This is a genomic window from Mesorhizobium sp. P160927 (assembly GCF_057766385.1).
Map to the genome: position 1 here is coordinate 3,571,662 of NZ_JBYMDW010000001.1, position 57,671 is coordinate 3,629,332.

The 57,671-nt window shown below is 62.8% G+C and carries 48 protein-coding genes, 1 tRNA gene and 1 pseudogene (2 of these 50 cut by a window edge); 32 read left to right on the forward strand and 18 right to left on the reverse strand.

Translation table 11 applies throughout. From position 1 onward, the window contains the following. A protein-coding gene (locus AC3CB8_RS17310; protein WP_352550404.1) for an oxidoreductase crosses the window boundary here: on the forward strand, window positions 1-1,873 show its 3' portion. Its footprint begins 173 nt before the window's first position; 1,873 of the gene's 2,046 nt are visible here — the last part of the coding sequence; its start codon lies off the left edge, out of view; the stop codon is at window positions 1,871-1,873. Window positions 1,874-1,973: 100 nt separating this feature from the next. Here AC3CB8_RS17310 and AC3CB8_RS17315 read toward each other — a convergent pair whose 3' ends face one another. Beyond that, the gene (locus AC3CB8_RS17315) at window positions 1,974-2,381 is read right to left on the reverse strand and encodes a hypothetical protein (RefSeq protein ID WP_023773361.1); all 408 of its coding nucleotides are present in this window, start codon (window positions 2,379-2,381) and stop codon (window positions 1,974-1,976) included. 145 nt (window positions 2,382-2,526) lie between these two features. Here AC3CB8_RS17315 and AC3CB8_RS17320 point away from each other — a divergent pair, with 145 nt between their 5' ends. After that, on the forward strand, window positions 2,527-2,955 hold the full coding sequence (locus AC3CB8_RS17320; protein WP_015318329.1) for a MarR family winged helix-turn-helix transcriptional regulator: 429 nt from the start codon (window positions 2,527-2,529) through the stop codon (window positions 2,953-2,955). Window positions 2,956-3,085: 130 nt separating this feature from the next. Here the strand turns inward: AC3CB8_RS17320 and AC3CB8_RS17325 are convergent, their stop codons facing one another. Beyond that, window positions 3,086-5,158 (reverse strand): putative bifunctional diguanylate cyclase/phosphodiesterase, encoded by a 2,073-nt coding sequence (locus AC3CB8_RS17325; protein WP_352563055.1) that lies wholly within the window; start codon window positions 5,156-5,158, stop codon window positions 3,086-3,088. A gap of 306 nt (window positions 5,159-5,464) precedes the next feature. Between AC3CB8_RS17325 and AC3CB8_RS17330 the strand changes: the two genes are divergently transcribed. Together AC3CB8_RS17330 and tdh are read left to right on the forward strand one after the other, a co-directional pair. Beyond that, window positions 5,465-6,652 carry a glycine C-acetyltransferase gene (locus AC3CB8_RS17330; protein ID WP_023773359.1) on the forward strand — a complete coding sequence of 396 codons (1,188 nt, stop codon included), beginning with the start codon at window positions 5,465-5,467 and terminating at the stop codon, window positions 6,650-6,652. A 52-nt stretch (window positions 6,653-6,704) separates the two neighbouring features. Then, window positions 6,705-7,739, forward strand: a complete 1,035-nt coding sequence (gene tdh / locus AC3CB8_RS17335; protein ID WP_023773358.1) for an L-threonine 3-dehydrogenase — start codon at window positions 6,705-6,707, stop codon at window positions 7,737-7,739. Between the two features lie 157 nt (window positions 7,740-7,896). On the opposite strand, the gene AC3CB8_RS17340 is transcribed toward tdh, so the two are convergent. Beyond that, window positions 7,897-8,334: a MarR family winged helix-turn-helix transcriptional regulator gene (locus AC3CB8_RS17340; RefSeq protein WP_023773357.1), complete on the reverse strand. Its 438-nt coding sequence runs from the start codon at window positions 8,332-8,334 to the stop codon at window positions 7,897-7,899. A gap of 87 nt (window positions 8,335-8,421) precedes the next feature. Between AC3CB8_RS17340 and hmgA the strand changes: the two genes are divergently transcribed. From hmgA to AC3CB8_RS17360, 4 genes are read left to right on the forward strand one after another with little or no spacing between them, the layout of a single operon-like run. Then, window positions 8,422-9,735, forward strand: coding sequence for a homogentisate 1,2-dioxygenase (gene hmgA / locus AC3CB8_RS17345; protein WP_352726506.1), 1,314 nt, complete (start codon window positions 8,422-8,424; stop codon window positions 9,733-9,735). 11 nt (window positions 9,736-9,746) lie between these two features. Continuing rightward, a complete protein-coding gene (locus AC3CB8_RS17350; protein WP_023783004.1) occupies window positions 9,747-10,634 on the forward strand; it encodes an MBL fold metallo-hydrolase in 888 nt (295 codons plus the stop codon). Beyond that, window positions 10,631-11,644, forward strand: coding sequence for a fumarylacetoacetate hydrolase family protein (locus AC3CB8_RS17355; RefSeq protein ID WP_023783005.1), 1,014 nt, complete (start codon window positions 10,631-10,633; stop codon window positions 11,642-11,644). Before AC3CB8_RS17350 ends, AC3CB8_RS17355 begins: the two co-directional genes overlap by 4 nt. Before the next feature lie 21 nt (window positions 11,645-11,665). Continuing rightward, window positions 11,666-12,226, forward strand: a complete 561-nt coding sequence (locus AC3CB8_RS17360) for a DinB family protein (RefSeq protein ID WP_023783006.1) — start codon at window positions 11,666-11,668, stop codon at window positions 12,224-12,226. 145 nt (window positions 12,227-12,371) lie between these two features. Here the strand turns inward: AC3CB8_RS17360 and hppD are convergent, their stop codons facing one another. Then, window positions 12,372-13,484 carry a 4-hydroxyphenylpyruvate dioxygenase gene (gene hppD / locus AC3CB8_RS17365; RefSeq protein WP_023783007.1) on the reverse strand — a complete coding sequence of 371 codons (1,113 nt, stop codon included), beginning with the start codon at window positions 13,482-13,484 and terminating at the stop codon, window positions 12,372-12,374. A 129-nt stretch (window positions 13,485-13,613) separates the two neighbouring features. Between hppD and AC3CB8_RS17370 the strand changes: the two genes are divergently transcribed. Next, complete coding sequence (locus tag AC3CB8_RS17370; RefSeq protein WP_023773351.1) at window positions 13,614-14,081, forward strand: Lrp/AsnC family transcriptional regulator; 468 nt, start codon at window positions 13,614-13,616, stop codon at window positions 14,079-14,081. Here AC3CB8_RS17370 and AC3CB8_RS17375 read toward each other — a convergent pair. The 4 genes from AC3CB8_RS17375 to aztA all read right to left on the reverse strand — a co-directional run bounded on the left by AC3CB8_RS17375 (window position 14,078) and on the right by aztA (window position 17,217). Further along, window positions 14,078-14,416 carry a protein tyrosine phosphatase family protein gene (locus tag AC3CB8_RS17375; protein WP_023783008.1) on the reverse strand — a complete coding sequence of 113 codons (339 nt, stop codon included), beginning with the start codon at window positions 14,414-14,416 and terminating at the stop codon, window positions 14,078-14,080. The two genes, AC3CB8_RS17370 and AC3CB8_RS17375, sit on opposite strands and share 4 nt — an antisense overlap. A 149-nt stretch (window positions 14,417-14,565) precedes the next feature. Then, window positions 14,566-15,507 carry a zinc ABC transporter substrate-binding protein AztC gene (aztC, locus tag AC3CB8_RS17380; protein WP_023783009.1) on the reverse strand — a complete coding sequence of 314 codons (942 nt, stop codon included), beginning with the start codon at window positions 15,505-15,507 and terminating at the stop codon, window positions 14,566-14,568. 31 nt (window positions 15,508-15,538) lie between these two features. Continuing rightward, window positions 15,539-16,414 (reverse strand): zinc ABC transporter permease AztB, encoded by an 876-nt coding sequence (gene aztB, locus AC3CB8_RS17385; protein WP_488377328.1) that lies wholly within the window; start codon window positions 16,412-16,414, stop codon window positions 15,539-15,541. After that, window positions 16,414-17,217, reverse strand: coding sequence for a zinc ABC transporter ATP-binding protein AztA (gene aztA / locus AC3CB8_RS17390; protein WP_023783011.1), 804 nt, complete (start codon window positions 17,215-17,217; stop codon window positions 16,414-16,416). The genes aztB and aztA overlap by 1 nt, the downstream gene beginning before the upstream one ends. A 219-nt stretch (window positions 17,218-17,436) precedes the next feature. Between aztA and AC3CB8_RS17395 the strand changes: the two genes are divergently transcribed. Then, window positions 17,437-17,781 carry a RidA family protein gene (locus AC3CB8_RS17395; RefSeq protein WP_023773346.1) on the forward strand — a complete coding sequence of 115 codons (345 nt, stop codon included), beginning with the start codon at window positions 17,437-17,439 and terminating at the stop codon, window positions 17,779-17,781. 41 nt (window positions 17,782-17,822) lie between these two features. Here the strand turns inward: AC3CB8_RS17395 and hutC are convergent, their stop codons facing one another. Together hutC and AC3CB8_RS17405 are read right to left on the reverse strand one after the other, a co-directional pair. Next, entirely contained in the window at window positions 17,823-18,569 is a 747-nt protein-coding gene (hutC, locus tag AC3CB8_RS17400; protein ID WP_023773345.1) for a histidine utilization transcriptional repressor HutC, read from the reverse strand. A gap of 5 nt (window positions 18,570-18,574) precedes the next feature. After that, window positions 18,575-19,930, reverse strand: coding sequence for a formimidoylglutamate deiminase (locus AC3CB8_RS17405; protein ID WP_023783012.1), 1,356 nt, complete (start codon window positions 19,928-19,930; stop codon window positions 18,575-18,577). A 98-nt stretch (window positions 19,931-20,028) separates the two neighbouring features. On the opposite strand from AC3CB8_RS17405, the gene hutI reads away from it, so the two are divergent. From hutI to AC3CB8_RS17445, 8 genes are all read left to right on the forward strand, one after another. Further along, window positions 20,029-21,261 (forward strand): imidazolonepropionase, encoded by a 1,233-nt coding sequence (gene hutI / locus AC3CB8_RS17410; protein WP_023783013.1) that lies wholly within the window; start codon window positions 20,029-20,031, stop codon window positions 21,259-21,261. Continuing rightward, complete coding sequence (hutH, locus tag AC3CB8_RS17415) at window positions 21,258-22,799, forward strand: histidine ammonia-lyase (RefSeq protein ID WP_352563056.1); 1,542 nt, start codon at window positions 21,258-21,260, stop codon at window positions 22,797-22,799. Before hutI ends, hutH begins: the two co-directional genes overlap by 4 nt. Then, a complete protein-coding gene (hutG, locus tag AC3CB8_RS17420; RefSeq protein WP_023773341.1) occupies window positions 22,799-23,617 on the forward strand; it encodes an N-formylglutamate deformylase in 819 nt (272 codons plus the stop codon). Before hutH ends, hutG begins: the two co-directional genes overlap by 1 nt. A 25-nt stretch (window positions 23,618-23,642) precedes the next feature. Continuing rightward, on the forward strand, window positions 23,643-25,316 hold the full coding sequence (gene hutU, locus AC3CB8_RS17425; protein WP_352563057.1) for a urocanate hydratase: 1,674 nt from the start codon (window positions 23,643-23,645) through the stop codon (window positions 25,314-25,316). 10 nt (window positions 25,317-25,326) lie between these two features. Continuing rightward, window positions 25,327-25,905 (forward strand): HutD/Ves family protein, encoded by a 579-nt coding sequence (locus AC3CB8_RS17430; protein WP_352563058.1) that lies wholly within the window; start codon window positions 25,327-25,329, stop codon window positions 25,903-25,905. Between the two features lie 288 nt (window positions 25,906-26,193). Further along, window positions 26,194-34,782 (forward strand): glycoside hydrolase family 94 protein, encoded by an 8,589-nt coding sequence (locus AC3CB8_RS17435; RefSeq protein ID WP_352595608.1) that lies wholly within the window; start codon window positions 26,194-26,196, stop codon window positions 34,780-34,782. 372 nt (window positions 34,783-35,154) lie between these two features. Next, window positions 35,155-36,927 carry a glucan ABC transporter ATP-binding protein/ permease gene (locus AC3CB8_RS17440; protein ID WP_352563060.1) on the forward strand — a complete coding sequence of 591 codons (1,773 nt, stop codon included), beginning with the start codon at window positions 35,155-35,157 and terminating at the stop codon, window positions 36,925-36,927. 104 nt (window positions 36,928-37,031) lie between these two features. Next, the gene (locus AC3CB8_RS17445) at window positions 37,032-37,793 is read left to right on the forward strand and encodes a heme ABC transporter permease (RefSeq protein WP_352563061.1); all 762 of its coding nucleotides are present in this window, start codon (window positions 37,032-37,034) and stop codon (window positions 37,791-37,793) included. 4 nt (window positions 37,794-37,797) lie between these two features. Here AC3CB8_RS17445 and AC3CB8_RS17450 read toward each other — a convergent pair whose 3' ends face one another. Further along, a complete protein-coding gene (locus tag AC3CB8_RS17450; RefSeq protein WP_352563062.1) occupies window positions 37,798-38,856 on the reverse strand; it encodes a D-TA family PLP-dependent enzyme in 1,059 nt (352 codons plus the stop codon). Window positions 38,857-39,055: 199 nt separating this feature from the next. Here AC3CB8_RS17450 and AC3CB8_RS17455 point away from each other — a divergent pair, with 199 nt between their 5' ends. Together AC3CB8_RS17455 and AC3CB8_RS17460 are read left to right on the forward strand one after the other, a co-directional pair. Next, window positions 39,056-39,742, forward strand: a complete 687-nt coding sequence (locus tag AC3CB8_RS17455) for a D-lyxose/D-mannose family sugar isomerase (protein WP_023773335.1) — start codon at window positions 39,056-39,058, stop codon at window positions 39,740-39,742. Window positions 39,743-39,814: 72 nt separating this feature from the next. Continuing rightward, window positions 39,815-40,216, forward strand: a complete 402-nt coding sequence (locus tag AC3CB8_RS17460; RefSeq protein WP_352563063.1) for a hypothetical protein — start codon at window positions 39,815-39,817, stop codon at window positions 40,214-40,216. 30 nt (window positions 40,217-40,246) lie between these two features. Here the strand turns inward: AC3CB8_RS17460 and AC3CB8_RS17465 are convergent, their stop codons facing one another. Beyond that, window positions 40,247-41,932 (reverse strand): tetratricopeptide repeat protein, encoded by a 1,686-nt coding sequence (locus AC3CB8_RS17465; RefSeq protein WP_352563064.1) that lies wholly within the window; start codon window positions 41,930-41,932, stop codon window positions 40,247-40,249. Between the two features lie 122 nt (window positions 41,933-42,054). Then, entirely contained in the window at window positions 42,055-42,699 is a 645-nt protein-coding gene (locus tag AC3CB8_RS17470; RefSeq protein WP_352563065.1) for a hypothetical protein, read from the reverse strand. A gap of 256 nt (window positions 42,700-42,955) precedes the next feature. On the opposite strand from AC3CB8_RS17470, the gene AC3CB8_RS17475 reads away from it, so the two are divergent. From AC3CB8_RS17475 to AC3CB8_RS17495, 5 genes are all read left to right on the forward strand, one after another. Continuing rightward, window positions 42,956-44,698 carry a DUF6538 domain-containing protein gene (locus AC3CB8_RS17475; protein ID WP_352563066.1) on the forward strand — a complete coding sequence of 581 codons (1,743 nt, stop codon included), beginning with the start codon at window positions 42,956-42,958 and terminating at the stop codon, window positions 44,696-44,698. A gap of 329 nt (window positions 44,699-45,027) precedes the next feature. Beyond that, on the forward strand, window positions 45,028-46,278 hold the full coding sequence (locus tag AC3CB8_RS17480; protein ID WP_352563067.1) for a phage portal protein: 1,251 nt from the start codon (window positions 45,028-45,030) through the stop codon (window positions 46,276-46,278). Further along, entirely contained in the window at window positions 46,275-46,442 is a 168-nt protein-coding gene (locus AC3CB8_RS17485; protein WP_352563068.1) for a hypothetical protein, read from the forward strand. The genes AC3CB8_RS17480 and AC3CB8_RS17485 overlap by 4 nt, the downstream gene beginning before the upstream one ends. Then, entirely contained in the window at window positions 46,439-46,771 is a 333-nt protein-coding gene (locus tag AC3CB8_RS17490; protein ID WP_352563069.1) for a gene transfer agent family protein, read from the forward strand. The genes AC3CB8_RS17485 and AC3CB8_RS17490 overlap by 4 nt, the downstream gene beginning before the upstream one ends. Further along, window positions 46,764-47,204, forward strand: coding sequence for an HK97 family phage prohead protease (locus tag AC3CB8_RS17495; protein WP_352563070.1), 441 nt, complete (start codon window positions 46,764-46,766; stop codon window positions 47,202-47,204). Before AC3CB8_RS17490 ends, AC3CB8_RS17495 begins: the two co-directional genes overlap by 8 nt. A 49-nt stretch (window positions 47,205-47,253) precedes the next feature. On the opposite strand, the gene AC3CB8_RS17500 is transcribed toward AC3CB8_RS17495, so the two are convergent. Continuing rightward, window positions 47,254-47,327, reverse strand: a tRNA-Gln gene (locus tag AC3CB8_RS17500). 176 nt (window positions 47,328-47,503) lie between these two features. After that, window positions 47,504-48,436, reverse strand: a complete 933-nt coding sequence (locus tag AC3CB8_RS17505; protein ID WP_023773309.1) for a lysylphosphatidylglycerol synthase domain-containing protein — start codon at window positions 48,434-48,436, stop codon at window positions 47,504-47,506. 351 nt (window positions 48,437-48,787) lie between these two features. Here AC3CB8_RS17505 and AC3CB8_RS17510 point away from each other — a divergent pair, with 351 nt between their 5' ends. Together AC3CB8_RS17510 and AC3CB8_RS17515 are read left to right on the forward strand one after the other, a co-directional pair. Further along, a complete protein-coding gene (locus AC3CB8_RS17510) occupies window positions 48,788-50,143 on the forward strand; it encodes a Ppx/GppA phosphatase family protein (protein WP_023773308.1) in 1,356 nt (451 codons plus the stop codon). 25 nt (window positions 50,144-50,168) lie between these two features. After that, window positions 50,169-50,966: an RlmE family RNA methyltransferase gene (locus AC3CB8_RS17515; protein WP_352563071.1), complete on the forward strand. Its 798-nt coding sequence runs from the start codon at window positions 50,169-50,171 to the stop codon at window positions 50,964-50,966. A gap of 123 nt (window positions 50,967-51,089) precedes the next feature. Here the strand turns inward: AC3CB8_RS17515 and AC3CB8_RS17520 are convergent, their stop codons facing one another. Then, complete coding sequence (locus tag AC3CB8_RS17520; RefSeq protein ID WP_352726503.1) at window positions 51,090-52,511, reverse strand: MFS transporter; 1,422 nt, start codon at window positions 52,509-52,511, stop codon at window positions 51,090-51,092. A gap of 240 nt (window positions 52,512-52,751) precedes the next feature. Between AC3CB8_RS17520 and AC3CB8_RS17525 the strand changes: the two genes are divergently transcribed. From AC3CB8_RS17525 to AC3CB8_RS17545, 5 genes are all read left to right on the forward strand, one after another. Further along, the gene (locus AC3CB8_RS17525; protein WP_352563072.1) at window positions 52,752-52,997 is read left to right on the forward strand and encodes a type II toxin-antitoxin system Phd/YefM family antitoxin; all 246 of its coding nucleotides are present in this window, start codon (window positions 52,752-52,754) and stop codon (window positions 52,995-52,997) included. Next, entirely contained in the window at window positions 52,994-53,449 is a 456-nt protein-coding gene (locus AC3CB8_RS17530; RefSeq protein ID WP_352563073.1) for a PIN domain-containing protein, read from the forward strand. The genes AC3CB8_RS17525 and AC3CB8_RS17530 overlap by 4 nt, the downstream gene beginning before the upstream one ends. Window positions 53,450-53,584: 135 nt before the next feature. Then, window positions 53,585-55,087, forward strand: a complete 1,503-nt coding sequence (gene guaB, locus AC3CB8_RS17535; RefSeq protein ID WP_352563074.1) for an IMP dehydrogenase — start codon at window positions 53,585-53,587, stop codon at window positions 55,085-55,087. A 31-nt stretch (window positions 55,088-55,118) separates the two neighbouring features. Then, on the forward strand, window positions 55,119-55,661 hold the full coding sequence (locus tag AC3CB8_RS17540; protein WP_023773303.1) for a hypothetical protein: 543 nt from the start codon (window positions 55,119-55,121) through the stop codon (window positions 55,659-55,661). 25 nt (window positions 55,662-55,686) lie between these two features. Beyond that, complete coding sequence (locus AC3CB8_RS17545) at window positions 55,687-56,106, forward strand: MAPEG family protein (RefSeq protein ID WP_352563075.1); 420 nt, start codon at window positions 55,687-55,689, stop codon at window positions 56,104-56,106. A gap of 47 nt (window positions 56,107-56,153) precedes the next feature. Here AC3CB8_RS17545 and rnd read toward each other — a convergent pair whose 3' ends face one another. Together rnd and AC3CB8_RS17555 are read right to left on the reverse strand one after the other, a co-directional pair. Next, window positions 56,154-57,305: a ribonuclease D gene (gene rnd, locus AC3CB8_RS17550; RefSeq protein ID WP_015318283.1), complete on the reverse strand. Its 1,152-nt coding sequence runs from the start codon at window positions 57,303-57,305 to the stop codon at window positions 56,154-56,156. A 75-nt stretch (window positions 57,306-57,380) separates the two neighbouring features. Beyond that, a pseudogene (locus AC3CB8_RS17555) lies at window positions 57,381-57,671 on the reverse strand (MFS transporter) (it continues 953 nt past the right edge of the window).

Genomic DNA, 57,671 nt, shown 5'->3' on the forward strand with positions numbered 1-57,671 from the left:
CGCGGGCTCGGCCATCGTTTCGCGCGACAGCCCGGCTGCCTTCGGCAATCTGCACGTCTATGACGACCGCATCGTGCCGTGGCTGGCTGAACTCACCGATGCCTGCCACGAGCACGACTGCAAGGTGATGATCCAGATCACCCATCTTGGCCGCCGCACGGGTTGGAACAAGGCCGACTGGCTGCCGGTGCTCTCGGCTTCGCCGGTGCGCGAGCCGGCGCATCGCGCTTTCCCCAAGACCATCGAGGAGTGGGATATCGAGCGCATCGTCGCCGACTATGCATCGGCCGCCCAGCGCTGCCAGGCGGCCGGGCTCGACGGCATCGAGTTCGAATCCTACGGCCATCTGATGGACGGCTTCTGGTCGCCTGCCACCAATCATCGCGATGACGAGTATGGCGGTCCGCTCGACAACCGCCTGCGCTTCACCAACATGGTGCTCGATGCGGTGCGGACGGCGGTCGGCGACAAATTCGTCGTCGGCATCCGCATGGTCGCCGACGAAGATTTCGACAAAGGCCTGTCGAAGGAGGAGGGCGTCGAGATCGCCAGGCGGCTGGCCGGCTCCGGCAAGCTCGATTTCCTCAACATCATCCGGGGCTCGATCGAGACCGACGCGGCGCTCACCAAGGTCATTCCGGTGACCGGCATGCGGTCTTCGCCGCATCTCGATTTCGCCGGTGAGGTAAGGGCGGCGACGAAATTCCCGACCTTCCACGCGGCGCGCATTTCCGACGTCGCCACCGCGCGCCATGCGATCGCCACCGGCAAGCTCGACATGGTCGGCATGACACGCGCCCACATCGCCGATCCGCACATCATCAAGAAGGTGATGGAGGGCCGCGAGCACGAGATACGTCCCTGTGTCGGCGCTACCTATTGTCTCGACCGCATCTATGAAGGCGGCGAGGCGCTGTGCGTTCACAATGCGGCGACCGGCCGCGAGGCGGATATCCCGCACATCATTGTCAAGACGGAAGGGCCTAAGCGGAAAGTGGTGGTCGTCGGCGCCGGCGCTGGTGGGCTGGAGGCGGCGCGCGTCGCAGCCGAGCGCGGTCATCAAGTGACGATCCTCGAGGCATCATCACAAGCGGGCGGCCAGGTGCGTCTGGCGACCCAGAACCCGCGCCGCAAGGAATTGATCGGCATCATCGACTGGCGACTGGCCGAACTCGCCCGGCTCGGCGTCGAGATCCGCTACGACACCTGGGCGGAACAGAACGATGTTCTGGCGCTGGCGCCCGATGTCGTGGTGATCGCCACCGGTGGCCTGCCGCAGAACCCGCCGCTGGCCTCCGGCGACAATCTCGTCACCTCGAGCTGGGACATCATGGCCGGCAGCGTCAAGTCGGCCGAGAATGTGTTGCTCTACGACGACAATGGCGGCCATCAGGGCATGGGCGCGGCCGAACTGATTGCCAACAGCGGCTCGAAGCTGGAACTGGTTTCGCCGGAACGCTTCTTCGCCCCCGAAATGGGCGGCATGAACCACGTACCCTATGTCAGGGCCTTCCAGGAAAAGGGCGTCACGGTCACCATCAATACCCGCCTGCGCTCGGTGCGGCGTGAGGGCAATCAACTGATCGCGGAACTCGCTTCGGATTTCGCCGATGGCTGGCGCGGAGAGCGCAGGGTCGATCAGGTGGTGGTCGAGCACGGCACGGCGCCGCTCGACGATCTGTATCTTTCGCTGAAACCGCTGTCGAAGAACGGTGGTGCGGTCGACTATGAGCGTCTGGTCAATGGCGGCGACATTTTTCCCAAGCGCAACGTGGATGGCGGCTTCGTGCTCTTGCGCATCGGCGACGCCGTTGCCTCGCGCAACATCCACGCCGCCATCTATGACGGGATCAGGTTCGGGATCAGGATTTGATCACGATCAGGTGGCGCGCAACGGCCTTTGCAAGGAGAGCCATCTGCCGCTCTGGTCCGTTGCGCGCCGCGCATGATCGGCTTTCACCGGCCGTGCGATTCTAAAACATCTTGGCGGTCGCCATGCAAAGCACGGTGATGACCAGCAGCCCGCCGGCGATGCGTTCGCCCCTGGTCATTTTCGCGCGCAGCTCCGTTTGGCTCGCGGCATCGGCGCCGGCAAGCTGCCTGCTGGCGGAGCCCACCAGCGCGCCTTGCACGCCGGCGGCGATCAGCGCCGTCAAAATTCCGAGCGCCAGTACCTTTTCCATCGAGCCGAAAGCACCCTCATGAAAGAAATACCAGAGCAGGAAACCGGTCAGGAAAGCCAAACCGGCCGCGCCCATTTGCGGCCGGAAGAACCGCTCTGCCCGGATGTCCGGATCGCGGCCAACCGCGATGGTCGTGCCGGCCCAGAAGACGCCGGCCATGACGTGCAGGCCGATGACAGCGATATAAACGTATTGCATGACCGCATTCCTCTCATTCGCCCACCGCCTACGCGCCGCAACCATGTTGCAATGCCACCGATAAAGCAAAATTAGATATCTAACGGTTAGATGTCAATCATGAAGCCAAGTTTCACATTCCCACTGCTTGCTCTACTGTCAGATCATGACACCATTTGACCGCCCGCCGGTCGGCATGAATCTCGGCCGCACCGCCAAGCTTGTCGCACAAGCATTCGACGCTGCCTTGGTTGAAGCAGGCGGCACATTGCCGGTCTGGCTCACACTGCTGTCCGTCAAGTCGAGCGAGCTTGCCAATCAGCGCGAACTCGCCGGCATGATCGGCATCCAGGGTGCGACGCTGACCCATCATCTCAACGCAATGGAGGCGCAGGGCCTGCTGACGCGGCGGCGCGATCCCGTCAACCGCCGGGTCCACCTGGTCGAATTGACGGAGACGGGAGAAGCGCTGTTCGAGACGTTGCGGCAAGCGGCACTCGTCTTCGACAAGCGGCTTCGCAAAGGACTGTCCGACGAGCGTCTGGCGGAATTTGCCCAGGTGCTCGCGGCGTTGCGGAAGAATGTAGAGAGCTAGGAATGCCGGCCTGATGCCTCAGTCGTCATAGCTCTGGATTGTTCCAAACGTATAGTGGCGTAGTTTCAGCGCGGCGATCAGGCTGGTCAATTTTGTCGTGCCGTCAAAGCCGTCCTGAAACCTGGCCGGGTTACGCCAGGCATCCCTGCAATACCGTCAGCCTGGCTTTCTTCGGCGTGCGGGCGGTCAGCCATTCGAGCGCCTTGTCATGCGGCATCGGGAAGGCGATGGAATAACCCTGCACCTGGTCGCAGCCGATCGCCATCAGCGAGTCGAGTTCCGCTTCGGTTTCCGCACCCTCGGCGACGATGGAGATGCCCAGCCCCCGGGCAAGTTCGGTGATGGCGCGCACGATCTTGGAGTTGTCGCCATTCTCGTGGATGTTTTGCACGAAGCGACGGTCGATCTTGAGCCGGTCGATCTCGTTGGGATTGACGTGGCTGAGCGAAGCATAGCCGGTGCCGAAATCATCGAGCTCCAGATGCACGCCGGCCGCCCTGATATGACGCAGCTTCGCCGCGATGCCGGTCTTCTCGTCGTCCAGAATGACGGATTCGACGATTTCCAGCGACAGTTTCTGCGGCGGCAGTCCGGCTTTCTCCAGCGTCTCGAACAGAAACGCATCGAAATCATGCTCGCGCAACTCGGTGCCCGAGACATTGACCGCAAGCCGGCCGAAGGCAATCCCGGCACGATTCCACTCGGCGGCCTCATTGATCGCCTTGCCGATCACGATGCGGCCGATCTCCGGCATGAAGCCGCATTTCTCGGCGACCGGGATGAATTCGCCCGGCGAGATCATGCCCCGCTCGGGATGGTTCCAGCGCACGAGCGCTTCGATGCCGCTGATGGAGCCGTCGGTCAGCGAGACCTGCGGCTGGAAATAGACCTGGAACGCCTTTTCGGAAATGGCGATCTTGATGTCATGTTCGAGCTGCTTGCGGTAGTCGAGTTCGCGGCGCAGCTCCTCCGAGAAGAAAGAGAAGTTGCCGCCCCCCATTTTCTTGGCGGAGTAGAGCGCCAGATCGGCATGGACGAGCAGGTCCTGCGCATTGTCGGCATCGATCGGATAGACCGCGATGCCGCCGCTGGCGCCCGGGAGAATGGTGGTGCCCTGGAACACGATCGGCTCGTTGATGTGCACCAGGATGCGCCGTGCCAGCATGTTGATGTCCTCGGTGCTGCCGGCTCCGTTGAGGATCATCACGAATTCGTCGCCGCCGAGCCGCGCGCACAGATCCGAAGCGCGGCAGGAATCGCGCATTCGCTGTGCCGTCACGACCAGGACATAGTCGCCGGCGGCGTGACCCAGCGTATCGTTGATCTGCTTGAAGCGGTCGAGGTCGAGCTGAACTACGGCCAGGCGCTCGCGCCGGCGATGCGCGCCCTTGATCAGCGTCTCGAAATGGTCGGTGAGGAAGGTGCGGTTGTGCAGGCCGGTCAGGCCGTCATGCACCGCGATGAAGGCCATTGAATTGCGGGCGTCGACCAACTCACGCGTCTTGCGCAGGATCGCGTTGGACATCGGCCTGAAGATGAACAGCGCCACCAGCAGGATGACGCCGAGTGTGGCGTAGAACAGCGTGCGGTGGAGGGAGAGCAGCTTTTCCGAGCGCTCGTCGGCATCGGCGCTGATGCGCTGGCCGAGCGCGGCATAGCCCGACAGCGTGGCATTGGCGACCGACGCATCGAGATTGACGCGTTCGGCGCCGCCCTTGTAGCCGCCATTGTCGCCAAGGTTGAGCTGCGATTCCAGTGCAGACACCAGCCGGTCGCCATTGGCGATCAGGCCAACCGAGAAATAGTCGAGATGGAAGGGTTTGGTGAAAAGCACGCTCTCGATCGACTTCGCATCGAGCTTGGCCGGCGATTGCGGATCCGCGCCCGTTTGCTTGAGCAGCAGATCGTAGTTCGTCTCGAACTCCGCCGTGGCCTGCTTCAGCGCGCTGACCAGCGCCGGCTGCTTGTCGCGCGAGGCGGCGCCCGTCGCGCTGGCAAGGAAAACGATGCGCTGCGACAGCGTCTTCTGCGTGCCGACGATGTCGAGCAAGGTGTGATTGTGCTGCTGCGTGGCCATCGTCTGCTGCAGCAGAACGAAGGAGGCCGCGACCATGGCGGCAATGATCAGCAGCGCCAGCCAGTAGCCAGCCTTGATCAGCAGTATGAGCCTGCCTGAAACGGTTTGCACCGGCTGCTGAGACATGTTCGGGGGCGGTCCTCTCGCCAACGGATCTATGCGAGCACCATTGGACTGCAAACGTTAACAGGACTGGAAATCGACAACCGGTCCGCAAGGGGGAAAGGGCCAAAGATCGCGAAATGGTTATCGCCTCCTTTCGCCGCAGGCCGGCATTTATGTATTCGTCGGCCCGAGCGTTCTTGCGTGGCGGTTGAACGATCTCCATGGCGTCCCAGCTGATGCTGCCGGGCCACCTGATCCGGTCGCTTTTGCGATGGATTTTTTGTGCGGGCGGGACGACAGTCTGCCGACGTCAAACGGGGCCCGATCATGACCGCAGCATTTCTCTCCCATATCGACAACGAGCTTGCAGGGTTGAAATCCGCCGGGCTCTACAAGTCCGAGCGGGTGATTTCCTCGATGCAGTCGGCTGAGATCGAGGTCGGCGGGGAGAAAGTGCTGAACTTCTGCGCCAACAACTATCTCGGCCTTGCCGACAGCGCGGAACTGCGTGCGGCGGCCACGCAGGCGCTCGACCGCTACGGCTACGGCATGGCCTCGGTACGCTTCATCTGCGGGACCCAGGAAGAACACAAGCAGCTCGAGACGACGATCTCCTCTTTCCTCGGCTTGGAAGACACCATCCTCTACGGCTCTTGCTTCGACGCCAATGGCGGCCTGTTCGAGACGCTGCTTGGCGAGGAAGACGCAATCATCTCGGATGCGCTGAACCACGCCTCGATCATCGACGGCGTCAGACTGTCGAAGGCCAAACGCTTCCGCTATGCCAACAACGACATGGCCGATCTCGAGGCACGCCTGAAGGAAGCCAAGGATTGCCGCTTCCGGCTGATCGCCACCGACGGCGTGTTTTCCATGGATGGCATCATCGCCAATCTCTCCGGCGTCTGCGATCTGGCCGAGAAATACGACGCCATGGTCATGGTGGATGACAGCCATGCGGTCGGCTTCGTCGGCGGAAATGGGCGCGGTTCGCCCGAGCATTGCGGTGTCGAGGGCAGGGTTGACATCATCACCGGCACGCTCGGCAAGGCGCTCGGCGGCGCTTCCGGCGGCTACACCTCGGGCAAGAAGCAGGTGGTCGACTGGCTGCGCCAGCGCTCGCGGCCCTATCTCTTTTCCAACACGCTGATGCCGGCGATCGCCGGCGCCTCGATCAAGGTGTTCGAGCTGATCCGCAATGGCGACGGATTGCGCGAGCGCCTATATGCCAATGCGGCCCGGTTCAGGTCCCAGATGGGCAAGCTTGGCTTCACGCTGGCTGGGGCCGATCATCCGATCATCCCGGTAATGCTGGGCGATGCCACGTTGGCGCAGGAGATGGCGGCGCGCATGCTGAAGCGTGGCATCTACGTCATCGGATTCTCATTCCCCGTGGTGCCGAAAGGCCAGGCGCGCATCCGCACCCAGATGTCGGCGGCGCACTCCAGCACCGACATCGACCGGGCCGTGGAAGCGTTCGGCGCGGTCGGCAGGCAATTGGGCGTGATTTCCTGAAGGGCCGGTAGCGAAAAGCGATTCCGGATCAAGAGATTCAAGGGACAAAAGAATGTCGAACATGATGAAGGCGCTGGTGAAGGCCAAGGCCGAACCGGGCATCTGGATGGAAGAGGTTCCGGTGCCGGAGATTGGCCCGAACGATGTGCTGATCAAGGTCAAGAAGACCGCGATCTGCGGCACCGACGTCCACATCTACAACTGGGACCAGTGGGCGCAAAAGACGGTTCCCGTGCCGATGGTTACCGGCCACGAATTCGTCGGCACGGTCGCCGACTTTGGTGCCGCGGTCACCGAATACAAGGTCGGCCAGCGCGTGTCGGGCGAGGGACACATCGTCTGCGGCCACTGCCGCAACTGCCGCGCGGGCAGGGGGCATCTGTGCCGCAACACGCTCGGCGTCGGCGTCAACCGTCCCGGTGCCTTCGGCGAGTACCTGGCCATTCCCCAGCACAATGTGGTGCCGATCCCCGACGACGTGCCGGACGAGATTGCCGCGATATTCGATCCCCTGGGCAACGCGGTCCATACGGCATTGTCCTTCGACCTGGTCGGCGAGGATGTGCTGGTCACCGGCGCCGGGCCGATCGGCATCATGGGCGCGCTGGTGGCGCAGTGCGTCGGCGCACGCAAGGTTGTCATCACCGACATCAACCCGGTGCGGCTGGCGCTGGCCAAGAAGCTTGGCGTCCAGCATGTTGTCGACGCCTCGAAGGAGAAGCTGCGCGATGTCATGCCGGTGCTCGGCATGACCGAGGGTTTTGACGTCGGCCTCGAAATGTCGGGCGCGGCCCCCGCCTTCCGCGACATGATCGATACCATGAACAATGGCGGCAAGATCGCCATTCTGGGCATTGCGCCCACCGGCTTCGAGATCGACTGGAACAAGGTCATCTTCAAGATGCTGCATCTCAAGGGCATCTACGGCCGCGAAATGTTCGAGACCTGGTACAAGATGATCGCGCTGGTACAGGGTCCGCTGGATGTGAGTGGGCTTATCACGCATCGGATTGGCATCGACGATTATCAGGTTGGGTTCGATGCGATGCGCAGTGGCAGTTCGGGCAAGGTGGTGATGGACTGGTAACGGCGGTATAGCGCCATCCGGTGAAACGTTTGCGCGAGGCGCCCCCCTCTGTCCTGCCGGACATCTCCCCCTCAAGTGGGGAGATCAAATTACGGGATAGATTTGCGTCAGGACAGAGGGGGCGCTGTCCCGCCAGCACATCCCCATTCTTTCGGCGCTACTTTGCTTCCAATGCCCTCTCAAGCGCCGCCACCCCACGCACAATCGCCGCACGTTCGTCCACGCCAAGTTTCGCCAGCAGTTCCCGCTCGAAACTCTGCGCCAGCGGCACCATCTCGCGATAGGCTGCAAGCCCGGCGTTGGTAAGCGTCAAGTGCTCGACGCGGCGGTCGTTCTCGTCAGGTGTTCGTACCAGCCAGCGCCGCCGTTCTAACTCGGCCACGGCGCGCGAGACCTTGGTCTTATGCATGGCCGACTGCTCGCCAAGTTCCGTCGCGGTCATCGTGCCGCGCTGTCCCAACCCCGATAACGTGCGCCATTCGGGCCGGGTCAGGCCGTGGCGGTCCTTATAGACTTTCGAAAATTCGCGGCTGACGGCGTCTGAAAGACGATACAGCCGGTAGGGCAGAAAGCTTTCGAGCTCGAGAATGTCCATTGTCCGCATCCGGGAAAAACGGAAGGTTGATAGTTACATTTTCGATGGTTACAAATGAAACCAATTTGGTCAATCCGGGAGGAAGCAATGGCCTTTTCCTACATGCCGGGTTTCGGCAACGACTTCGAAACCGAGACCCTGCCCGGTTCGCTGCCGCAGGGACGAAACTCGCCGCAACGGCCGGCCTACGGCCTCTACGCCGAGCAGCTTTCAGGCTCGCCCTTCACCGCTCCGCGCGGCACCAATGAGCGCTCCTGGCTCTACCGGATCCGGGCGAGCGTCAAGCACACGGGCAGGTTCAAGGCGGCGAGTTATCCCCTGTGGAAGACCGCGCCCAATGTCGGCGACCACGAGCTGGCGCTTGGCCAGTACCGCTGGAATCCGGTGCCGATGCCGAAGGAGCCGACCGACTTCATCAAGGGTATGCGCAGCATCACCACGGCCGGCGACGTACTTGGCCAGACCGGCATGGCTGCCCATGTCTATGTCGCCAATACGTCGATGGTCGACGATCATTTCTTCAATGCCGACGGCGAGTTGCTGGTCGTGCCCCAGGTGGGCAGCTTGCGCTTCGTCACCGAGGTGGGCGTCATCGAGCTTCGGCCCGGCGAGATCGCCGTGCTGCCACGCGGCCTCGTCTTCAAGGTCGAACTGGCCGACGCCGAAGTGCGCGGCTATGTCTGCGAAAATTATGGCGCCAAGCTGACTCTGCCCGACCGCGGCCCGATCGGCGCCAATTGCCTGGCCAATCCGCGCGACTTCAAGACGCCTTGCGCCTGGTTCGAGGAGAAGGAAACGCCGTGCCGGCTGATCGTGAAATGGTGCGGCAATTTCCATGTCACCGAGATCGGCCATTCGCCGCTCGACGTCGTTGCCTGGCACGGCAACTACGCGCCCTATAAATATGATCTGGCGACCTTTTCGCCGGTCGGCGCGCTGCTGTTCGATCATCCTGACCCGTCGATCTTCACCGTGCTGACGGCGCCGAGCGGCGAGGAAGGCACCGCCAACATCGACTTCGTCCTCTTCCCGCCGCGCTGGCTGGTGGCCGAGGATACGTTCCGGCCGCCCTGGTACCACCGAAACATCATGAGTGAGTTCATGGGTCTGATCCACGGCCAGTACGACGCCAAGGAGGAGGGTTTCGTCCCCGGCGGCATCAGCCTGCACAATCTGATGCTGGCCCATGGTCCGGATGCGCCTGGCTTCGAAAAGGCCTCGCGCGCGGAGCTGAAACCGGTCAAGCTCGACAATACCATGGCCTTCATGTTCGAGACCCGTTTTCCGCAGATGCTGACCCGCTACGGCGCCGAACTCGAAACCCGGCAGGACAACTACATCGATTGCTGGGCCGACCTGAAGAAGCGCTTCAATGGCACGCCCGAGGGCGACTGGTCTTGATCGGCAAACCAATGCCGGACCGGCTTGTGCTGCTCGGGTCGAAAGGCGGTCCGGCACTGCGGCCCCGCGGGCCGTGGCCGAGTTCGTCGCTGCTCGAGATTGGTGGGCGAGCCGTCGTCGTCGATTGCGGGCTTGGCGTGACGCGCGGTCTGGTCGATGCCGGGGTCAGCCTGAAGGTGCTCGACCTGATCTTCATCACGCATCTGCATTCCGACCATGTGCTGGAACTCGGGCCGCTGATCCACACCGCCTGGACGGCCGGATTGGCGACGCCGGTCACGGTGTTCGGGCCGCCTGGGGTTGGCCACTACTGGCGGCGCTTTTGTCAGGCCATGGAATTCGACATCGAGATCCGCATCGCCGACGAGGGCCGCCCCGATATTCGCGAGTTGGTCTCTGTCGACGAATTCGGCCAAGGGCATGTGGTCGAGCAGCGCGGACTGACGGTCACGGCGCTGCGCGTCGACCATCCGCCGGTGACCGACTGTTTTGCCCTGCGCTTCGAGCATGGCGGCAAAAGCGTGGTGTTTTCCGCCGATACGGCCTTCTTTCCGCCGCTGGCGCATTTCGCCGAAGGGGCTGACATTCTCGTCCACGAAGCCATGCTGGAAGAAGGCATCGAGCGGCTGGTTGCCAGGACCGGCAATGGCGCGCGGCTCAGGGAACATCTGCTCTCCAGTCACAGCTTTGCCGAGGAGGCAGGCCGTATCGCCCGCGATGCCGGCATCAAAAGATTGGTGCTCAACCACCTCATTCCAGCCGACGATGCCGAGATCGGCGAGCTCGACTGGATCGCCGCGGTCAGGAAAACATGGGCCGGCGACTTGACGATCGCTCGCGACGGCCTTGTTGTGGAGTTAAGCGGCGCCAAGGCCGCATCAGGAGAGGGAACCGCATGAAGCTTGCCACGCTGAAGGACGGAACACGCGATGGAAAGCTCGTCGTCGTTTCGCGCGACCTGACGCAATACACCGACGCCTCGTTCCTGGCGCGCACGCTGCAGGCCGCACTCGACGACTGGCGCAGGATCTCGCCGCATCTCGCGACCATAGCGGAATCGCTGGAGAACAATGCGATGCCGGCGGCCCGTTTTCACGAGCATGACGCGCATTCACCGCTGCCGCGCGCCTATCAATGGGCCGACGGCTCGGCCTATGTGAACCATGTCGAACTGGTGCGGAAGGCGCGCGGCGTCGAGATGCCGGCAAGCTTCTGGACCGACCCGCTGATCTACCAGGGCGGCTCGGACTCCTTCGTTGCCCCGCGCGATCCGATCCGTCTAGCGGATGAGGCCTTCGGCATCGACATGGAAGCCGAGATCTCCGTCATCGTCGACGATGTGCCGATGGGCGCCAGCCTCGACGAGGCGCGCGCCGCGATCCGGCTGGTGATGCTGGTCAACGATGTCACGCTGCGCGCGCTGACCGGGCCGGAACTCGCTAAGGGATTCGGCTTCTTCCAGTCGAAACCGTCCTCCGCCTTCTCTCCGGTCGCGGTGACGCCGGATGAGCTGGGCGATGCCTGGGACGGCGGCAAGGTCAATCTGCCGCTGCTTGCCGACATCAACGGCAAGCCGTTCGGCCGCGCCGATGCCGGTGTCGACATGACCTTCGATTTTCCGGCGCTGATTGCTCACGCCGCCCGCACAAGGCCGCTGGTATCAGGCGCCATCATCGGCTCGGGTACGGTGTCCAACAAACTCGACGGCGGCCCGGGCAAGCCGGTCTCTGCGGGCGGAGCCGGTTATTCCTGCATCGCCGAACTGCGCATGATAGAGACCATTGTGTCAGGCGAGCCCAAGACACCTTTCTTGCGCTTCGGCGACACCGTGCGCATCGAGATGAAGGACAGATCAGGGCATTCGATCTTCGGGGCCATCGAGCAGAAGGTCGAGAAATACCAGCGGTAGGCAAAATGAGAGGTTTGAGTGATGGACCTGCTGGATCATCTGCGTCGCATGGCGGGGAACAATCTCTGGTCGAACGACCGGCTCTATCGCGCCGTGCTTGCGCTGAAGCCCGGTGAATTCGAGGCCGAGCGCACCAGCTTTTTCCCGTCGATCAAGGCAACGCTCAACCATGTCCTCGCGGTCGATCATCTCTATCTCGATTTTCTCGAAGACGGCGGCGTCGGTGCGGCTGCCTACGATGACTTCGTACCTTTCGATGCCGCGCCGGAGCTTTACCTGGCTCAGCTTGCGGCCGATCGGCGGCTGATCGCCTTCTGCGATGGCCTGTCAGAGGCCGATCTCGACCGCCGCGTCGTCACCGACCGGCGTGAAGACGGCATGATCCCGGAAAAGATCGGCGATATCTTGGCGCACGTCTTCCTGCACGACATCCACCATCGCGGCCAGGTGCATGCGATGCTGTCCGGCACCTCGGTGGCGCCACCGCAACTCGACGAGTTCCTGCTCGACTATGATTTGAAGCTGAGGAGAGTGGAAGTCGAGCGGCTACGGTTGGACGATCAGACCAACGCAACATCATAGGCTGAAAAAGACGATCAGCGGCGACCAACGTCAGGCCTTTGATACGCGCGTGTGCTTTCGCCATCGGATGCTCATTGCCAGGCCCCTTATGACCAGATTTTGGTCATAAGGGGCCTGGCTGCAAGAAATCTTGGCGAAGGTCTGTCTATTCCGCGGCCTGAACCTTGATCACGCCGCGCTTGATCTGGTCCTGCTCGATCGATTCGAACAGCGCGCGGAAATTGCCTTCGCCAAAGCCTTCGTCGCCCTTGCGCTGGATGAACTCGAAGAAGATCGGCCCGATCACGGTCTTCGAAAAGATCTGCAATAGAATCTTGGTCATGCCGCCGTCGACCACACCTTCGCCGTCGATCAGGATGCCGTGCTTCTTCATCCGCTCGATCGGCTCGTCATGGCCGTTCACGCGATCATACGACATGTCGTAGTAGGTCTCGGGCGGGCCGGGCATGAATTTCAGCCCATTCTCCGCGAGCTTGTCGGTGGCGGCGTAGATCTCGTCGGTTCCCACCGCGATGTGCTGGATGCCTTCGCCATTGTACTTCTTCAGATATTCGGCGATCTGGCTGGTCTCGTCCTTGGACTCATTGAGTGGAATGCGGATCTTGCCGCAGGGCGAGGTGATCGCCCGGCTGACCAGGCCCGTGATCTTGCCGTCGATGTCGAAGAAATGGATCTGCTTGAAACCGAACAGATTGCGGTAGAAATCCCACCATTTGTCCATCTGGCCGCGATAAACGTTGTGGGTCAGGTGATCGAGGAAATAGAAGCCGACGCCTTGCGGCTTGGGGTCGCGTTCGCCGAGCCACTCGAATTCGGCGTCATAGGCCGAGCCCTTCTTGCCATAGCTGTCGATGAAATAGAGCAGCGAGCCGCCGATGCCGACGATAGCAGGCACGTCGAGCGCCTTGTCGCCGCCTTCGTAAGGCGTGGCGCCCTTCGAGACGGCATGCTCGAAAGCATGCTTGGCATCGACCACCCGCCAGGCCATCGAGGCAGCACAGGGGCCGTGCTTGTCGACGAATTTCATCGCATGCGAGCCGGGCTCGGCATTGACGACATAATTGATGTCGCCCTGGCGCCAGACGGTGATGTCCTTGGTGCGATGCCTTGCTACCGCGACATAACCCATGCGGGTGAACAGTTCGGCCAGCTTCTGCGGCTCCGGATGCGCGAATTCGACGAACTCGAAACCGTCGGTGCCGGCGGGGTTGTCCTTGCTGATCGTGGCGGGCGGTGCGTCGTGCGGGAAAGGACCCATGATATCCTCCGGATGCTGCTCGGCCTGAAAAGACCATCATAATAGCGCGGAGCCCACGCACGGTGCTTGCATTCAAACGCTTGAAATGGTGATCTGATGCGGGAACCGTGCATGACGAGAGATAAAACCATGGATCAGACGCGCATTGATCAGTTCGACCGCAAGATAATGGCGCTTTTGCAAGGCGACGCGCGGCTCACTAACAACGATCTCTCCGAGCGGGTAAACCTCTCTGCCTCGCAATGCTCGCGCCGCCGCCAGCGGTTGGAGGAGGACGGCTACATCAGGGGCTATCGTGCGGTGCTCGACCGCGACAAGCTCGGTTTCTCGCTGGTCAACGTCATCTCGGTGACACTGGCCACCCACAACCGCGACAATGCGCGCCGCTTCGGGGAATTGGTGGCGCGGCTGCCCGAGGTGCAGGAGGCCCATGCGCTGACCGGCGAGATGGACTACATCCTGAAGGTCGTAACCCCAGACCTCAAATCGCTGTCGGAATTCGTCAACGGCGTGCTCCTGCCGCACGAATCCGTGCAGCATGTGAAGACGGCGATCGTGCTGGAGACGCTGAAGGAGACCGGCGCGCTGCCGATTTAATCCTTCGACTGCTGGATCAGCCCGTACAGATTGGTACAGCGGGCGCCGGAGCGGCAATAGGCGAACACCGGGCCGTCGAGCTCGTCGAGTGCCTCGGCCTGGTCGTCGACATTCTCTCGCGTGATCTGGCCGCTGATCACCGGAATGTAGCGGAAGGCGAGGCCGGCGGCCTCGACCGCGGCCTTGAGCGTGTCCGCCGAAGGCTGTCCCGGCTGCTCATCATCAGGCCGGTTGCAGATCACGCTCTTGAAGCCGGCTTCCTTGATGGCGGCAACGTCCTCGGGCTGGATCTGGCCCGAGACCGAATAGTCTTCGCTGATCTGGCGGTATTCCATGGCTCGTATCCTCGCGATCTCTTTGACGGCAGTCTTGCCACTCCGGGAGGGGGGCGGCAATCCGCATCGAAGGAATTCTCTGCCAAATAGACATCGCGCGCCAGAAAATCCAACCGGGCCGATACGGCCCGGCTGGCCGCGGATCAAACTCAGCTGCCGAGAATGGCGCCTTTGATCTGGCGGATGTTGTTGTGCATCATGTCGATATAGGTCGAGCCGGGGCCGTCGGGCTGCGACAGCGCGTCCGAGTAAAGCGTGCCGCCGACCTTGATGCCGGTCTCGCTGGCAATCTGCTCGATCAGGCGAGGGTTGGTGATGTTCTCGACGAAGATGGCCGCGGCCCTGTCCTGCTTGACCTGCTCGACCAACTTGGCGACATCGGCGGCCGACGGCTCGGAATCGGTCGAGATACCTTGCGGGGCGAGGAAGATCAGGCCGTACTCGTGCTCGAAATAGCCAAAGGCGTCATGCGAGGTGATGACGACGCGCTTTGCCTCGGGGATCGACTGGATCGCCGTCCTCACTTCGCCTTCCAGCGCGTCAAGCTTCTTGGTGTAGGCGGCGGCGTTGGTCTGGTAGCTGACGCAGCCGTCGCTGTCGGCCGCGCAGAAAGATTCGGCGATGTTCTTCACATAAATCCTGGCATTGGCGATCGACTGGAAGGCGTGCGGGTCAGTGACCGTCTTGCCGCTGCCGGTGCCGGCGCCATCGGCCGCGTCGGCATCGGCGAATTCAGCCTTGAAGTCGATCGGCGTCACACCCTTGGTCAGCGTGACGATCGAGGCCTTGGTGGCGCTGGCATCGACCAGCCGCTGCAGGAAACCTTCGAAATGCAGGCCGTTGACCAGCACGATGTCGGCCTTGGCCATGGCGACCGCGTCGGCAGGGCTTGGCTCATAGACATGAGCGTCGCCATCCGGCCCGACGATCGTGGTGATCGCGACACGGTCGCCGCCGACGTTTTTGGCAAAGTCGGCAATGACCGTAAAGCTGGCGACCACCTTCAGCGGCGCCGCGAAGGCCGATGATGCGCCAAAGGCGGTTAATGTTATAACGCTCAATGTCAGGGCGGCGCGGACCGTTTTCAGCATAAGCGGGGTTCCTTCCAGAGGGTGAGGCGGATCAGGCCGTTCTGTGACGGTGATGGATGATGCGACCGCGCAGAATGCCGCGCGTGCCAAACAGGATCGAGGCGAAATAGATGACACCGGCCGACAGGATGATGGCCGGGCCGGATGGCAACGACGCGTGATAGGACAAGAGCAATCCGGCAATGCAGGAGGCAAAGCCGATCAGCACCGCCAGCACGCACATCGGCTCGACGCGTGCGGTCCAGAATTGCGCGGCTGCCGCGGGCAGCATCATCAATCCGACGGACAGCAAAGTGCCGAGCGCCTGGAAGCCGCCGACGAGGTTGAGCACGACGAGGCCGAGGAAGATGAAATGCACCGGGCTGCCCATGCGGCTGACCGAACGCAGGAACAGCGGGTCGAGGCACTCGGCGACCAGCGCCCGCCAGAAGATGGCCAGGCTGGCCAACGTCACCGCGACGATGCCGCCAATCAGCATCAATGCCTCGTTGTTGAGCGCCAGCACCGTGCCGAACAGCACATGCATGAGATCGACGCTGGAGCCGCGGATCGATACCATCAGCACTCCGATGGCGAGCGAAATCAGATAGAAGGCGGCCATCGAGGCGTCCTCGCGCTGGATGGTGAAGCGCGAGACAGCGCCAGCGCCGAGCGCGACGATGACGCCGGCGATCAGGCCGCCAATGGTCATCGGCAGGATCTCAAGGCCATAGAACAGGAATCCGGCCGCCGCTCCTGGCAGGATGGCATGCGCCATGGCGTCACCCGACAGGCTCATGCGTCGTAGCATCAGGAAGACGCCGATGGGGCAGGCGCCGAGCGACAGCATCAGCGAGCCGAACAGCGCCCGCTGCATGAACCCGAAATCGGCGAAGGGAGCAATGAAAAGACCGTAGAGCGCGTCCATCAGGCGGCCCTCGGTCCGGCGCCATGGTGATGGTCGTGATCGTGGCCATGATCATGGCCATGAGCGTGCTCGTCAGGCTCGCACCAGGGGGCGTTCTCTTCCCAGGCTTCGTGGAAGCGGCGCGCGCGCAGCAGGTTCTCCGGCTTCAGCGTCTCCCGGGTATCGCCCCAGGCAACCGGCTGGCGGGCAAGCAGCAGTGTTTCGGGAAAATTCTGGCGCACCAGATCCAGATCATGGACCACCACCATGATGGTGCGCTCTTCGCCATGCCAGCGATTGATCAGGGCAATGAGGTCACCGACCGTCTTGGCGTCGACCGCGTTGAAGGGCTCGTCGAGCAGGATCAGGTCGGCATCCTGCAACAGCACGCGGGCAAACAGCGTGCGCTGCAGCTGGCCGCCCGACAGGGTGTCGATCGGCCGCTTCTCGAAGCCGCCGAGGCCGACGGCCATCAATGCCTGGCTGACGGCTTCGCGATCTTCCCTGGTATAGCGGCCGAGCATGCCGCGCTTCGGCCACAGGCCAAGCGAGACCAGATCGACGACGCGGGCGGGAAAGGAGCGATCGAGTTCCGACTGCTGCGGCAGATAAGCTGCCCGCACGCCCGATGCGCGGATAACCTCGCCGGCCATTGGCTTCAGCACGCCGACAATACCCTTCATCAGCGTCGATTTTCCGGAGCCGTTGGCCCCGACGACGGCCGTCAGCGAACCCTTTCGGATCGTGCCATCGAGGTGATGGATCGCGGGATGGCTGTTGTAGCCCAGCGTCAAGTCACGGAAGGTTAGGCAGGTCTGGGTCATATCGTTCCGTTGGAAGTCGAGCCTGGCCGCGATAGTGGCCGTTGGATATGTGATGTTATTACATTAGTCAACAAGCCAATCCGGTTGATTTGCGACCCGGCGGCTCAATTTGCCGTGAGTTTCTTCCGTGCTGGTCCAAGGAGATTTGGCCCCGGCGGCCTTGCCCGAAGCCCGCGCCGACTCTAAACAGGCGCAACCCTCAAACGAAGGAACCTCGCAATGAGCATTCGTCGCATCGATGTTGGCCCGCGCATGAGCCAGATCGTCATCCACGGCAACACCGTCTATCTGGCCGGCCAGGTCGGCGAGCCCGGCGGCAACGTCGCCGCGCAGACCCGCGACATTCTCGCGACCATCGACGAATTGTTGGCCAAGGCCGGCACCGACAAGACCAAGATCGTCCAGGCGATCATCTGGCTGGCCGACATGGGCACCTTCGCCGAGATGAATTCCGAATGGGACAAGTGGGTGCCGCAGGGCCACACACCCGCTCGCGCGACCGGCGAGGCAAAGCTCGCCGGTCCCGAATATCTGGTCGAGATTATTATTACGGCTGCGCTGTAAAGCCGCTGCAGGTGCCGATCTTCCCCAAGCGGGAGATCGGCTTACCCCTGCGACGGCGTGAACCTTGCCACCAGCGTGTGGCTTTCCGCCGGATAGATGAAGCGCACGTGGGTAACCGGGTGCTCCGCGCTCCAAGTGCGACGCTCCACGACCAGGCAGGGCGCGCCAGGATCGATATCGAGCTCGTCACCGATAGTCTCATCGGCGGCCATGGCGCGTATCCGATGTTCGGCCTCGCTCCACGGCACGCGGCCGATCAGCCATGGACCCGCCGCGATTTCCAGAAACTCTTCGTCGCCGGCTTCCGCAACCGCCGAAAGATTGATCAGACGTCGCTCGAGTGCGAATGGCCGTTCGCCGGCAAAATGAAGGCCTTCGACCGCCAGTACCGACCCTGCGGCGGACAGTCCGAGCAAAGCCCTGTCCTCCACGTTGCTGCGCCGCCTCAGGCGTTCCAGTCGTTCGTAGCGGTAGGGCAGGCCGAGCGCCTCGACCTCGATCCTGATGTCGTGAAGCTCCAGCACCGCCGCTTGCGATTGCGGCTGACGGACAAAGCTGCCAGACCGGCGGCGGCGTTCAATCAAACCTGCCTTGGCCAACTGCGACAGAGCCTTGTTCACCGTCATGCGTGAGCATTTGTATTCGGCGGTCAGCTCATGTTCGAACGGGATACGGTGGCCGGGCGCCCAGGTGCCGGACAGGATTTTTTCCCGGATACCGGACAGGATGCGTTGATGCAACGAGACCGTCTCGTTGTCGTCTATCTCCGTCGGTTCAGCCATGCTCATCTGGGTTAACCCTCGGAAAGCGCAGTCATCACGCTGCGAAACCGTTCGGCGATAGCCCCGCGCCTGGCGTGTCTGCCAGCGCTGACCTGTTTCTTGCCATGCACCCAGACGCAATCGACCTTGCTGCCATTGGCAAAGATCCAGGCATCGAGGATCGCGTCGCCTGTCTTGCCGGCCAGCGAAGGGTTTTTGCCGTCCAGCGAGACGAGATCGGCGGATGCCCCAGTTGCGATTTGCGAGGCGCCGGCACCTAGGGCGACGCCGCCGCCGTCTAGCGCTGCGTCGAACAGGGCGCGGCCCGTTGAGCCGCCGGCTACCGAAAGCACATTGCGGGCGCGGTGCGCGACGCGCTGCGAATATTCCAGCTGGCGCAATTCGTCGGGCAGGCCGATCAGCACATTGGAATCGGAGCCGACGCCGAAGCGGCCGCCATGCTCCCTGAACAATGGCGCGGCAAAGGTGCCGTCGCCCAGATTGGCCTCCGTGATCGGGCAAAGGCCGGCAATGGCGCCGGTCTTCGCCATGCCGATGGTCTCGGCATCCGTCATATGGGTGGCGTGAATCAGACACCAACGCTGGTCGACAGCGGCAGCCCCAAGCAGAAATTCGACCGGACGCGCGCCGGACCAGGCAAGGCAATCCTCGACTTCCCTGACCTGTTCGGCGACGTGGATGTGGATCGGTCCGTTTGGCGCCATGGCGGCGACTTCGATCAGTTCTTCGGGCGTCGCGGCGCGCAGACTGTGCGGCGCGACCCCGACGACAGCTTGATTCAGCGCGCGAACCGATTCACGGCTTTTCTCCACGAGCCGGGCGAACCGATTCACATCGTTGATGAATCGGCGCTGGCCCTCATTTGGAGCCGCGCCGCCGAAAGAGGAGTGGGCGTAGAACACCGGCAGCAGCGTCAGGCCGATCCCTGTTTCACCAGCCGCGGCAGCGATGCGCTCGGCCATCTCGGCTGGGTTGGCATAGGGTTGTCCATCGCGATCATGGTGCAGATAATGAAATTCGCCGACGCGGGAAAAACCGGCCTCCAGCATTTCGACATAGAGCTGCGCCGCCACCGCCTCGACCTGGTCGGGAGTCATCGACAGCGCGAAGCGGTACATCACCTCGCGCCAGCTCCAGAAACTGTCGGCGGAGGGGCCGCGCAACTCGGCAAGGCCGGCCATGCCGCGCTGGAAGGCGTGGCTGTGCAGATTGGGCATGCCTGGCAGCAGAATGGAATGGCGTTCATCACCGGGCAAGGCGGCGGCTTCAGGCTCTACGGCCGTAATGCGCCCATTGGCTAAGGTGATCCGCACATTGTCGTGCCAGCCGTCGGGAAGAAGCGCCTGTGCCGCAAAGATATCGGTCACTTTTCTCTCCGCTTTCCGGTCTCGTATGCGATGATGGCACTTGCAGTGCGTTTCAATATGTATATACATAATCGCCACCGATTGAAACGGAAAAGATCATGGCCGTAGAGAGCAAAAACCGGGCGGGGAGGGTTCGCCTGTGGCGCAATGCGCGTCTGGCGACCATGGCTGGAAATCGTGCCGGATTGGGGATCGTCGAGCATGGTGCGCTGGCCGCGCGCGACGGCCGCATTGTTTATGCCGGTCCGCAATCCGAGATGTCCTCGGCTTTTGCCCAAGGCGAGATCATCGATTGCGAGGGCCGCTGGATTACGCCCGGCCTGATCGACTGCCACACCCACCTGATCCACGCTGGCAACCGCGCCAACGAATTCGAGATGCGGCTGGCCGGCGCCACCTATGAGGAAGTCGCCAGGGCCGGCGGCGGTATCGTCTCGTCGGTCAAATCCTTGCGTGCTGCCAGTGAGGGCGACCTGGTTGCCCAGACGCTGCCGCGCCTCGACGCGCTGATTGCCGAGGGCGTAACCACCGTGGAAGTAAAGTCGGGCTATGGCCTCGACCTCGAAAACGAGAAGAAATCGCTGCGCGCCGCGCGACAGCTGGGCAATGAACGCCCGGTGACGGTTCGCACCACATGTCTCGCAGCCCACGCGCTGCCGCCCGAAGCCAAGGGCGACAAGGATGCCTTCATCGATCTCGTCGCCAAAACGATCCTTCCCGGCGTCGTCGAGGAAGGCTTGGCCGATGCCGTCGATGGGTTCTGTGAAGGCATCGCCTTTTCGCCGGAACAGATGGCGCGCGTCTTCGATGTGGCCCAGGCGGCTGGCTTGCCCGTCAAACTCCACGCCGACCAGCTGTCCAATCTGCATGGCGCTGAACTTGCCGCCCGCTATGGCGCGTTGTCGGCCGACCATCTCGAATATACCGACGAGGCAGGCGCGGTGGCGATGGCCAAGGCGGGGACCGTGGCGACCATCCTGCCCGGCGCCTACTACTTCATCCGCGAGACCAAGAAGCCGCCGATCGGCCTGTTTCGCCAGCATGGCGTCAGAATGGCTGTTGCCACCGACAACAATCCCGGCACATCGCCGCTGACCTCGCTGCTTCTGACCATGAACATGGCGGCCACCCTGTTCGGCATGACGGTCGACGAATGTCTTGCCGGCGTCACCCGCGAAGCCGCCCGTGCGCTGGGGCTGCTCGGCGAGACCGGCACGCTGGTATCGGGCAAATCCGCCGATCTGGCGATCTGGGACATCGAGCGCCCCGCCGAACTCGTCTACCGCATGGGCTTCAACCCGCTGCATGCCCGCATCTGGAGAGGACAATGACCGAACTGACCCTGAAGCCCGGCAATGCGAAGCTGGCCGACTGGCGCGCCATATACCGTGGCGCCGTGCCGAAACTGGACGATGCCTGCCGTCCGAAAATCAAGGCGAGCGCCGAGGCCGTCGCCAGGATCGTTGCCAAGGGTGAGCCGGTCTATGGCATCAACACCGGTTTCGGCAAGCTGGCCAGCGTGCGCATCCCCGCCGAGGATCTCGAGACGCTGCAGCGCAACATCGTGCTTTCGCATGCCGCGGGCGTGGGCGAGCCGATGCCCGTTGCCGTTGCCCGGCTGATGATGGCGCTGAAACTTGCGAGCCTCGCGCAGGGCGCCTCCGGCGTGCGCTCGCGGACCATCGAGTTGCTTGAAGCGATGCTGGTCAACGACGTGATCCCCGTCGTGCCGGCGCAAGGGTCCGTCGGCGCCTCCGGCGACCTTGCCCCGCTGTCGCACATGACGGCGGTGATGATCGGCGTCGGCGAATGCTTTACTCCGCATGGCCGTTTCCCGGCCAAGGTCGCGTTCGTCTCGCATGGGCTGGAGCCCGTGACATTGGGCGCCAAGGAAGGTCTGGCGCTGCTCAACGGCACGCAGTTTTCGACGGCCTATGCACTGGCCGCTTTGTTCGATGCCGAGGTGCTCTACCAGTCGGCGCTTGTCGCCGGCGCGCTTTCGACCGACGCGGCCAAGGGTTCCGACGCGCCGTTCGACCCGCGCATTCATCTGTTGAGAAAGCACCGTGGCCAGATCGAGACCGCGGACGCGCTGCGCAATTTGATGGCCGGTAGCGCGATCCGCGAGTCGCACCGGGTCGGCGATGAGCGCGTGCAGGATCCCTATTGCCTGCGTTGCCAGCCGCAAGTGATGGGCGCCGCACTCGATGTCCTGCGCAAGGCCGCCGATACGCTTGAAACCGAGGCCAATGGCGTCACCGACAACCCGCTGATCTTCGCAGAAGACGATACTGCTCTGTCCGGCGGCAATTTCCACGCCGAGCCGGTGGCGTTCGCCGCCGACATGATCGCGCTCGCCGTCTGCGAGATCGGCTCGCTGTCGGAACGCCGCATCGCCATGCTGGTCGATCCCGCGCTGTCAGGCATGCCCGCTTTCCTGACGCCTAAGCCCGGTCTGAACTCCGGCTTCATGATCCCGCAGGTTACGGCGGCCGCGCTTGTCTCGGAAAATAAGCAAAAAGCCTATCCGGCCAGCGTCGATTCCATCCCGACCTCGGCCAACCAGGAAGACCACGTCTCGATGGCCGCGCATGGCGCACGCCGCCTGATCGGCATGGTCGAGAATGCAACCGCGGTGATCGGCATCGAATTGCTGGCCGCCGCCCAAGGCTGCGATTTCCATCAGCCGCTGGCGTCGAGCGCAGCACTGGAAGCCGTGCGCAAGCTGGTGCGCGCCGAGGTGCCGCATCTCGATAACGACCGGCATTTCCATCCCGACATGGAAAAGGCGATTGCCATGGTGCGCAGTGGTGCGGCTGTGAAAGTCGCGAGCGCGGTGGCACTGCCCTCGATCGCCGGAGCGGCGTGATGACGGCCAGCCCCTGGCTCACGGTCACGCGCGGCACGGCGCCGCTGCTGGTGTCGATCCCGCACACCGGTATCGACCTCGCCGGCCTCGAAAACCGGCTGGTCTCGCCTTGGCTCGGCCGTCGTGATTGCGACTGGTGGATCGACAATCTCTATGATTTCGCCGCCGGTCTCGGCGCCACTGTCGTGCACACCGCGATCTCGCGCACCGTCATCGACGTCAACCGCGATCCATCCGGCGCCTCGCTCTATCCCGGCCAGGCAACCACCGGCCTGTGCCCGACCGAAACCTTCGACGGCGACCCGCTCTACCGCGACGGCGAAGAGCCGGGGCCGTCGGAGATCGACGAGCGCCGGCAGAAGTTCTTTGCGCCCTATCACGCCGCCTTGCAGGCCGAGATCGACAGGTTGCGCACCTTGCATGGCAAGATTGTCCTCTACGACTGCCATTCGATCCGCTCGGTGCTGCCACGCTTGTTCGAAGGCACGCTGCCGGTGTTCAATCTCGGCACGAATGACGGCAAGAGCGCCGATCCGACCTTGCAGGCGATGGTCAACCAGATCATGGCCGAAACCGGCGAGACTTTTGTCGTCAACGGACGCTTCAAGGGCGGCTGGATCACGCGCCATTTCGGCCAGCCGCTTCAGGGCGTGCACGCGCTGCAGATGGAACTCTCCAATCGTGGCTATATGCGCGAGCCCGACGGGAAGGGCACGCCGGACAATTGGCCGGTGCCCTACGACGCCGCGTTCGCCGCACCGATCCGCGCCACGCTGACGCGGATTCTTCAAATCGCCATTGACTGGGCCGGGCGCTGACGCGCCGCCTCGTCCGAAAGGGACAATGATGAACAATCCCCGTCACAATATACGCGAAGTGCGCGCGCCGCGCGGCGACAAGCTCAATGCCAGGTATTGGACCACCGAAGCGCCGCTGCGCATGCTGATGAATAACCTCGACCCTGATGTTGCCGAAAACCCCAACGAACTGGTCGTCTACGGCGGCATCGGCCGGGCGGCGCGGACCTGGAACGATTTCGACCAAATCGTTGCGTCGCTGAAGACGCTTGGCGAGGACGAGACGCTGCTGGTGCAGTCGGGCAAGCCGGTCGGCGTGTTCCGCACCCACCCGGACGCGCCGCGCGTGCTCATCGCCAACTCCAATCTGGTGCCGCACTGGGCGACCTGGGAGAAATTCAACGAGCTCGATAGAAAGGGCCTGATGATGTACGGCCAGATGACGGCCGGCTCCTGGATCTACATCGGCACGCAAGGCATCGTGCAGGGCACCTACGAGACCTTCGTCGAGGCCGGCCGCCAGCATTATGGCGGCAATCTCAAGGGAAAATGGATCCTGACCGGCGGCCTCGGCGGCATGGGCGGCGCCCAGCCATTGGCCGCCGTCATGGCAGGCGCCTGCTGCCTGGCGATCGAATGCAATCCCGACTCGATCGATTTCCGCCTGCGCACCCGCTATGTCGACGAGAGAGCCGAGACGCTCGACGAAGCCATGGAAATGATCGAGCGCTGGACCAAGGCCGGGGAGGCGAAGTCCGTCGGCCTGCTAGGCAACGCCGCCGAGATCGTGCCCGAAATGTACCGTCGCGGCATCCGCCCCGACATGGTCACCGACCAGACCTCGGCCCACGACCCCATCAACGGCTATCTGCCGAAGGGCTGGACGATGGCCGAGTGGCGCGAAAAGCGTGTCAGCGACCCCAGGGCGGTCGAGAAGGCGGCTCGCGCCTCCATGCGCGAACATGTCGAGGCGATGGTCGCATTCTGGAACGCCGGCGTGCCGACGCTCGACTATGGCAACAATATTCGCCAGATCGCCAAGGATGAAGGGTTTGAAAACGCCTTTGTCTTCCCCGGTTTCGTGCCGGCCTATATCCGCCCGCTCTTTTGCCGCGGCATCGGCCCGTTCCGCTGGGCAGCTCTCTCCGGCGATCCGGAGGACATCTACAAGACGGACGCAAAGGTCCGCGAGCTCACCCCCGGCAACACCCATCTGCACAATTGGCTGGACATGGCCCGCGAGCGGATTTCCTTTCAGGGGTTGCCGGCGCGCATCTGCTGGGTGGGCCTCGGCGACCGGCACAGGCTGGGTCTCGCCTTCAACGAGATGGTGGCCAAGGGCGAACTGAAGGCGCCCGTTGTCATCGGCCGCGATCACCTCGATTCCGGTTCGGTCGCCTCGCCGAACCGCGAGACGGAAGCGATGAAGGACGGTTCGGACGCCGTGTCCGATTGGCCGCTGCTCAACGCGTTGCTCAACACAGCTTCGGGCGCCACCTGGGTGTCGCTGCATCATGGCGGCGGCGTCGGCATGGGTTTCTCGCAGCATGCCGGCATGGTCATCGTCGCCGACGGCACGCCGGATGCTGCAAGGCGCCTGGAACGGGTGTTGTGGAACGATCCGGCGACCGGTGTCATGCGCCACGCCGACGCCGGCTATGACATCGCGATCGAATGCGCCAAGGAGCACCAGCTCAACCTACCGGGCATTCTAGGCTAGCGCTGGCGTCATGCGCATTCTGCGTGCCACCGATTACCGCGTCATGCCGTGGAAAAACGGCGGCGGTACGACGACCGAGATCGCCGTCTCGCCCGCTGGCGCCGGGCTCGACGATTTCGAATGGCGCGTCTCGATGGCCCGGGTCGAGACGAGCGGGCCGTTCTCCAGCTTTGCCGGCATCGACCGCACCCTGTCCGTGCTGGAAGGCGAGGGGATCGTGCTTGACGTCGCCGGCCTTCCGCCCGAGCGGATGACAGCGGCTTGCCAGCCTTTTTCCTTTCCAGCCGACCAGCCGACAAGTGCCGCGCTGATCGCCGGCCCGATCACCGATCTCAACGTCATGACCCGCCGCGGCCGCGTGTTGCATCAAGTCGAACGCCTGCCGGTTTCGGCGCCTGTGGAAATCTCGACCGAGGCCTGTTCCACCCTGATCCTTTGCCACAGAGGCCATGCCATTTTCGCCGGCGACGCTCCTCTCCGCCTCGGGCCGCTCGACACCCTGCTGCTCGGGCCGGATATTTCCGTCTTGCGGGTAGAGCCCGCCCCGGATGCGACCCTTTTCGTGGTCCGCATAAGGGGGGCCGCCTGACGCGTTTACCGCCAACGGTTACCGCCTGTTTCCAAACATGATCGCGATGCCGGCGAAATATAGCGTAAGCTGACGGTGGCATCACGAAAAAGCCCGAATCCTCTCCGTCGATCGGTCCCGACGGGAGCGAGGGGCGCTCGTCTTTGAGTCGGTCGAAAGATGACGCTCCGTCGTGGTGCGGAAACAAACTTTCGGCATAGGGGTTGATGCAACCGATTGCATTTGAACCGGTTTTAGGGCCATTGCCGTGGCGGTGACGCCGCTGAGTGCCCGCTTACGGAATTTTCAATGAATATTCAGACGAACCCAGCCCAGATCGAGAAGACAAGCGCGAGCTTCCCGGCCATCACGGAAGAGCCGATACGATCGGTATTCCTGCCGGAGGAACGGCTCCGGCTGCTCGGCGAGAGCCTGGCCAAGGGCGATCTGACGGATCTGTTCGGCCTGATCCCGTTCGACTTCCAGGCCCGCATCCGTGACAGCGCCAAGAAGATCCTCGAAGTCTACCGGTCGACCAATGCCGCGCAGGGGAGGGGCGAAACCATCACGCCGGCCGCGCAGTGGCTGCTCGACAACAACTATCTGATCGAGGAAACCATTTTCCAGGTCAAACGCGACCTGCCGCGCCGCTTCTACCGGCAATTGCCAACGCTGAAACTCCCCGATGGCGGCACCGTGCCGCGCGCATTGGCGCTGGCCTGGACTTATGTCGCGCATTCCGACAGTTCCGTCTCGGCGACCATGTTCAAGTCCATCGTCCAGGGTTTTCAGTCGGTCGAGCCGCTGAAAATCGGCGAACTCTGGGCCCTGCCGTCCCTTTTGCGCTTCGTGCTCATCGAGAACCTCCGCCGCCTGGCGGTCAGGGTCAACCGCACCCGCCAGATGCGCCAGATCGCCAACGATGTGGCCGACAAGGTGCTTGCGACCGACGACAATCCGGACCGGCAGGCGATCCTTACCAATTTCAGCGCGCATGCACACGACACCACCTTCGCCACTCAGCTTCTCTACCGCCTGCGTGACGGATCGCAGAATGCCGGCAAGGCGCTGGAGTGGCTGGAAGGCGAACTTGAGAAGACCGGCTCGGATGCCGAGGAAATCATCATTTCCGAGCACCAGACGTTGTCCAGCGGCAATGTGACCACCGGCAACATCGTCCGCGGCCTGCGCCTCATCAACGACGTCGACTGGACGGTGTGGTTCGAAGGCGTCAGCCGCATCGATACCGTGCTGCGCGAGCGCACTGATTTCGCGGCACTCGACTTCTTCTCGCGCGATCAATACCGCACCGCGATCGAGGAACTGGCACGCCGCTCGAATCTGTCGGAGTACCGTGTCGCCGAAAAAGCCATCGAACTGGCCGGCCATGCTGTTAGTGAAACCGTCCCGGAGAGCGGCGAAGGGGTTGATGCCGAGGCTGCAGCCGTCCACACCGATGTCGGGTTCTATCTCGTTGGCCCGCGCCGGCTGGAACTCGAAAAGACGATCGGTTATCGGCCAACGATCAGCCAGATGGTCAAGCGGACCTTCGCCAAGACCGGATGGCTTGGCATCGTCCTGCCCGTCTTCGCCCTGACCGTCCTGCTGCTCGTCCTGTCGGGCAACGCCCTTTCCAATCTCGGCCTGTCGGTGCCGTCGATCGTGCTGATGCTGGCTCTGTTTGCCGTGCCGGCCAGCGAAGGCGCGCTCGCTTTCTTCAACACCGTGGTCTCGCTGTTCCTCAAGCCGACACGCCTGATCGGCTATGACTACAGGCACGGCGTGCCGCCCGAGGCGCGCACCCTGGTGGTCGTGCCGTCGCTGATCGGCTCGCGTGACGATGTCGAGGAGAACATCCGCAACATCGAAGTGCATTATCTTGCCAATCTGGCGGACGAGATCCATTTCGCGCTGCTTTCGGACTGGCCCGACAGCAAGATCGAGATCGAGGCGGCCGACACCGAGATATTAGACTTCGCCCGCGCCGAAATCGCCCGCCTCAATGCGCGCCATCCCTCCGAAGGCGCGCCGCGCTTCTACATCCTGCACCGCCGCCGGCTCTACAATGCCGCTCAAGGGTCCTGGATGGGTTGGGAGCGCAAGCGCGGCAAACTGCACGAACTCGACCTGTTGCTGCGTGGCGACAGCGATACCACCTTCCTGCCGCTCGAAGTGCCGCTGCCTGAAAAAGTCGTCCATGTGATGACGCTCGACGCCGATACCCGCACCACCCGTGATGCCGTATCGAGCCTGGTCGGCAAGCTATGCCATCCGCTCAACCGGCCGCATTTCGACGCCACCAGGCGCGTCGTCACCGCCGGCTACACCATCCTGCAGCCGCGCATCACCGCTTCGCTCACCAGCGGCGATGAAGCCTCGTTCTTCCAGCGCGTGTTCTCGGCCAATCGCGGCCTTGATCCTTATGTTTTCGCTGTTTCGGACCTCTATCAGGACGTCTTCAGCGACGGGTCTTTCACCGGCAAGGGCCTCTATCACGTCGATGCCTTCGAGGCCGCCTTGCAGGGCCGCATCGAGGAAAACACCATTCTCAGCCACGATCTGCTCGAAGGCGCGCTGGCACGCGCCGCGCTGGTCACCGACGTCGAGTTGGTCGAGGATTACCCGACCCGCTACTCGGTCGATGCCTCGCGCCACCATCGCTGGGCGCGCGGCGACTGGCAGCTTTTGGGATACATCTTCAACCCGCGCTCCGGCGTGCCGGCGCTGTCGCGCTGGAAGATGGTCGACAATCTCCGCCGCTCGCTGACGCCGATCTTCTGGGTGATGGCGGCGATCGCCGGCTGGACCTTGCTGCCCTTCACGCAGGCCGCGCAGTGGCAGGCATTGTTGATCCTCAGTCTGTTCATGGCGCCGACCTTCGACATCGTCAACGCCATCCTGCCCAAAAGCGGCGACCAGACGCCGCGCGGCCACTTCTCGGCTCTGGCGCGCGACGTCGCCTTCGGCACCGCCATGGTGGCGCTGAAGATCGTACTGATGGCACATAACGCCTGGATGATGGGCGATGCCATTGTGCGCACGCTCTACCGGCTGTTCGTCAGCCGGCAAAACCTCTTGGAATGGCGCACCGCCTCGCAGGCGCACAAAGCCGGCGACAACGATGTCGGCTCCTATTACGGCATGATGTATGGCGCCGTGATCATCGGCTTTGTCGGCCTCGCCATTCCCGTGCTGGCTGATTCCACCGGTGCCTTCGTTGCGTTCTTCTTTGCCTTGTTCTGGATCGGCTCGCCGGCGATCGCCAGTTGGATCAGTCGCTCCGCGGAAACCGAGGACCGGCTGCGCATCTCGCAAGCCGACATCCACACGCTGCGCACCGTGGCGCGCCGTACCTGGCACTATTTCGAGAGCTTCGTGACGGCAGAGCATCACAATCTGCCGCCGGACAATTTCCAGGAGAGCCCCGCGCCAGTCGTCGCGCCGCGCACCTCGCCGACCAACATCGGCGTTTACTTGCTCTCGGTCGTCTCGGCACGCGATTTCGGCTGGATCAGCCTGTCCGATGCCATCACCCGCATCGACGCCACCATGACCACCATCGAGAGCATGCCGCGCCATCGTGGCCATCTCTTCAACTGGTACGACACCACGACGCTGAAGCCGCTCTATCCGCTCTACATCTCGGCTGTCGACAGCGGCAATCTCGCCGGCCACCTGGTGGCGGTGGCGGCTACCTGCGCCGAATGGGCGGAAGCCCCTTCCGTCCACCTGCAGGGCGATTTCGAAGGCATCCTCGATACGGTGACCATCCTGAGCGAAAGCCTCGATGAACTGCCCGACGACCGCCGTCAGTTGCGGCCGTTGCGCCAACGCCTTGTCGATCGCCTCGACGGCATGCGGCGCGCCGTCGAAACGATCAAGGCGCAGCCGGAAATGGCCTCCATCCGCACCATCAACCTGGCCGTGCTGGCCGGCGAAATCCGCAAGCTCGCCACCGCCATTCACACCGAAGCCGCATCGCCGCAGAGCGACGTCATCGTCGACTGGACGGCAAGGCTCGAAACCACCTGCGAGGCGCACGTCCACGACGCCCATAGCGACGAAAACGCCGTCGAGGCTCTGCGTGCCAAGCTGCTCACCTTGCGCGAACGCACCCGTCGTTTCGCCTTCGAGATGGAGTTTGCCTTCCTGATGCGGCCGGAGCGCAAGCTCTTGTCTATCGGCTACCGGGTCGAGGAGCATCAGCTCGACGAAAGCTGCTACGACCTTCTCGCCTCCGAGGCGCGGCTGACCAGCCTGTTCGCCATCGCCAAGGGCGATCTGCCGACCGAACACTGGTTCAGGCTTGGCCGCCCGATCGTCGAGATCGGCTTCCAGGGCGCGCTGATGTCGTGGTCCGGCTCGATGTTCGAGTATCTGATGCCGCCGCTGGTGATGAAGGAACCGCAAGGCTCGATCCTCAACCAGACGAGCAAGCTGATCATCAAGCGCCAGATGCAGTATGGCCGCCAGAAGAACGTGCCGTGGGGTATTTCGGAAGCGGCCTACAACGCCCGTGACCGGGAACTGACCTATCAATATACCAATTTCGGCGTGCCCGGCCTGGGACTAAAGCGCGGCCTCGGCCAGAACACGGTGATTGCGCCTTACGCGACTATCATGGCGGCGCAGTTCAACCCGCGCGAAGCGGTGCAGAATCTGGCCCGGCTGCGGGAGATCGGCGCGCTTGGCCGTCATGGCTATTATGATGCAGTCGACTTCACGCCGCAGCGCGTACCGGAAGGCACCAACCACGCGGTCGTGCTGAACTACTATGCCCACCATTCGGGCATGTCCATCGCCGCCGTCGCCGACGCCATCTTCGAAGGTCGCCTACGCGATCGCTTCCATAGCGATCCGGTCATTGAATCGGCCGAATTGCTGCTGCAGGAGAGGGCGCCTCGCGACATTCCGACCGCCACCGTCCGCACCGAGGCGGACGAGCGCTCCAAGGACGAGACCGAGACCGAGAGCCCCGACACCCGCATCGTGCTCGATCCCGCGCGGGCGCTTCGTTCGACCAATGTGATGTCGAATGGCCGCTATTCGGTGATGGTGACCGCAACCGGCTCCGGCTACAGCCGCTGGGGCGATCTTTCCGTCACCCGCTGGCAGCCCGATCCGGTCGAGGATCGGCTTGGCTCCTACATATTCCTGCGCGATGCCGCCACTGGCGACTGGTGGTCCGCGACTTCGGAACCGAGGCGCGCGGCCGAGGAAAAGACGCAGGCCCTGTTTTCCGATGACAAGGCGAGCTTCGTGAAGCTGGTGGGCACGCTGCGCTCCGAAGTGGAGTGCATCGTCATCTCCGAGGGCAATGGCGAAGGCCGTCGCATCACGCTCTACAACGAGAGCACATCCGACCGTCACATCGAGGTGACGTCCTTTGCAGAACTGGTCCTGGGTTCGGAAGCTTCCGACAACGCGCATCCGGCCTTCTCGAAAATGTTCGTGGAAACGGAAATCGCCGCCAACAACGGCGCGATCTTCGCCACGCGCCGCAAGCGTGAAACCAGCGAGCCCGATGTAACGCTGGTGCATTTCGTCACCGATCCGTCGGGACCGGCGCGTGATGCCGAGGCCGAGACCGACAGGCGCGCCTTCATCGGCCGTGGCCGCACCATCGTCGATGCTGCCGCCTTCGATCCAGGCGCCAGGCTTGGCGGCCATTCCGGCTTCACGCTCGATCCCATCGCCTCGCTGCGTCGTCAGGTGCGCGTGCCCGCCAACAAGAAGGTATCTCTGACCTTCTGGACTGTCGTCGGGGCCAACCGTGCTGAGCTGGAGGAGGCGATAAACCGGCTCGACCATCAGGAGAGCTTTGCCCGGCAGGCGATGCTTGCCTGGACGCGGAGCCAGGTGCAGACCCGCCATATGGGCCTCAGTCTGACCGACGCGGCCAATGTGCAGAAACTGGCGCGCTATCTGATCTATCCCGACCCGTTCCTCCGGTTGCCGGCCGAGTCCATCGCTTCCGGGCTGGGCAAGCAGTCGAGCCTGTGGCCGACCAGTATTTCGGGCGATTACCCGATCTTCCTGGTCAGGATCGGCGACGTTGCCGATCTCGAGATCGTAGCCCAGGCGTTGCGCTTCCAGGAATATATGCGCACCCGCGGCATGATGATCGACTTCGTCGTCGTCAACGAGCAGGCTTCCTCCTATGTCCAGGATCTGCAGCGCGCGGTCGAGACGCTGTGCGAAAACAGCCGCTTGCGCGGCAAGGAACTCGGACCCCGCCAGCACATTTTCGCGGTCCGTCGCGACCTGATGGAGGAAACCACCTACAAGACGCTGCTCGCCGTCGCCCGGGTTGTGCTGCATACGCGCAATGGCACCATCTTCGACCAGATCGAACGGGCCGAGGCGGCCGCGCTGCAGACGCGCGATGGCCTGCAGCCGGCAGGATTGCCGAGTTCGCGCGAAATCGCGGCGCTCGCACCGCAGATGCATGCATTTGCCTCGCAGGCTGTGGCCGACGTCAGCGCCGATGGCTCCGGCCTCAGCCTGTGGAATGGTTTCGGTGGCTTCGACGGCGATGGTCGGCACTACGTGGTGCGCCTGGCCGGCCGGCGCACGACGCCGCAACCCTGGATCAACGTCGTCTCCAACGCCTCGTTCGGCTTCCACACCTCGGCCGAGGGGGCGGCCTTCACCTGGAGCCGCAACAGCCGCGATTACCAGCTGACGCCATGGTCGAACGACCCGGTGTCCAACCGACCGGGCGAGGGCATCTATATTTACGACCAGGCCAGCGGCAAGGCGTTCTCTCCGCTCGCAGCGATGGTGCGCGATCCCGCGATGACCTACGAGGCCTGGCATGGCCAAGGCTTCTCGACCTTCCGCTCGAAGCGCGGACCGTTGTCGATGGACCTGACCCATGTCGTCGATCCAATCGATCCGGTGAAGATCACACGGCTGCGCATCCAGAATTCCGGCCCGGTACCGGCTCGGCTGCGCGTCTATGCTTACGCCGAATGGGTGCTTGGCGGGCATCGGTCGCGCACCGCGGCAACCATAGTGCCGTCCCGCGACGGGGCCACCGGCGCGCTGCTGGCACAAAATCCCTACGGGCTCGATTTCAGCGAGCGGGTGGCCTTCCTCGCCGCCGACACCGGCGTCCACTCGGTGACGTCAGACCGGGCCGAGTTCCTCGGCCGGCACGGGTCCAGCGAGCTGCCACAGGCGGTGCTGAGCGGTTCGGCCCTGTCGGGTCGCGTCGAGGCCGGAGATGATCCTTGCGCGGCGATCGCTCGCGACGTCGAGATTCAGGCCGGCGCCGACGTCACGCTTATCTGGCTGCTCGGCGATGCCGATTCCGCGGCGCAGGCGAGCGCGTTGGTGCAGACGCACCGGGGCAAGGACTTCGACCAGCGCCTTGCCGACAATGAGCGCGAATGGCGCGCCTTCCTAGACACCATCCAGGTGGAGACGCCGGACAAGGCACTCGATGCCATGGTCAACCACTGGCTGCCCTATCAGAGCCTTGCCTGCCGCATCCGCGCCCGCTCGGCCTTCTATCAGGCAAGCGGCGCCTTCGGCTTCCGCGACCAGTTGCAGGACACGCTCGCCTTGCTGGCGCATGACCCGACGCTGGCGCGCGACCAGATCCTCAACGCCGCGCGGCGGCAGTTCCCGGAAGGGGACGTGCAGCATTGGTGGCTGCCGCGCACCGGCGCCGGCGTGCGTACCTTGATCTCCGACGACGTGGTGTGGCTCGCCCACGCCACGGCGCGCTATCTCACGGTAACCGGCGACGCCGCCATCCTGAAGGAGCAACTGCCTTTCCTCGACGGACAGGAGCTGGGTGAAGGCGAGCACGACGCCTTCTTCACCCCTGAAATCTCGAAGAAGACGGTGTCGCTCTACGACCACTGCGCGCGTGCGCTCGACCTTGCCATCAAGCGCAGCAGTCCAGCCGGCCTGCCGCTGATCCTTGGCGGCGACTGGAACGACGGCATGAACCGTGTCGGCGAACACGGCAAGGGCGAGAGCGTGTGGCTGGGGTGGTTCCTGTTGAAGACCCTGGGCGACTTCGCCGCGGTCGCCAAGACCGAGGGCGACACCAAGCGCGCACAGGCCTGGGCAAAACATGCCGACGCGCTGAAGCGGGCGCTTGAAAGCACGGCATGGGACGGCGAATGGTACCGGCGCGGCAGTTTCGATGACGGTACGCCTTTAGGGTCGCGCACATCGCAGGAGTGCAAGATCGACTCCATAGCACAGTCCTGGAGCGTGCTGTCGGGCGAGGGCGACCCGGCGCGGTCGACGACAGCGATGCAACAGGCGACTAAGCTGCTGGTCGATGATCATCTCAAGATCGTCAAACTGTTCACGCCACCCTTCTCGAAGACGCAGAAGGACCCCGGCTACATCAAGAGCTATCCGCCTGGCGTGCGCGAGAATGGCGGCCAGTACACCCACGCGGCGACATGGTTCGTCATTGCGCTGGCCGAGATGAGGCAGACCGATGAAGCCTATCGCTGCTTCTCGATGCTGAACCCGGTCAACCACGCGTCCGACGAGGCCTCGGCCGAGCACTACCGCGTCGAGCCCTACGTAGTGGCGGCTGATATCTACGCCGGGGACGACAAGGGAGGTCGCGGCGGCTGGACCTGGTACACCGGCTCGGCGGGCTGGCTTTATCGGGCGGCGGTCGAAGGCATCCTAGGCATTGAACGGCGCGGCAAGCAGATCACATTCCGGCCGAAGCTGCCCAGCCACTGGGATGGCTACCAGGCTTCACTCAAGATGCTGGGCGCCGAGATCAAGGTCCAGGTCATTCGCGACAAAAAGACCAAGACGATCTCGCTCGAAGTGAATGGTTCGAAGACAAAATCGACCTCCTTCGCACCAAAAGCTGGTGACCAGACCGAGGTTGTGGTCAAGATTCCGGCATGAAATCAACTCTCTAGTGATCAGATCGCGCGTCCCTCGGGACGCGCGACTTCGTGCATTGTTTACTTGCGCGCGGGGTGCTGACGACGTTGGCTAGGCGCCCGGACGAAAGTCATGCCGGCCTACCGTGATTAAAAATGTGGCACCGCTCGATCCCTGCCATGATTTTGCCGCAAGGCTGACATTTCACCTTTTATCTCAAACCGTTAGGTGATCACGCCAGATTTCGTATCGTCGTCATCTTTTGTTCGCTAAATGGGAACGGAAGAGATAGACGGGCATTGTTTTGCGACGCATCAACCGTTACGTGTCAAGGAATGGTGCGGTGCACAATATCGGTATTGGGCACAATAGAACGTTGGCGGAGTAGCTGAAGTGTCACTTCTGCAGATCTATTGGAGAGCGCTGGGGTATCTGGCTGCCGACAAGAAGCGCGTCGCGCTGATCTGTTCGGCCAACGTCGCTCTTGCAGCCATCGCGATCCTCGAGCCGATCATGTTCGGCCGGGTCATCGACGCTATTTCCGCGCATGGTTCCGTTTTCTCCACGCTCGCCGTGTGGGCCGGCCTCGGCGCCTTCAATGTGATGGCTTTCGTACTGGTGGCGCGCGGCGCCGACCGGTTCGCGCACGCCCGGCGCAGCGAAGTGCTCTGCCAGTCGTTCGAGCGCGTCATCACCATGCCGCTCGCCTGGCATCATCAACGCGGCACCTCGAATGCCCTCCACACGCTGCTGCGCGCCGTCGAGACGCTGTTCAGCCTTTGGCTCGAATTCATGCGTCAGCATTTGTCCACGGCTGTCGCGCTCGTTCTGCTGGTTCCGACGGCCCTCAGCATGGATGTGCGCATGTCGATGGTTCTGCTCGTGCTCGGCGTGCTCTATGTCGGCATCGGCCGCCTTGTGATGAAGCGCACCAAGGAAGGCCAGGCCGCGGTCGAGCGCCACTATCACAAGGTGTTCGCGCATGTGACCGACTCGGTGAGCAACGTCGCCGTGCTGCAAAGCTACAACCGTCTTGGTTATGAGGCCGAGGCGCTGCGCGGCTACGTCAAGAACCTGCTCGACGCGCAGAACCCGGTGCTCGACTGGTGGGCTATCGCCAATGCGCTCAATCGGCTGTCGTCGACGATCTCGATGATGGTGGTGCTTCTGATCGGCGCTTATCTGGTCACTCATGGCCAGCTGCGCATCGGTGACGTCATCGCCTTCACCGGCTTCGCCACGCTGCTGATCTCACGGCTCGACCAGATGTCGGCGTTCGCGAACCAGATTTCGGAAGCTCGCGCCAAGCTCGAGGATTTCTACAAGCTCCAGGACTCGGCCGCCGATACCGCCGAGCCGGACGGCTTGCGCGACCTTGCCAACGTCACCGGCCATGTCCGTTTCGAGGATGTCAACTTCGAGTTCGCCAATTCGGGGCAGGGCGTCAGCGATGTGTCCTTCGAGGTGCAGGCCGGCCAGACCGTCGCGATCGTCGGACCGACGGGTGCGGGCAAGACCACGCTCATCAACTTGCTGCAGCGCGTCTTCTCGCCGTCCAGCGGCCGGATCCTGATCGACGGCATCGATACGCGCACGGTGACCCGCAAGTCGCTGCGCCATTCGATCGCCACCGTATTCCAGGACGCTGGGCTTTTGAACCGCTCGATCGAGGACAACATCCGGGTCGGTCGTGCCGATGCGACCAACGACGAGATCCATGCCGCCGCCACCGCGGCCGCGGCGCAGGATTTCATCCTGGCCAAGAGCAATGGCTACGACACGGTGGTCGGCGAACGTGGCGGCCAGCTTTCAGGCGGCGAGCGCCAGCGCATCGCCATTGCCCGTGCCGTGCTGAAGGATGCCCCGATCCTGGTGCTCGACGAGGCGACCAGCGCGCTCGACGTCGAGACCGAGGACCGCGTCAAGGAGGCGATCGACGAATTGCGCCGCGACCGCACCACCTTCATCATCGCCCACCGCCTGACCACCGTTCGCGATGCCGACCTGGTCGTGTTCATGGACAAGGGCAGGGTGGTCGAGATGGGTGGCTTTGCCGAACTGTCGCTGCGCAACGGCCGCTTCGCCAGCCTGCTGCGCGCCGGCGGCCTGCTCAACGACGAGGAAGTCCGGCGCCTCAGCCGGTCGGTGCAGGGCGAGGCCGCCTGAGCCGTTAACGGTTCCGCCTTCCCCCGAACGGGAGAAGGCAAGACCAAACCTGCGACACCGCCGCTCGATTGCCCCAAACGCTTCGGCGGTCTATGTAAAGTCGCATGAGTGACACCACCTCACGCTTGAGCGGCTTGACCGATCTCGCCAATCCGACGCGGTTCGTCGGGCTTGCCGATAAGCTTGTGCCGTGGCTGGCCGCGCTCGCCGCGCTCATCCTCGCGATTGGCCTCTATATGAGCTTCACCGCGCCCGAGGACTTCCAGCAGGGTATCACCGTTCGCATCATGTACATCCACGTGCCTTTCGCCTGGCTCGCCATGATGTGCTACACGCTGATGGCGGTCTCCGCGCTTGGTACGCTGGTCTGGCGCCATCCGCTGGCCGATGTCGCGCTCAAGTCGGCCGCACCCATTGGAGCGGTGTTCACCGCGTTGGCGCTGATCACCGGTTCGATCTGGGGCAAGCCGATGTGGGGCACCTGGTGGGTGTGGGACGCCCGCCTGACTTCTGTCTTCGTGCTGTTCCTGATGTATCTCGGCATCATCGCGCTGACCCGCGCGCTGGATGATGCCAGCCGCGCCGCCTGGGCCGCCGCCATCATCACGCTGGTCGGCTTCATCAATATCCCGATTATCAAATTCTCGGTCGACTGGTGGAACACGCTGCACCAGCCTGCCTCGGTGTTCAGGCTCGGCGGCCCGACCATCGACCCGAGCCTGCTCTGGCCTCTGCTGGTGATGGCTGTCGGGTTTACCGTGCTGTTCTTCGCGCTGCACCTGATGGCAATGCGCACCGAAATCCGCCGCCGCCGGGTGATAGCCATGCGGCGGGTGGCGGCACGGCAGGCGGAGAGTCCGGTCTAAAACCTCATGTCATCAGCCCGCGTGCCGCTACCGGCAGCGTTTCGAGAACCTTCTCACCGTCTATCAGATTGACCTCGTTGAACAGGTTGGTGACGACGCAGCAGTGGTCCGGCACCACGCGCACGCGTTCGCCAATGCGGAGCCTGCCGTCGCCGGAAAGCGTGACCGTGCCGTGCTCCTCGCTCAGGCCCGTCACCAGCGCTCCGGGGACGCCCATCAACTCTCCAAAATCCTTTAGCCCAAGCGTATCGCTGGACAGGGCCTTGCTGCCGCTATCGAGAATGGCGCGCGTCGCTGTCGGATGGCTGACCACGGTTGCGAGCACCGTCAGCGCGCAATCGTCCAAGGTGCCGACGCCTTTGGCGACCTGGTAGCGGTCGAGATAGATGTAGGTTCCCGGGCGATACTCCGTGATGACGCATGCATCGGCGGAGCGCCACATATCAGGCGTGCCGCCGCTGGAGATGCGCTCGCAGGCAAGTCCCGAGGCTGCCAGCGCCTGCTTGGCGTCGGCAAGCCAGGCTTCAGCTTCACTCGCGCGGCCGGCGGCCGGATAGGTCATCAGTCCGCCGAAGGTGAGGCCACCTGCCTTGTCGATCAGCCTTGCCAGCGCCACTGCTTCATTGGCTGTCTGCACGCCGCAGCGACCCATGCCGGTGTCGCATTCGACCAACACGGGCAGAGGATGGCCGGCATCGGTGAAAGCTGCCGCGAGCCCTTCCAGCGTATCCATGCTGTCGGCCGTCACCGACAGGGTCACGCGGCCGTGCAGCGCCTTCAGCCGCTCGAGCTTGGCGCGCCCCAGAATGTTGTAGGGGAGAAAGATATCGGTCAGCCCGGCGTCGGCCATTACCTCGGCCTCGCCGATCTTCTGGCACGTGATGCCCACGGCACCTGCCGCCATTTGCTTCTTCGCCCAATAAGGTAGCTTGTGCGTCTTGATGTGCGGCCTGAGCTTCAGTCCGTTCTTGTCGGCATGAGCCTGTGCACGAGCAATGTTGGCTTCGGCGCGTGCGACGTCGACAAGGATCGAAGGCGTATCGAGGTCATGGATGGTCGGCATCGGCTATCCCTGTGCAATTCGCAAGGGGTTATGAGCCTCAAAGCACGCGATGTCACGCGGCCAGCGGGCCGCGATCTGTTGGCCATGGATAGCATGCGCGAGGCTCGGACAGGCAGGGCTCGAACCGGCAAGATGGATCGACACCGCACCGGCGTTCGGCTATGCGATTGTCGGAAAAATCGACACGAGGGTCATCATCTTGAAACGCTCCGCCATCAACGACATCATCCGCGAAGCCGACGCCTTCATCCGCTCGTTCGGCTATATCATGCCGCCTTTCGCCTACTGGTCGCCGGAAGAGATGAAGACACGCCAGGTCGATTCCTCGGCCATCTTCACCTCACGGCTCGGCTGGGACATCACCGACTACGGCCAGGGCAAGTTCGACGATCTCGGCCTGTTTCTGTTCACCGTTCGCAACGGCCGCTACGAGGACATGAAGAAGGGCATGGGCATGCTCTATGCCGAAAAGATCATGATTTCGCGCAAGGAACAGATGTCGCCGATGCACCGCCACAACATCAAGGCCGAGGACATCATCAACCGCGGCGGCGGCAAGCTGGTGCTTGAACTGTTCATGCATGATCGCGACGGCGGCATCGACCCCAAGGCCGAGGTATCGGTGCCGGTCGACGGAACCATCCACAGGCTGCCGGCGGGCGGACTGCTGAAGCTTGATCCGGGCCAAAGCGTCACGCTCTTGCCTGGCGTTTGGCACGCCTTCTGGGCCGAGGGCAAGGATGTCCTGATCGGCGAGGTGTCGACCGTCAATGACGATCGCACGGACAACGTCTTTCGCGAGCCGATCGGCCGTTTCGCCGATATCGAGGAAGACACATCGCCGCTGCATCTATTGGTGGCCGACTATGACAAATGGCTGGGCTGAGGGCGTCCGTTCTCAACCCCACATCGCCCCCGACTTGCGGGGCCAGCAACCAAGTCCGAGGAGAAATAAGTCTTGAAGTCAGCTCTAGTTCTAACCATTGCCGCCTTGGCGGCGCTCGGTTTCGGTATGCCGGCTCAGGCGGCGGGCTTCACCAATATCGTCATTTCCGCGACCAAGGACGGGGGAATGCCGCAAAGCAACTTCCCTGTCGAGACACCGGTGATCTACGTCTCGGCTGACTTCGTGGATATCGCGCCGACCTCGAAAATCACATTCTCCTGGGTCTCGGTTGATTCCCACGGCGCCGCGCCGGAGAACTATACCATCGACAAGGTCGACCTCGACGTAGGAGCCAACAATCAGGCTGATTCACAACTCAGCAAACCCACGGCGGGATGGCCGGAGGGCACCTATCGGGTTGATTTGGCCATTGATGGAAGTGTTGCTGAATCGGTACCCTTCAGCATTCCATGATTGAACTGCGCGAGAAGGGCGCGACGGGCATCAATGACAACATTTGAGTGCCGATTGCACGCCCGTCCGGCACAGGCACGATGAGCTGATCGGCACATCGGCCTTGGCCAGCGCCGTGGCGAGTTTTGCCTGCAGTGCAGGCAGCTCTTGGCTCTCGCCGCGCCGCCTCAAACATTCCACCAGCCCGTGCAGCGCCCAGACATTGTCCGGGTGCTGGGCGCAGCGCTGCACATTGCCGCTCAGGCCGAGATCGTCGCGATAGACCTGTTCGGCCTCTTGCGCGTGGCCCTGGTCGAGAAGCAGCGCCGCCAGCGCATGACGCGGCGGGTGCATCCACGCCCACGGCTCGGTGTAGGACAGATTGTCATCCAGCTCGACCGCGTGCCTGAGATGGCCGTAGGCCTGCTCGTGCCGGCCTTGATGATAGGCAAGCTCGCCGTCGAGCAAGGCGGCACCGACGGCGAGCGAGGCGCGGGCCGGGTTGCTAAGAAAACGCCGCTCGGCTGGAATGGCTTCGAGATGCTGGTGGAAACGTTCACGCTCGCGCTCGGCGTCGGTGAATTGCCTCAGCGTCGCATGCGCCACGCCCTTGGCGTAGTGCTGCATGGCCGCCGTCAGCACATAGAGGCCGGGCTCTTCGGTTGCCGGCTCCTTGATGATTTCCCGCCAGCGACCGAAGCGCACCAGCACGTGCGATCTCATCGCATGATAGCCTTCCACGGTCTGGGTGAGTTTGGGCCGATCCTGGATGGCGACCACGTCACGCGTCACCCGGCTGCGCACCTTGTCTGCGGCCCACAGCGCCGGCTGGTACTGGCCCGACAACATGCAGGTGAACATCATCAGGTGCAGGTCGTGGCAGCAGCCGAGCAGATAATAGGTCGGCTCATCGGCGTAGGCGAGATAGAGGTCGTTGGCCCGAACCGCCTTTTCGCTGGCGAGCTTCGCCTTCTCATAGTCGCCGCACAGCACATAGATATGCCCCGGCATGTGGTTCATGTGCCCGGCATCGGGGCACATCTCGCCGAGCTGATCGGCCGAGAGCATGCCGCGCTCCGGCTGGGTCGACATTTCCAGCAGATGGATGTGCAGGTGGACGATCGCCGGATGCTGGGCGATGCCGGATTCGTCTGCGAGCCGGATTGACCGCTCGCAAACCTCCAGCGCCTCGACGACGTCGGAATTCGGCGCCGGTTTACCTGTCTTGAGGTCCCACAGGCGCCGTACCGTGCGCATCATCAGCGCCTCGACGAGAAGCGCCATCACATCATGATCGTCGGGAAAATTCTGATGGACCCGCCGCATCGCGTCGGCATAGGCGTTGTCCCATTGCTCGAACTCCGGCGGCGCCACCCGGTGCGGTTTCCGGAAGCGGCAAGCCAACGCCTCGATCAATTGTCTTTCCATCTCGCTAGCTGCGGCCGCACTGGCGTGCGCGAGCTGGACATGCTCGAAGCAACGCTTCGTCGCGCTGTTTGCCTCGGCCTCGCCATGCTCCTTCCATGTCAGATTGTAGAAAGGCCCGGCTGCATAGGCTATGCCCCAATGAACCATCGGGCAGTCCGGATCGGTCTCCAGCGCCTTCTCAAAGCACTTGATGCCTTCCTCATGGTTGAAGCCGTAGCACCAGTTCAGACCGAGATCGAACCAGCGCTGGGTCTCGGTAGAGCGGGTGGAGATCGGGCGGCGGTAGCCGCCGAGATTGAAGCGATCCATGGGGCCTCATTCAAGTCGGGTTCGCCGCGAGCCAAGCCCTGGCCAGATTCTTCGCCGTCAATGTGTTCCGAAATTCGTAGCCATGGCAAACACCATGGTTTTGGGATGGATGTGAAGAGCGGCTATGCGCCGTCCTGGTCGGTCTCTTCGGGTGCCACTTCGCCTTGCCAGCCGCCTAACTCCGGCAGGTCCTCAAGCCAACTTTTCTCGGTCATCACGGCATCGCCGGCCTGTGGTGCGGCCTCGGTGGCGTTTTGAATCAGCCAGTCCACCCACTTCCGATAGGCAGCCGGATTCATCTGGGGCGGCAGCACTTTGGCCTTGAGCAGCATCCTCTTGCGGAAGCTGGTTTGCCTGCGCAGTTTGGTCGTCGTGAACTTGATTGCCTTGCCCTGGTATTCAACCGTCCAGCGGTCGCCTCCATGGCCGACAAGCCTGTCTACGGCGAAACCGGCATCGACCGGTCTCTCCCGCCAGGGAAGCTCGATGGCGTTCTTCCTCAAATCGATAGCCCATCGTCTGTAGTCGGCCCCGGGACGCTGGGGCGGCAGCACGCCGGCCTGTTCAAGAATCTTCCGTCGGAAGGTAGGCTGCTTCTTGAGCTGGCCGGTCGTCAGCTCGATGCGATGTCCACGGAATTCGACATGCCAGCGGATCCTCCCATTGCCGACATACTTCACCAATCTGTCGATAAAGAACTCGCCATCGGCAAGCATCACGCATCCCTGCTTGATGCTGGAGAGGATGTACTGGCTGTCAGTGACCATCAGGCGGCCTTACGCAGGATTCGTTCGCGAAGCGTAGCGACAGCGATGTGCCGGATTTATGCACCAGAAAAGCGTTCCGGTTCCGATTTTCGCTAAGTGACCACTTTCATTGAAAAATGCTTGGCTGGGGAACCTGGACAGTAATCCAATTATTTACAACGCCTTGGAATCATTTAAATTGCTGTTGTCATTGACCTTTTTCACCCATAGTTGTAACACACGTCTGTAACACACGGACCTTCCAAGTGGGGCAGTTATGGCACGTTTAAGCTACCTTTTACGACGCGGGGCATCCTATTATGCCCGCGCTCGCGTTCCTCTCGACCTTATAGATGTTCTTGGCAAGCGTGAGCTTGTGAAGGCGCTCGGCACCAAGGATGAGAACGAAGCCAAGCGCCTGCTGTGGCCGATTGTCGAGGCATGGAATCGGAAGTTCGACGATCTGCGCTCGCGTCGGGTTCTCACACCCGACGATAAGGCCGACGCGATTTGGCAACACTATACCGGCGCGCTCGACCGCGATGAGCAGGCTCGGTTGCACGTCGATGACGACCACGGCAGCGAGTTCGACCAGCCTTCCCCAGACGCCCGCCGCAAGTTGGAGGCCAACGCCCGGCGCATCAAGCTCGACGCCATGCGCAAGCATCTGGTCATCGGCGAGACGGCGCTCATCGAGGACGAGCTCGAGGACTACATCGAGCGCAACAAGCTCTTGATCGATCCGCTGGCGCCAGATCGTGGCGACCTCGCCCGGAAGATGATGCGCGCCGAGATCGAAGCCCTACAGCGCACCGTCGAGCGCGACCATGGCGACTACAGCGGCGCACCGAAAGACCCGATCGTGAAGCCTGCCACCGGAACGTCGCGCGAGCAGGCGGCACAGGGCGAGGGGATCATGGAACTGTTCGAGCAATACGCCGCCGAGAACCCCAAAGGTATCGCCACCGACACCATCGCCCAGGCTCGACGCGACGTTCGCAGCTTTGTCGACTATGTCGGCAGCACTTGCCCGGTTCATAGGATTGATAAGAAGGCCGTTCGCGAGTGGAAGGCGCTTTTGATGAAGTATCCGGTGAAGGCCACCGAGAGCAGCGTCTTCGCGGGCATGAAGCTCACGCAGATCGTCAAGCACAATGAGACGGTCGGCAAGCCGGTGATCACCGTCCGCACCGTCAACCGCTACATCGCTGGTTTCAGCGCCTTCTGTAGCTGGCTGGTGAACCACGGCTATCTCGTCCACAACCCGGCCGATGGCATGTTCTTGAAGAAGACGAGGGGCAACAAGCCTTTGGTCTTCACGTCCGACCAGCTAAACACCCTGTTCAAGTCGCCCCTGTTTACAGGATGCCAGAACGCTGACGAATGGCGCAACGTCGCTAAGCCCGGCAATGTCAAGATCCGCGATCATCGTTACTGGCTACCGCTGATCATGCTCTACTCGGGCGCACGGCCGGCAGAGATCGCACAGCTTGCCGTCGCCGACGTTCGCAAGGAACACGGATATTGGATTATGCACATCACCACGGACGGCGATGGCGACAAGAGCGTGAAGACCGAAGGTTCAATGCGCGTCGTGCCTGTGCATGATGAACTCACCCGCCTGGGCTTCATCAAGTATCGCAACGGCATGGAAGCGGCGGGCCATACGCGCCTGTTCCCTGAAGCCAAGCGCAACTCACGCGGCCAGATGGTCGCCGAGTTCTCGCGCGAGTTCGGACGCTACCTCACACGGCTGGGCATGAAGACAGGTCGCGGCCTGTCGCTCTACAGTTTCCGGCATGGTGCCGCCGACGCTTTACGACGGGCAGGGCATCTGGACGAGCAGTTCGGGTTCATGTTGGGCCACACCGCCGGCACCATGACGGGCCGCTATGGGATCATGCCGCAGGGAATGATTCAGCAGCGCGTCGATCTGGTGAACTCGATTGCCTACCCAAAACTGGACTTATCACATTTGAGTTTAGTTGCGGCCACCGAATACCTGAGCCCAAAGGGCTAGCGCAAGCAAACCAAAAACGAAGACGTGGAAACACACCCCGCTCCAAAAGCGAACGGGGTGCATATCCCTCAAATAGACACGACCTCTGGCTTTCAGAATGCCCGATGACAAGGCGAAACGAAAAACTGGAGGCGACATCCTCGACCAATAGATGAGTGCCCAGACCAGAACCCCGATGAGAAATATCCGTGCCATCCCAACCATATCACTGTAGAAGCATAGAAGCGGACAATAGTCAAGAAATTAATTACTACAAGGTGTAAATAAAGGACTTTTTTCCTATTTGCAAGCATGAGACAATAATTTTGAAATGGGTTTTCGGAGTTCTTGTGCGTTCACGTCCAGTTGAGTTTCTGAAAGGTATCTTCGGAAGCGGAATCGAAAAGAAGTCGGTTCCGCTTTCTGATTCAGTAGGCATGGAATCTATCTTCGGCGCGCCGAATACGGTTGCCGGGCCTGCTGTCAACGCCGCGACAGCGCTGCGCGTTCCTGCCGTCTTCTCTGCAATCGTGCTGATCACCGGCACGATTGGCTCGCTGACCGCAAAGGTCTTCCAATCCTCGCCACCCGGGAAGCAGACCGCCGACACCCATCCGGCCTATCGCCTGGTGCATGATGAGGCGAACGACTGGACTTCAGCCGGCGCTCTTCGCGGCCAACTCACCGCCGACGCACTCCTACACGACCACGGGTTTGCGTTCGCCAATCGCGTCAGCGAACGTGTCGTTGAGTTTATCCGTCTCGACCCGCGTTCCGTCACCATCAAGCAGGACGAGACGACCGGCGAGCCGTTCTATGAGCAGCGCGTCGGCACGCAAGTTCGGCGCTACGGCCATCGCGAGATTCTGCACATTTCCGCACCGCTGGGCCTGGCACCGATCAAAGCCGGTCGCGAAGCGATCGGCCTCGCCCTCACGCTAGAGGCTCATGCGGCCAAGCTGTTCGGCAATGGCGCTCGCCCGTCTTCCGTCATCTGGAATGAAAACCCGGCCGGCGGCAACGGCGACGGCGGCGCGAAAACTATCTCGAATATGCGCAACGCCTGGCGGCAGACATTCGGCGCTGGAAACAATGGCGACCCGCTGTTTCTCGACGGCGGATGGCAGCACAGGCAGGTCGCACTCACAAGCGTTGACGCCCAATTCGCAGAGATGCGGACAGAACAGATTGTCGAGATCGCCCGGCTGTTCCGCGTTCCGCCCCATCTGCTTTTCGAGCTTTCCCGCGCCACGTGGTCCAACGCGGAAGAAATGTTCCAATCGTTTCTCACGCTCACGCTGCGGCCCTGGCTGGACGCGTGGGAGTGGGCTTACGCCCGCGTGCTGCTCACGCCTGAAGAGCGCGCCAGCGGTTACTATGTCGAGTTCGTCATTGACGACATCATCACGGCGAACGCCGCCACGCGCGCCACGACCTATCAACAGTATCGCGCCATGGGCGTGCTGACCGCCAACGAAGTCCGGGCCGGTCTGAACCGCGCGCCGATCGAAGGCGGCAACACTCTCGAAAACCCGAACATCACGCCCGGTAAGCCGGCCGGCCAGAACGACAATCGCAAGCCGGGCGAGGTAGCCGCATGACCGACGACATCACCACCATCACCGTGAAAGCCGAAGTCGCGGCCTTCGACCACGCCGCTGAAGAGAAGTTCAAGCCAGCTCTTCGGAAGGCCATAGCCGAAGTCATGGATGAATTCTTTGATGACGCGGCTGACTTTGTGTCGATTTCGGAAAGCGGCGCATGACGCACACCGCTTTCTTCGGCGACGGCGACCGCGCGTTCACCCTCACGCCCGAACTCATCCAAGAGCTTGAGCGCAAGACGGGCGCCGGCATCGGCTCCCTATGCACCCGTATACCTGAAGGTCACTTCCGCCTGGCTGAGCTTGTCCAGATCCTACGCCTATCCCTTATCGGCGGCGGCACCTCGCCACAGGAAGCGGCGGCACTCGCCGACACCTACGCGGCCAAGCGCCCGCTCAATGAGTCATTCCCCATCGTCATAGCTGTCTTGCAGGCCGTCTGGTCAGGCGAGCCGGCGAAGACCAGCCAGGACGACGCCGCCAATGGATAAGCTCGAAATTAAGGCCGCCTTCAACGTGTCCGATGCCGGCGAGATCACTGGTCTTGCGTGGCCGTTCGGCACGCCCGATAGCGTCGGCGACATCATCCACAAGGGCGCGTTCGCAGCATCGGCGGCCCTGCCGATCTTGTTCGAGCACGACCCGAACCGCGTCATAGGCAATTGGGAGTCGTGCGCGGAAACCGACGCGGGCTTTGAAGTCAAAGGCCGGCTCTTTCTGGACGGCGTTCCCCGCGCTCGCGAGGTTCACACCAGCATCAAAACCGGCCGTGTCAACGGCCTGTCGATCGACAACCCAACCGGCGTATTCCCTATCTGGCCTTGCAAAGCGATTCCTGCTGGCGTGCTCGCCCTAACCGGCCCCCCCGACGGCGGGACCTTCGTGGCAGTCCATGTGGAGCATCCGCACCGATGTAACACTTAGAGTTTTCTAATATGGCCTAAGTTGTTGTTTCTATTGGAATTATTGTGAGTGGCTGGGGAACCTGGATTCGAACCAGGACTAACGGAGTCAGAGTCCGTGGGTCTACCGTTAACCTATTCCCCAGCAGGCGTGCTATCGCCACAAAAGCGAAAATCGCGCGGGCCGAACGGCTGAGCCGCTTGAGCGCTGCCTTGTAGCCGCCAGTGGAAAATAGTCAAGTCTGCTTTGCGGTTCAATTGCCAGGTTTTATCACCGGTTCCGAACGCCAGCTTTTCCGGCGGCGTGCGAACCTCCGAGCCTCAGCTCTCCTTGCGGCTGAACTGCGAGCGTTCGAAAAACAGCACGATGCCCAGGCCCATAAACAGCGGGACGATGAGATAAAACAGCCGGAACACCAGCAGCGCCGCCACCACGCCGACCGGGTCCATGTCGGAAAGCCCGGCAAGGAACACCACCTCAAACACGCCGAGTCCGCCTGGCGCGTGCGAGATCTGGGCGACTGAGAAGGAGACCAAGAAGACGCCCAGCACGACGAAATAGCCGGGATTATGCACCTCGGGCAGGGTGAAAAAGATGATCGCCGCGGCCGCGAGCAGTTCGATCGGGCCGATCAGCAACTGCCTGGCGACGATCGGCAGCGCGGGATAGTGCAACTGAAAGCCGGCGATCCTCAGCGGGCGCAGGTGCAGCCAACTGCCGAATACATAGGCTGCGATGAGGACCAGCATCGCAATGCCTGCCGCCTCCGACAGGCCGTGATGGGCGATGCCGGAAAAGCGATCAATGATCTGCGGCTCGAACACCAGCACAAGGCCGGAGGCGAGTAACGTCGACAGCACGAAGGTTATCCAGCAGATCGCCACCAGCACGCCGACTTCCTGGCCGGTCAGCCCCCTTGTGCCGTAGGCACGGTAGCGAATGACGGCGCCGGAGAACACCGAGCCGCCGATATTGTGCGACAGCGCGTAGGTGGTGAAGGAGCAGAGCGTCACGAACAGCCACGACACTTTTTTGCCAATATGCAGCAGCGCGATGTGATCGTAGCCGGCGAGCGCGGCATAGGCGACGAGCGAGCTCAAGCCTGCCAGGATCCAGCCACGAGTTGGAATAGCCGCCATCCCGTCCCAAACGTCGTCGAGCGAGATGCCGCGCAATTCATGCCAGAGCAGCAGCAGCGAGAAGATCACCGCGCCGATGCCGACGACCGGCCAGAAATAGCGTTTCCAGTTCATTGCCCGACCGCCATGCGTTGCGTATCCGCTTCCTTTCCGTCGAGAGGCCGTCCTCCCCGGTTTCCCCGTTCATTTCAGAAATGCCTCATTGAAGCCGGCTATTCAACCGCGAACACTTGTCGCGCCTGACGCCATCCTTGTTTGCCGCGCGCCGCCACGGTGTTGCGCTACCAGCCCAGCCTTGCCGGTACATTACGCCAGTGCAAAAACAGGCCCGCGCACCCGGCGGCAAAATTCAGCATGCGGCTCTTGGTGATCGAGCACGGCACTGTTAGTCTGGCGGCAACTTGAAACATGCCAAAGCGCCTGCTGCGTCCGTCACCGGTTCGCGCGGCGCCGGAAGGAACGACAGTGGAAGACCGCGACACCGGCGCAGGCGCGCCGGAGGTGGGCGCGTCCAGCGCTTCCCTTGGGCCATCAGGCCCGGGGACAGCCGGTTGGCAGCAACGCCGCGCAACGGAGCCTCGCTCCGTCAATGGGCAGGCTGGCGACGCGACCCAGAAGGGCAAGCCCAAGAAACGACGCAAGCGAAGGCGTGGACGCAAGGTTTTTGCGCGCGACGAGGCGCGCCCAGGGGCCAATCTATCGCCGGTACAAGGCAAGGCCGCTGTCGCGGCGGTGGATTTGAAGCCTGTTGCCGCCGCCACAATCTCGCCCGCCGTTGCAATGCCCGAGCAAGGCAACAGCCGGCCGCCGGTGCACGAGCTTCCCATCTTCGCCGCGCTGGACCTCGGCACCAACAATTGCCGGCTGCTGGTCGCCGTTCCCACGCGTCATGGCCAGTTCCGCGTCATCGATGCCTTCTCGCGCATCGTCAGGCTGGGCGAGGGGCTCACCGCCAATGGCCGGCTCGGCCAGCCGGCGATGGACCGCGCGGTCGAGGCGCTGAAGGTCTGCGGCGATAAATTGCGCGGCCGCAAGATCAGGAAGGCAAGGCTGATCGCCACCGAAGCCTGCCGAACAGCCGAAAACGGCGTGGAGTTCCTCGATCGCGTCGAACGCGAAGCCGGCCTGAAGCTCGAGATCATCGACCGCCAGACCGAAGCCCGCCTTGCGGTCTCCGGCTGCGGTTCGCTGGTCGAGCGCAACACGCAGGGCGTCGTCCTGTTCGACATTGGTGGCGGGTCTTCCGAGATCGCGCTGATCGATCTCACCGGCCGCCGTTCGCCGCGGCTGGCCAATCACATCGTCTCGTGGACCTCGCTGCCGGTCGGCGTCGTCTCGTTGGCGGAACGCTTTGGCGGCCGCACCGTGACGCGCGAGATATTCACCGCCATGGTCGACGACGTTGCCGGCAGGCTGGCCGCTTTCGATGGCCGGGATCGGTTGAGCCATCTCAAGGCCAGCCCGAATTTCCATCTGCTGGGCACTTCGGGTACGGTGACGACGCTGGCCGGCGTCCATCTCGACCTCGAACGCTACGACCGCCGGCGCGTCGACGGCCTGTGGATGGACCGCGACAGCGTCGACCGTATGGTGGAGAAACTGGTCGGCTGGGACTTCCAGCAGCGTTGCGCCAACCCCTGCATCGGCGCCGACCGCGCCGATCTCGTGTTGGCCGGTTGTGCCATCCTCGAAGCAATCCGCGCCGTCTGGCCGTCGGAACGGCTGCGCGTCGCGGACCGGGGCTTGCGCGAAGGAATATTGAGTGAGCTGATGGCCGATGACGGCGTCTGGCGCAATGACGGGCGTGCTAGGGCATCATGATCATGCTCAAACAAGAAATCAGGTAATGACGAAGAAACCGGAAAAGCCAGGGTCCGCCAGCATTCGCGTGCTGAAGACGCGGATCAAGAAGAAAAGCGGCCTGAAGGAATCGTCGCGCCGCTGGCTGCAGCGCCACATCAACGATCCCTATGTCCAGCGCTCCAAGGCCGACGGCTATCGCTCGCGCGCGGCCTACAAGCTGATCGAGATCGACGACAAGCACCACCTCTTGAAGCCCGGCATGAAGGTAATCGATCTGGGTGCCGCCCCCGGCGGCTGGTGCCAGGTCGCGGCCGCGCGCACGAAATCGACGGCCGAAAACCCGCATGTCATCGGCATCGACTATCTCGAAATGGACGCCGTGCCCGGTGCGCCGGTGCTGCTGATGGATTTCCTGGACGCCGACGCGCCGCGAAAGCTGGCCGAGGCGCTGGGCGGGGACCCGGATGTCGTGTTGTCCGACATGGCGGCGCCGACCACCGGCCACAAGCGAACCGACCATATCCGCACCATGCATCTCTGCGAGGTGGCGGCCGATTTCGCGCTCTCGGTCCTCAAGCCGGGCGGCCATTTCCTCGCCAAAACCTTCCAGGGCGGCGCCGAAAATGAGTTGCTCTCGATGCTCAAGAAGAATTTCCGCTCCGTCCATCACGTCAAGCCGCCGGCCTCACGCGATGAATCGGTGGAGCTCTATCTATTGGCCAAGGATTTTAAGGGGCGAGAGTCCGGTCCGCCGCCAGGCGGATCGGAACGTCCAGTGGACGTTCCGAAGGACTGGAGCGCCCGGAGCCATAGCGAAGGGCCGGGGGACGCCGACGGCTGAAAGGCCAGCCCTCCGCCAGGCGGATCGGAACGTCCAGTGGACGTTCCGAAGGACTCGAGCGCCCGGAGCCATAGCGAAGGGCCGGGGGACACCGACGGCTGATCGCTCTGCGGCGACTTTGCTTCACTCTCCCGGCGATCTGACCGGTTCCAGCGTCTTCGGCGTCGTCAGCCGGCCATGGCCAGATACGGCGTTGCCGGCGTCGGGCGCCATCCGCATGAACGACAGCGACGCCGCCGCTGACACCGCTGCCACGATGAAGAAGGCGGTGTGGAAGTCGCCCAGCGTCAGCGGGCCGCCATGGATCGAGGTCGAGACTTCGAGAATGCCGCCGGCGAGCGCCACGCCGAGCGCGATCGAGAGCTGCTGGAACACCGCCGTGATCGGCGTTGCCTTGCTGGTATCCTCGGCTGACACCTCGGCATAGGAGAGCGCGTTGACGCCGGTGAAGAACATCGAGCGGATGAAGCCGCCGACCAGCAATATGGCCAGCATCAGCGCGTAAGGTGTTTCGGGGGTGAAGAGGCCGTAGATGGCGATCGACGCGGCAGCGACCAGCGAGCCGACGATCAGCACGCGGCGAAAGCCGACAACGCGGAAGATCAGCGCGGTGACGAATTTCATGCCGATGGCGCCGATCGCCGAGACGAAGGTGATGATGCCGGACTGGAACGGTGTCAGCCCGAAACCGATCTGGAACATCAGCGGCAAAAGGAACGGCACGGCGCCGATGCCGATGCGAAACAGCGAGCCGCCAAGCACCGACGAGCGGAACACCTGGTTGCGGAACAGTTCGAGCGCCAGCAGCGGATTTTTGGCGCGGCGCGCATGCACGAGGTAGAGCGCGCCCGACAGCAGTCCCACGGCGATCGTAATGAAGCCGGTCGCCGGCGGCAGATAAGGCAGGCTAACCACCGACAGGCCAAAGACGACGCCGGAAGCGGCCAGCCCGCTCAGCACGAAGCCGACGAAATCGAGCGGCGGCGTCTCGGTTGCCTCGGTTTCCGGCAGGAAGCGGGTGGCAAGCCAAATGCCGATCAGGCCGATCGGGACGTTGATCAGGAAGATCCAGTGCCAGGTGAAGAAGGTGGTGATGAAGCCGCCAATCGGCGGACCCACCAGCGGGCCGACCAGTGCGGGAACGGTCAGCCACGACATGGCGGCGACCAGTTCGCTCTTGGGCGTGGCGCGTACCAGAACCAGGCGCCCGACCGGGGTCATCATGGCGCCGCCAATGCCTTGCAGGAAACGCGCAACCACGAAGGCGGGCAGCGAACCGGAGAGCGCGCACGCCACCGAACCGGCAATGAACACTGCAATCGCGGCACGAAAGATGGTCTTGGCGCCGAAGCGGTCGGCCATCCAGCCGCTGATTGGAATGAAGATCGCCAGCGACACCAGATAGGCCGTCAGCGCCAGTTTGAGCGCGATCGGGCTGGTGTGGATGTCGATGGCGATCGCCGGCAGCGATGTCGCGATCACGGTCGAATCCATGTTTTCCATGAAGAGAGCGACCGCCAATATGAGCGGAATGGTGCGGTTCACAAGACGCGTCCGGACTTATTCTCTGTGTCGTCGGCTGGGGGAAGCCGGCACGCAGGGCGGTTATCACGGCCAGAGGGTGATGTCGTGTTAAATTGCTGTCACATTTGTGCGACCGCAAGGATGCGGCCTTTCGCTTTGGCATGTCCCATGCTGGCAGAGATCCCTGCCAGGCAAGGGACACCTTGCATGGAGCGACACACATCATTATTGTAGTGAATATAACTACTATAGGGACACGCCATGGAAAAAGGTGTTTCGGCGGCCGATGCCAATCGCAGGTTTTCTCTCCTACTGCGCGGCGTCCGCGAAGGACAAAGCTACGTGGTGACCAGTCACGGGCGTCCGGTCGCCCGGATCGTGCCCGCAGATCATCAGGAGGGGGTGGCTGCCCAATCGCGCGCGGCGTTGTTGTCGCGCCTTGAGCGCCAGCCTGTTGTGGATGCCGGGCAGTGGACGCGCGATGAGCTTTATGAGGACGAGCATTGAAGATCGCGCTCGACACGAACATCCTTGCTTACGCGGAAGGGGTAAACGGTGCGGAGAAGCGCGACATCGTTCTCGAATTGCTGCGCGATCTCCGGCAAGGTGACGCGGTTATTCCTGTTCAGGTTCTTGGTGAACTCTTCAACGTTTTGGTCCGCAAAGCAGGAAGACCGCCCCTGGAGGCACGGGATGCCCTTCTGAGCTGGAGCGACGCATTTTCCGTTGCCGCGACAACGCAAGATGTGATGATGATGGCCGCTGATCTGGCTACCGACCATCGACTCAGCATTTGGGACTCGGTCGTTCTCTCCACGGCCTCGCAAGCTGGCTGTCGGCTGCTGGTCTCGGAAGATCTGCAAGACGGCTTCACATGGGGCGCGGTCACTGTCGTCAGTCCCTTCGCAGCGCCGCGTCACCCATTGCTTGATGCTCTGGCGGGGAAGTCTGGCGACTAGAACGCGGAACGCCGCAACGATCGGCTTTTCATCCGCCCCGCGACGTGTTACCAGCCACCGCCAATCCTGAAAGGGAATAACGAGTCGGCGCTGTCCATTCCGGTCCAGCGCTTTTTCGCATTCAAAGGGCTGGCCATGGCAAAAATCATCGAAACGTCCACCGGCGCACTGGCGCTGACCTTTGACGACGTGCTTTTGCAGCCCGGTCATTCCGAGGTGATGCCCGGCCAGACCGATATCCGCACCCGCATCGCCGGCGACATCGACCTCAACGTGCCGATCCTGTCGGCGGCGATGGACACGGTCACCGAGGCAAGGCTTGCCATCGCCATGGCGCAGGCCGGCGGCATCGGCGTCATCCATCGCAATTTCTCGCCCGCCGAACAGGCCGAGCAGGTGCGGCAGGTCAAGAAATTCGAATCAGGCATGGTGGTCAACCCGGTCACGATCGGGCCCGACGCCACGCTAGCCGACGCATTGTCGCTGATGCGCACCTATTCGATCTCGGGCATTCCGGTGGTCGAGAATGGCGGCGCCGGGGGCCACAAGACCGGCCGGCTGGTCGGCATCCTGACCAACCGCGATGTGCGCTTCGCTTCCGATCCGGCGCAAAAGGTCTACGAATTGATGACCCGTGAGAACTTGATTACGGTCAAGGAGAACGTCGACCAGGACGAGGCCAAGCGGCTTCTGCACCAGCACCGCATCGAGAAGCTGGTGGTGGTCGACAAAACGGGCAATTGCGTCGGGCTGATCACCGTCAAGGACATCGAGAAATCGCAGCTCAACCCGCACGCCACCAAGGATGCGCAGGGGCGCCTGCGCGCCGCGGCCGCCACCAGCGTCGGTGATGACGGCTTCGAGCGCGCCGAGCGTCTTATCGAGGCCGGCGTCGACCTTTTGGTGATCGACACAGCGCATGGCCACTCGCAGCGCGTGCTGGACGCGGTGACGCGGGCGAAGAAGCTTTCCAATTCCGTGCGCATCCTGGCCGGCAACGTCGCCACCACGGAAGGCACGCGGGCGCTGATCGACGCCGGCGCCGACGCCGTCAAGGTCGGCATTGGCCCGGGCTCCATCTGCACCACCCGCATTGTGGCCGGGGTCGGCGTTCCCCAGCTTTCGGCCATCATGTCGGCGGTCGAGACAGCACACAAATCAGGCGCCTCGGTGATCGCCGACGGCGGCATCAAATATTCCGGCGATCTCGCCAAGGCACTCGCCGCCGGCGCCAGCGCCGCCATGATCGGCTCGCTGCTTGCCGGAACCGACGAAAGCCCGGGCGAGGTCTATTTGCACCAGGGCCGCTCCTTCAAGGCCTATCGCGGCATGGGCTCGGTCGGCGCCATGGCGCGGGGCTCCGCCGATCGCTACTTCCAGGCCGAGGTGCGCGACACGCTGAAACTGGTGCCGGAAGGCATTGAAGGGCAGGTTCCCTATAAAGGACCTGTGTCTGGCGTGCTGCACCAGCTTGCGGGCGGGCTGAAAGCCGCTATGGGTTATGTTGGTGGCCGCGACCTTGCCGATTTCCGCGACCGCGCCACCTTTGTGCGCATATCCAACGCCGGACTTCGTGAAAGCCACGCCCATGACGTCACGATTACCCGCGAAAGCCCCAACTATCCCGGCGGAGCCTGATTCTTCCGGGCTTTGGGGGAACTTGACCGCCATGGTGCTGCGCCTGTCGCGCCATGTCGGGGCGCTCTGCTTCCTCTCGGCGGCGGTTTTTGTCGCCATGACGGGGATGGAGTTCTTCTATTTCCGTCGACTGAGCGGGGGCCTGGCTTCGCTCGACATGCGTTATTTCGGATTTACGCCCGACGAAGGCATGGCCTGGCTGACGGCGCTTGGCCGGCGCGGCAGCGAGATCATCCTGGTCTGGCACTACCTGACCTTCGATCTTCTGTTTCCGGCACTGTTGTCGCTGACGCTGGTCAGCCTGATCCTGGCAACTGGCCGGCGCCTGAAGAATTTCCGCGTGCTGCCGGCGCAGATGCAGGCGATCTTCGCGCTGGTCCTGGTGCTGCCCTATATGCTCGCCGACTACGCACAGAACATCGCCGTGGCGCGCCTTCTGTCCGATTTCCTCTACGCCAATCCGGACTCGCTGTCCTTTGCTTCGGCGCTGATCGTCACCAAATTCGCGCTTCTCGCCGTCCCGGTCATCGTCATTGCCGCTTTCTGGCTGGCAGGCCAAAGACGTCGGAATTGAAGCGGAGCAGGGCAGGGGCGACTTCATGAACCAGACCACGATCTTCTGGCCTGTGCTGGCTCACGTGCTGCTGATCTACATCGTCTATATCGTCATGGGCCGGCGCCGCTATTTTGCTGTCAAGTCGGGTGAAGCCAAGGTCGGCCAGTACAAGGTTCGCTCGACCGAGCCGGCCTCTACCGTCACCGTGGCGAACAATCTGATCAATCAATTCGAACTGCCGGTGCTTTTCTACGTACTGTGCCTGACACTGCACATGACCAACGGCGTCAATTACATCACCCTCGCACTGATGTGGATTTTTGTCGCGTCGCGCTATTTTCACGCCTGGTTTCACCTGACCAGCAACAAGCTGCTGGTGCGCAACCGCTCCTTCGTGCTGGGCGCGGTGGTGCTGGCGCTCGGTTGGATCTGGCTGGCCCTGCACTTGCTCGCGGTCGTATGAGCAGCGCCTAATCACCTTCTCCAAAAGGGAAGAGGAAAGGCCGGCGCCTATAGATCGAACACCGCGATCTTGCGATTGTCGAACTTGATGCCGATCTCGCCGCGTACCAGCTTCAGCGCGTGTTCGCCGAACACGGCGCGCCGCCATCCTTGCAGCGCAGGCACATCGGCATCCTCGCCCTCGGCCGCGATGCGATCGATGTCATCGCTGGAGGCCAGCACCTTCGAGGCGACGCCCTGTTTTTCGGCGACGATCCTGAGCAGCACCTTCAACAGTTCCGCGGCCGCATTCGAGCCCTCGGGCGGCTGGAAGTTTTTCGGCAGTTTCGGCATCTGCTCCTTGGGCAGGGCGAGCGCGGTGTTGACCGCGCCGAGCAATGCCGTCGCCGTCGAGGAGCGTTCCCAGCCTTTTGGCGTGGTGCGCAACTTGGCAAGGGCTGGCGCATCGCGCGGACCTTGTTGTGCGATCTCGTAGATTGCGTCGTCCTTGAGCACACGGCCGCGCGGCACGTCGCGCTCGCGCGCCTCGCGTTCGCGCCATGCCGCCACGGCCTGCACGATCGCCAGCTCCTGGGGCTTGCGAAGCCGCATCTTCAGCCGCTTCCAGGCATCCTCGGGGTGCGGATCGTAGGTCTCGCGCGAGGTCAGGACATCCATCTCCTCATTCAGCCAGTGGGCGCGGTTTTCCCGCGCCAGCTCGGCGTTGAGGTGCTGATAGACCTCGATCAGATGGGTGACGTCGGCCAGCGCGTAATCAAGCTGCTTGTCGGACAGCGGCCGATGGCGCCAGTCAGTGAAGCGCGACGACTTGTCGAGCCGCGCTCCGGTGATGCGCTGTACCAGCTGATCGTAGGAAACGCTGTCGCCGAAGCCGCAGACCATCGCCGCCACCTGGGTATCGAACACCGGGTGCGGAACGAGGTCGCCGAGATGGACGATGATTTCGATGTCCTGTCGCGCCGCATGGAAGACTTTGACCACCGCCTCGTTGGCCATCAGCCTGAAGAAGGGAGCCAAGTCGATATCAGGCGACAGCGGATCGATCAACGCGGTCACGCCGGGCGCGGCCATCTGGATCAGGCACAGGATTGGCCAGAAGGTCGTTTCGCGGATGAATTCGGTGTCGACGGTGACGAAATCCGACTTTTCGAAAGCGGCGAGAACGGTCTCGAGTTCTTTCTGGGTGGTGATGACGTGCATCAAATCGCTTTTGGCAGGAGTAGGGTCTTCCTAGATTTCAGCCGGGAAGGCTTTCGTCAAGCTGTGGTGCCCCCGTCACGGCCCTTCCGGACTGTCTTGATCACTATTTCTCCTCGCCAGCCGCGCGAAAATGGTCGACGTGCGCAACAGCGCCGTGAAGCGGCTGCGCTTGCCTGCCGGTACTCCTGAGCGTGCCTGCATGCGGTAGAGGATGACGGCAATGAAGATCGCGTAGACCACGGCGCTGAAGACGAACAGCGCGCTTGGCCCGAAATACTGCATCGCGGTCGACGCCGCGAAAGGCCCCCAATAGCGCCGAAGGAATAGAACAGCATCAGGGCGGCGTTGATTAGCACGAACTCGCCG

What these genes read in the sequence shown, in the direction of transcription:
- AC3CB8_RS17315 (WP_023773361.1), bottom strand. Translation starts at nt 2,381, where the DNA reads ATGCAATACGTTTATATCGCTGTCATCGGCCTGCACGTCATGGCCGGC.
- AC3CB8_RS17320 (WP_015318329.1), top strand. Translation starts at nt 2,527, where the DNA reads ATGACACCATTTGACCGCCCGCCGGTCGGCATGAATCTCGGCCGCACC.
- AC3CB8_RS17325 (WP_352563055.1), bottom strand. Translation starts at nt 5,158, where the DNA reads ATGTCTCAGCAGCCGGTGCAAACCGTTTCAGGCAGGCTCATACTGCTG.
- AC3CB8_RS17330 (WP_023773359.1), top strand. Translation starts at nt 5,465, where the DNA reads ATGACCGCAGCATTTCTCTCCCATATCGACAACGAGCTTGCAGGGTTG.
- tdh (WP_023773358.1), top strand. Translation starts at nt 6,705, where the DNA reads ATGTCGAACATGATGAAGGCGCTGGTGAAGGCCAAGGCCGAACCGGGC.
- AC3CB8_RS17340 (WP_023773357.1), bottom strand. Translation starts at nt 8,334, where the DNA reads ATGGACATTCTCGAGCTCGAAAGCTTTCTGCCCTACCGGCTGTATCGT.
- hmgA (WP_352726506.1), top strand. Translation starts at nt 8,422, where the DNA reads ATGGCCTTTTCCTACATGCCGGGTTTCGGCAACGACTTCGAAACCGAG.
- AC3CB8_RS17350 (WP_023783004.1), top strand. Translation starts at nt 9,747, where the DNA reads ATGCCGGACCGGCTTGTGCTGCTCGGGTCGAAAGGCGGTCCGGCACTG.
- AC3CB8_RS17355 (WP_023783005.1), top strand. Translation starts at nt 10,631, where the DNA reads ATGAAGCTTGCCACGCTGAAGGACGGAACACGCGATGGAAAGCTCGTC.
- AC3CB8_RS17360 (WP_023783006.1), top strand. Translation starts at nt 11,666, where the DNA reads ATGGACCTGCTGGATCATCTGCGTCGCATGGCGGGGAACAATCTCTGG.
- hppD (WP_023783007.1), bottom strand. Translation starts at nt 13,484, where the DNA reads ATGGGTCCTTTCCCGCACGACGCACCGCCCGCCACGATCAGCAAGGAC.
- AC3CB8_RS17370 (WP_023773351.1), top strand. Translation starts at nt 13,614, where the DNA reads ATGGATCAGACGCGCATTGATCAGTTCGACCGCAAGATAATGGCGCTT.
- AC3CB8_RS17375 (WP_023783008.1), bottom strand. Translation starts at nt 14,416, where the DNA reads ATGGAATACCGCCAGATCAGCGAAGACTATTCGGTCTCGGGCCAGATC.
- aztC (WP_023783009.1), bottom strand. Translation starts at nt 15,507, where the DNA reads ATGCTGAAAACGGTCCGCGCCGCCCTGACATTGAGCGTTATAACATTA.
- aztB (WP_488377328.1), bottom strand. Translation starts at nt 16,414, where the DNA reads ATGGACGCGCTCTACGGTCTTTTCATTGCTCCCTTCGCCGATTTCGGG.
- aztA (WP_023783011.1), bottom strand. Translation starts at nt 17,217, where the DNA reads ATGACCCAGACCTGCCTAACCTTCCGTGACTTGACGCTGGGCTACAAC.
- AC3CB8_RS17395 (WP_023773346.1), top strand. Translation starts at nt 17,437, where the DNA reads ATGAGCATTCGTCGCATCGATGTTGGCCCGCGCATGAGCCAGATCGTC.
- hutC (WP_023773345.1), bottom strand. Translation starts at nt 18,569, where the DNA reads ATGAGCATGGCTGAACCGACGGAGATAGACGACAACGAGACGGTCTCG.
- hutI (WP_023783013.1), top strand. Translation starts at nt 20,029, where the DNA reads ATGGCCGTAGAGAGCAAAAACCGGGCGGGGAGGGTTCGCCTGTGGCGC.
- hutH (WP_352563056.1), top strand. Translation starts at nt 21,258, where the DNA reads ATGACCGAACTGACCCTGAAGCCCGGCAATGCGAAGCTGGCCGACTGG.
- hutG (WP_023773341.1), top strand. Translation starts at nt 22,799, where the DNA reads ATGACGGCCAGCCCCTGGCTCACGGTCACGCGCGGCACGGCGCCGCTG.
- hutU (WP_352563057.1), top strand. Translation starts at nt 23,643, where the DNA reads ATGATGAACAATCCCCGTCACAATATACGCGAAGTGCGCGCGCCGCGC.
- AC3CB8_RS17430 (WP_352563058.1), top strand. Translation starts at nt 25,327, where the DNA reads ATGCGCATTCTGCGTGCCACCGATTACCGCGTCATGCCGTGGAAAAAC.
- AC3CB8_RS17435 (WP_352595608.1), top strand. Translation starts at nt 26,194, where the DNA reads ATGAATATTCAGACGAACCCAGCCCAGATCGAGAAGACAAGCGCGAGC.
- AC3CB8_RS17445 (WP_352563061.1), top strand. Translation starts at nt 37,032, where the DNA reads ATGAGTGACACCACCTCACGCTTGAGCGGCTTGACCGATCTCGCCAAT.
- AC3CB8_RS17450 (WP_352563062.1), bottom strand. Translation starts at nt 38,856, where the DNA reads ATGCCGACCATCCATGACCTCGATACGCCTTCGATCCTTGTCGACGTC.
- AC3CB8_RS17465 (WP_352563064.1), bottom strand. Translation starts at nt 41,932, where the DNA reads ATGGATCGCTTCAATCTCGGCGGCTACCGCCGCCCGATCTCCACCCGC.
- AC3CB8_RS17470 (WP_352563065.1), bottom strand. Translation starts at nt 42,699, where the DNA reads ATGGTCACTGACAGCCAGTACATCCTCTCCAGCATCAAGCAGGGATGC.
- AC3CB8_RS17475 (WP_352563066.1), top strand. Translation starts at nt 42,956, where the DNA reads ATGGCACGTTTAAGCTACCTTTTACGACGCGGGGCATCCTATTATGCC.
- AC3CB8_RS17485 (WP_352563068.1), top strand. Translation starts at nt 46,275, where the DNA reads ATGACCGACGACATCACCACCATCACCGTGAAAGCCGAAGTCGCGGCC.
- AC3CB8_RS17490 (WP_352563069.1), top strand. Translation starts at nt 46,439, where the DNA reads ATGACGCACACCGCTTTCTTCGGCGACGGCGACCGCGCGTTCACCCTC.
- AC3CB8_RS17495 (WP_352563070.1), top strand. Translation starts at nt 46,764, where the DNA reads ATGGATAAGCTCGAAATTAAGGCCGCCTTCAACGTGTCCGATGCCGGC.
- AC3CB8_RS17505 (WP_023773309.1), bottom strand. Translation starts at nt 48,436, where the DNA reads ATGAACTGGAAACGCTATTTCTGGCCGGTCGTCGGCATCGGCGCGGTG.
- AC3CB8_RS17515 (WP_352563071.1), top strand. Translation starts at nt 50,169, where the DNA reads ATGACGAAGAAACCGGAAAAGCCAGGGTCCGCCAGCATTCGCGTGCTG.
- AC3CB8_RS17525 (WP_352563072.1), top strand. Translation starts at nt 52,752, where the DNA reads ATGGAAAAAGGTGTTTCGGCGGCCGATGCCAATCGCAGGTTTTCTCTC.
- guaB (WP_352563074.1), top strand. Translation starts at nt 53,585, where the DNA reads ATGGCAAAAATCATCGAAACGTCCACCGGCGCACTGGCGCTGACCTTT.
- AC3CB8_RS17540 (WP_023773303.1), top strand. Translation starts at nt 55,119, where the DNA reads ATGGTGCTGCGCCTGTCGCGCCATGTCGGGGCGCTCTGCTTCCTCTCG.
- AC3CB8_RS17545 (WP_352563075.1), top strand. Translation starts at nt 55,687, where the DNA reads ATGAACCAGACCACGATCTTCTGGCCTGTGCTGGCTCACGTGCTGCTG.
- rnd (WP_015318283.1), bottom strand. Translation starts at nt 57,305, where the DNA reads ATGCACGTCATCACCACCCAGAAAGAACTCGAGACCGTTCTCGCCGCT.